The organism is Candidatus Allofournierella merdavium (assembly GCF_944382735.1).
Taxonomy (GTDB): Bacteria; Bacillota; Clostridia; order Oscillospirales; family Ruminococcaceae; genus Allofournierella_A; species Allofournierella_A merdavium.
Window position 1 is genome coordinate 164523 of the sequence record NZ_CALWND010000005.1, and the last position, 53195, is coordinate 217717.

At 65.6% G+C, this 53195-nt stretch carries 57 protein-coding genes (1 of these 57 only partly in view); 21 read left to right on the forward strand and 36 right to left on the reverse strand.

The window, feature by feature from the left end:
* Both ACH2A7_RS05485 and ACH2A7_RS05490 read right to left on the reverse strand, forming a co-directional pair.
* Positions 1-782, reverse strand: partial view of a hypothetical protein gene (locus tag ACH2A7_RS05485; RefSeq protein ID WP_394960672.1) — the 5' portion only. Its footprint begins 205 nt before the window's first position; the window shows 782 of its 987 coding nt (coding positions 1-782); the start codon lies at positions 780-782; its stop codon lies off the left edge, out of view.
* Positions 783-973: 191 nt separating this feature from the next.
* Complete coding sequence (locus ACH2A7_RS05490) at positions 974-1363, reverse strand: DUF3783 domain-containing protein (RefSeq protein WP_394960673.1); 390 nt, start codon at positions 1361-1363, stop codon at positions 974-976.
* Between the two features lie 234 nt (positions 1364-1597).
* On the opposite strand from ACH2A7_RS05490, the gene clpB reads away from it, so the two are divergent.
* Positions 1598-4198 (forward strand): ATP-dependent chaperone ClpB, encoded by a 2601-nt coding sequence (gene clpB, locus ACH2A7_RS05495; protein WP_394960674.1) that lies wholly within the window; start codon positions 1598-1600, stop codon positions 4196-4198.
* Between the two features lie 61 nt (positions 4199-4259).
* On the opposite strand, the gene ACH2A7_RS05500 is transcribed toward clpB, so the two are convergent.
* Positions 4260-5783: a hypothetical protein gene (locus tag ACH2A7_RS05500; protein ID WP_394960675.1), complete on the reverse strand. Its 1524-nt coding sequence runs from the start codon at positions 5781-5783 to the stop codon at positions 4260-4262.
* Between the two features lie 263 nt (positions 5784-6046).
* On the opposite strand from ACH2A7_RS05500, the gene ACH2A7_RS05505 reads away from it, so the two are divergent.
* Positions 6047-7393: an MATE family efflux transporter gene (locus tag ACH2A7_RS05505; protein ID WP_394960676.1), complete on the forward strand. Its 1347-nt coding sequence runs from the start codon at positions 6047-6049 to the stop codon at positions 7391-7393.
* Between the two features lie 71 nt (positions 7394-7464).
* Here ACH2A7_RS05505 and ACH2A7_RS05510 read toward each other — a convergent pair whose 3' ends face one another.
* Complete coding sequence (locus ACH2A7_RS05510) at positions 7465-7809, reverse strand: hypothetical protein (protein ID WP_394960677.1); 345 nt, start codon at positions 7807-7809, stop codon at positions 7465-7467.
* Between the two features lie 118 nt (positions 7810-7927).
* Here ACH2A7_RS05510 and ACH2A7_RS05515 point away from each other — a divergent pair, with 118 nt between their 5' ends.
* From ACH2A7_RS05515 to ACH2A7_RS05540, 6 genes are read left to right on the forward strand one after another with little or no spacing between them, the layout of a single operon-like run.
* Positions 7928-8707 carry a threonine/serine exporter family protein gene (locus ACH2A7_RS05515; protein WP_394960678.1) on the forward strand — a complete coding sequence of 260 codons (780 nt, stop codon included), beginning with the start codon at positions 7928-7930 and terminating at the stop codon, positions 8705-8707.
* Positions 8704-9165 (forward strand): threonine/serine exporter family protein, encoded by a 462-nt coding sequence (locus ACH2A7_RS05520; RefSeq protein WP_394960679.1) that lies wholly within the window; start codon positions 8704-8706, stop codon positions 9163-9165. The genes ACH2A7_RS05515 and ACH2A7_RS05520 overlap by 4 nt, the downstream gene beginning before the upstream one ends.
* 24 nt (positions 9166-9189) lie before the next feature.
* Complete coding sequence (locus ACH2A7_RS05525) at positions 9190-10056, forward strand: EamA family transporter (protein WP_394960680.1); 867 nt, start codon at positions 9190-9192, stop codon at positions 10054-10056.
* 24 nt (positions 10057-10080) lie between these two features.
* Positions 10081-10785 (forward strand): AzlC family ABC transporter permease, encoded by a 705-nt coding sequence (locus ACH2A7_RS05530; RefSeq protein WP_394960681.1) that lies wholly within the window; start codon positions 10081-10083, stop codon positions 10783-10785.
* Position 10786: 1 nt separating this feature from the next.
* The gene (locus tag ACH2A7_RS05535) at positions 10787-11110 is read left to right on the forward strand and encodes a branched-chain amino acid transporter permease (RefSeq protein WP_394960682.1); all 324 of its coding nucleotides are present in this window, start codon (positions 10787-10789) and stop codon (positions 11108-11110) included.
* A gap of 14 nt (positions 11111-11124) precedes the next feature.
* On the forward strand, positions 11125-11646 hold the full coding sequence (locus ACH2A7_RS05540) for a GNAT family N-acetyltransferase (protein WP_394960683.1): 522 nt from the start codon (positions 11125-11127) through the stop codon (positions 11644-11646).
* A 117-nt stretch (positions 11647-11763) separates the two neighbouring features.
* On the opposite strand, the gene ACH2A7_RS05545 is transcribed toward ACH2A7_RS05540, so the two are convergent.
* The 9 genes from ACH2A7_RS05545 to ACH2A7_RS05585 all read right to left on the reverse strand — a co-directional run bounded on the left by ACH2A7_RS05545 (position 11764) and on the right by ACH2A7_RS05585 (position 20726).
* Complete coding sequence (locus ACH2A7_RS05545) at positions 11764-12369, reverse strand: helix-turn-helix domain-containing protein (protein ID WP_394960684.1); 606 nt, start codon at positions 12367-12369, stop codon at positions 11764-11766.
* Between the two features lie 151 nt (positions 12370-12520).
* Positions 12521-13477 (reverse strand): ABC transporter permease, encoded by a 957-nt coding sequence (locus tag ACH2A7_RS05550; RefSeq protein WP_394960685.1) that lies wholly within the window; start codon positions 13475-13477, stop codon positions 12521-12523.
* Between the two features lie 3 nt (positions 13478-13480).
* Entirely contained in the window at positions 13481-14581 is a 1101-nt protein-coding gene (locus ACH2A7_RS05555) for an ABC transporter permease (protein ID WP_394960686.1), read from the reverse strand.
* Positions 14578-16116, reverse strand: coding sequence for an ABC transporter ATP-binding protein (locus ACH2A7_RS05560; RefSeq protein WP_394960687.1), 1539 nt, complete (start codon positions 16114-16116; stop codon positions 14578-14580). The genes ACH2A7_RS05555 and ACH2A7_RS05560 overlap by 4 nt, the downstream gene beginning before the upstream one ends.
* A gap of 90 nt (positions 16117-16206) precedes the next feature.
* On the reverse strand, positions 16207-17385 hold the full coding sequence (locus ACH2A7_RS05565) for a BMP family ABC transporter substrate-binding protein (RefSeq protein ID WP_394960688.1): 1179 nt from the start codon (positions 17383-17385) through the stop codon (positions 16207-16209).
* Between the two features lie 294 nt (positions 17386-17679).
* Entirely contained in the window at positions 17680-18459 is a 780-nt protein-coding gene (locus ACH2A7_RS05570; RefSeq protein ID WP_394960689.1) for a YhfC family glutamic-type intramembrane protease, read from the reverse strand.
* Between the two features lie 21 nt (positions 18460-18480).
* Complete coding sequence (locus ACH2A7_RS05575) at positions 18481-18795, reverse strand: heavy metal-binding domain-containing protein (protein ID WP_394960737.1); 315 nt, start codon at positions 18793-18795, stop codon at positions 18481-18483.
* Positions 18776-19417: a MerR family transcriptional regulator gene (locus ACH2A7_RS05580; RefSeq protein WP_394960690.1), complete on the reverse strand. Its 642-nt coding sequence runs from the start codon at positions 19415-19417 to the stop codon at positions 18776-18778. The genes ACH2A7_RS05575 and ACH2A7_RS05580 overlap by 20 nt, the downstream gene beginning before the upstream one ends.
* Before the next feature lie 127 nt (positions 19418-19544).
* Positions 19545-20726: a DEAD/DEAH box helicase gene (locus ACH2A7_RS05585; protein WP_394960691.1), complete on the reverse strand. Its 1182-nt coding sequence runs from the start codon at positions 20724-20726 to the stop codon at positions 19545-19547.
* A 506-nt stretch (positions 20727-21232) separates the two neighbouring features.
* Here ACH2A7_RS05585 and ACH2A7_RS05590 point away from each other — a divergent pair.
* From ACH2A7_RS05590 to ACH2A7_RS05620, 7 genes are all read left to right on the forward strand, one after another.
* Positions 21233-21736, forward strand: coding sequence for a GreA/GreB family elongation factor (locus ACH2A7_RS05590; RefSeq protein WP_394960692.1), 504 nt, complete (start codon positions 21233-21235; stop codon positions 21734-21736).
* An 89-nt stretch (positions 21737-21825) separates the two neighbouring features.
* Positions 21826-22302: a peptidylprolyl isomerase gene (locus ACH2A7_RS05595; RefSeq protein ID WP_394960693.1), complete on the forward strand. Its 477-nt coding sequence runs from the start codon at positions 21826-21828 to the stop codon at positions 22300-22302.
* On the forward strand, positions 22299-22742 hold the full coding sequence (locus tag ACH2A7_RS05600) for a GtrA family protein (protein ID WP_394960694.1): 444 nt from the start codon (positions 22299-22301) through the stop codon (positions 22740-22742). Before ACH2A7_RS05595 ends, ACH2A7_RS05600 begins: the two co-directional genes overlap by 4 nt.
* 304 nt (positions 22743-23046) lie before the next feature.
* Entirely contained in the window at positions 23047-23367 is a 321-nt protein-coding gene (locus tag ACH2A7_RS05605; RefSeq protein ID WP_394960695.1) for a PadR family transcriptional regulator, read from the forward strand.
* Positions 23364-24080, forward strand: a complete 717-nt coding sequence (locus ACH2A7_RS05610) for a DUF1700 domain-containing protein (RefSeq protein WP_394960696.1) — start codon at positions 23364-23366, stop codon at positions 24078-24080. Before ACH2A7_RS05605 ends, ACH2A7_RS05610 begins: the two co-directional genes overlap by 4 nt.
* On the forward strand, positions 24077-24487 hold the full coding sequence (locus tag ACH2A7_RS05615; protein ID WP_394960697.1) for a hypothetical protein: 411 nt from the start codon (positions 24077-24079) through the stop codon (positions 24485-24487). Before ACH2A7_RS05610 ends, ACH2A7_RS05615 begins: the two co-directional genes overlap by 4 nt.
* 26 nt (positions 24488-24513) lie before the next feature.
* A complete protein-coding gene (locus ACH2A7_RS05620; protein WP_394960698.1) occupies positions 24514-24708 on the forward strand; it encodes a PspC domain-containing protein in 195 nt (64 codons plus the stop codon).
* 47 nt (positions 24709-24755) lie between these two features.
* Here ACH2A7_RS05620 and ACH2A7_RS05625 read toward each other — a convergent pair whose 3' ends face one another.
* From ACH2A7_RS05625 to ACH2A7_RS05640, 4 genes are all read right to left on the reverse strand, one after another.
* Positions 24756-26159: a hypothetical protein gene (locus tag ACH2A7_RS05625; protein WP_394960699.1), complete on the reverse strand. Its 1404-nt coding sequence runs from the start codon at positions 26157-26159 to the stop codon at positions 24756-24758.
* A gap of 2 nt (positions 26160-26161) precedes the next feature.
* Entirely contained in the window at positions 26162-26644 is a 483-nt protein-coding gene (locus tag ACH2A7_RS05630; RefSeq protein ID WP_394960700.1) for an RNA polymerase sigma factor, read from the reverse strand.
* Between the two features lie 120 nt (positions 26645-26764).
* Positions 26765-28324 (reverse strand): ATP-binding protein, encoded by a 1560-nt coding sequence (locus tag ACH2A7_RS05635; RefSeq protein WP_394960701.1) that lies wholly within the window; start codon positions 28322-28324, stop codon positions 26765-26767.
* Positions 28325-29011 carry a response regulator transcription factor gene (locus tag ACH2A7_RS05640; protein ID WP_394960702.1) on the reverse strand — a complete coding sequence of 229 codons (687 nt, stop codon included), beginning with the start codon at positions 29009-29011 and terminating at the stop codon, positions 28325-28327.
* 163 nt (positions 29012-29174) lie between these two features.
* Between ACH2A7_RS05640 and ACH2A7_RS05645 the strand changes: the two genes are divergently transcribed.
* A complete protein-coding gene (locus ACH2A7_RS05645) occupies positions 29175-29999 on the forward strand; it encodes a glycerophosphodiester phosphodiesterase family protein (protein WP_394960703.1) in 825 nt (274 codons plus the stop codon).
* Positions 30000-30042: 43 nt separating this feature from the next.
* Here the strand turns inward: ACH2A7_RS05645 and ACH2A7_RS05650 are convergent, their stop codons facing one another.
* Entirely contained in the window at positions 30043-30804 is a 762-nt protein-coding gene (locus ACH2A7_RS05650) for a type III pantothenate kinase (protein ID WP_394960704.1), read from the reverse strand.
* A 141-nt stretch (positions 30805-30945) separates the two neighbouring features.
* Between ACH2A7_RS05650 and ACH2A7_RS05655 the strand changes: the two genes are divergently transcribed.
* Entirely contained in the window at positions 30946-31668 is a 723-nt protein-coding gene (locus ACH2A7_RS05655) for a DUF4830 domain-containing protein (RefSeq protein ID WP_394960705.1), read from the forward strand.
* Positions 31669-31716: 48 nt separating this feature from the next.
* Here ACH2A7_RS05655 and ACH2A7_RS05660 read toward each other — a convergent pair whose 3' ends face one another.
* The 4 genes from ACH2A7_RS05660 to ACH2A7_RS05675 all read right to left on the reverse strand — a co-directional run bounded on the left by ACH2A7_RS05660 (position 31717) and on the right by ACH2A7_RS05675 (position 36401).
* The gene (locus ACH2A7_RS05660) at positions 31717-33123 is read right to left on the reverse strand and encodes an NAD(P)/FAD-dependent oxidoreductase (protein ID WP_394960706.1); all 1407 of its coding nucleotides are present in this window, start codon (positions 33121-33123) and stop codon (positions 31717-31719) included.
* A gap of 157 nt (positions 33124-33280) precedes the next feature.
* Positions 33281-34312, reverse strand: coding sequence for a S66 peptidase family protein (locus tag ACH2A7_RS05665; protein ID WP_394960707.1), 1032 nt, complete (start codon positions 34310-34312; stop codon positions 33281-33283).
* Between the two features lie 108 nt (positions 34313-34420).
* Positions 34421-35020: an AAA family ATPase gene (locus ACH2A7_RS05670; protein ID WP_394960708.1), complete on the reverse strand. Its 600-nt coding sequence runs from the start codon at positions 35018-35020 to the stop codon at positions 34421-34423.
* Positions 35021-35048: 28 nt separating this feature from the next.
* A complete protein-coding gene (locus ACH2A7_RS05675) occupies positions 35049-36401 on the reverse strand; it encodes a hypothetical protein (protein WP_394960709.1) in 1353 nt (450 codons plus the stop codon).
* A 232-nt stretch (positions 36402-36633) separates the two neighbouring features.
* On the opposite strand from ACH2A7_RS05675, the gene ACH2A7_RS05680 reads away from it, so the two are divergent.
* The 3 genes from ACH2A7_RS05680 (at position 36634) to ACH2A7_RS05690 (ending at position 41192) form a co-directional block, all read left to right on the forward strand.
* Positions 36634-38160 carry a DUF6056 family protein gene (locus tag ACH2A7_RS05680; RefSeq protein WP_394960710.1) on the forward strand — a complete coding sequence of 509 codons (1527 nt, stop codon included), beginning with the start codon at positions 36634-36636 and terminating at the stop codon, positions 38158-38160.
* Between the two features lie 184 nt (positions 38161-38344).
* Positions 38345-39703 carry a Trk system potassium transporter TrkA gene (trkA, locus tag ACH2A7_RS05685; RefSeq protein WP_394960711.1) on the forward strand — a complete coding sequence of 453 codons (1359 nt, stop codon included), beginning with the start codon at positions 38345-38347 and terminating at the stop codon, positions 39701-39703.
* Between the two features lie 40 nt (positions 39704-39743).
* Complete coding sequence (locus ACH2A7_RS05690) at positions 39744-41192, forward strand: TrkH family potassium uptake protein (RefSeq protein ID WP_394960712.1); 1449 nt, start codon at positions 39744-39746, stop codon at positions 41190-41192.
* Positions 41193-41483: 291 nt separating this feature from the next.
* Here ACH2A7_RS05690 and ACH2A7_RS05695 read toward each other — a convergent pair whose 3' ends face one another.
* The 11 genes from ACH2A7_RS05695 to ACH2A7_RS05745 all read right to left on the reverse strand — a co-directional run bounded on the left by ACH2A7_RS05695 (position 41484) and on the right by ACH2A7_RS05745 (position 48830).
* Positions 41484-41672, reverse strand: a complete 189-nt coding sequence (locus ACH2A7_RS05695) for a hypothetical protein (RefSeq protein ID WP_394960713.1) — start codon at positions 41670-41672, stop codon at positions 41484-41486.
* 23 nt (positions 41673-41695) lie between these two features.
* Positions 41696-42103, reverse strand: a complete 408-nt coding sequence (locus tag ACH2A7_RS05700; protein WP_394960714.1) for a FoF1 ATP synthase subunit delta/epsilon — start codon at positions 42101-42103, stop codon at positions 41696-41698.
* Positions 42100-43503 carry a F0F1 ATP synthase subunit beta gene (gene atpD, locus ACH2A7_RS05705; RefSeq protein ID WP_394960715.1) on the reverse strand — a complete coding sequence of 468 codons (1404 nt, stop codon included), beginning with the start codon at positions 43501-43503 and terminating at the stop codon, positions 42100-42102. Before atpD ends, ACH2A7_RS05700 begins: the two co-directional genes overlap by 4 nt.
* Before the next feature lie 37 nt (positions 43504-43540).
* Entirely contained in the window at positions 43541-44392 is an 852-nt protein-coding gene (gene atpG / locus ACH2A7_RS05710) for an ATP synthase F1 subunit gamma (protein ID WP_394960716.1), read from the reverse strand.
* 13 nt (positions 44393-44405) lie between these two features.
* Positions 44406-45926: a F0F1 ATP synthase subunit alpha gene (gene atpA / locus ACH2A7_RS05715; protein WP_394960717.1), complete on the reverse strand. Its 1521-nt coding sequence runs from the start codon at positions 45924-45926 to the stop codon at positions 44406-44408.
* A 15-nt stretch (positions 45927-45941) separates the two neighbouring features.
* Complete coding sequence (atpH, locus tag ACH2A7_RS05720; protein WP_394960718.1) at positions 45942-46478, reverse strand: ATP synthase F1 subunit delta; 537 nt, start codon at positions 46476-46478, stop codon at positions 45942-45944.
* Positions 46475-46981 (reverse strand): F0F1 ATP synthase subunit B, encoded by a 507-nt coding sequence (gene atpF, locus ACH2A7_RS05725; protein WP_394960719.1) that lies wholly within the window; start codon positions 46979-46981, stop codon positions 46475-46477. The genes atpH and atpF overlap by 4 nt, the downstream gene beginning before the upstream one ends.
* A gap of 36 nt (positions 46982-47017) precedes the next feature.
* Positions 47018-47284, reverse strand: a complete 267-nt coding sequence (atpE, locus tag ACH2A7_RS05730) for an ATP synthase F0 subunit C (protein WP_394960720.1) — start codon at positions 47282-47284, stop codon at positions 47018-47020.
* A gap of 91 nt (positions 47285-47375) precedes the next feature.
* Entirely contained in the window at positions 47376-48140 is a 765-nt protein-coding gene (locus ACH2A7_RS05735; RefSeq protein ID WP_394960721.1) for a F0F1 ATP synthase subunit A, read from the reverse strand.
* Positions 48130-48552 carry an ATP synthase subunit I gene (locus ACH2A7_RS05740; protein WP_394960722.1) on the reverse strand — a complete coding sequence of 141 codons (423 nt, stop codon included), beginning with the start codon at positions 48550-48552 and terminating at the stop codon, positions 48130-48132. The genes ACH2A7_RS05735 and ACH2A7_RS05740 overlap by 11 nt, the downstream gene beginning before the upstream one ends.
* 17 nt (positions 48553-48569) lie before the next feature.
* Positions 48570-48830 carry an AtpZ/AtpI family protein gene (locus ACH2A7_RS05745; RefSeq protein ID WP_394960723.1) on the reverse strand — a complete coding sequence of 87 codons (261 nt, stop codon included), beginning with the start codon at positions 48828-48830 and terminating at the stop codon, positions 48570-48572.
* A gap of 231 nt (positions 48831-49061) precedes the next feature.
* Here ACH2A7_RS05745 and ACH2A7_RS05750 point away from each other — a divergent pair, with 231 nt between their 5' ends.
* On the forward strand, positions 49062-50009 hold the full coding sequence (locus ACH2A7_RS05750) for a glycosyltransferase family 2 protein (protein ID WP_394960724.1): 948 nt from the start codon (positions 49062-49064) through the stop codon (positions 50007-50009).
* Between the two features lie 60 nt (positions 50010-50069).
* Here ACH2A7_RS05750 and ACH2A7_RS05755 read toward each other — a convergent pair whose 3' ends face one another.
* From ACH2A7_RS05755 to ACH2A7_RS05765, 3 genes are all read right to left on the reverse strand, one after another.
* Positions 50070-51068 (reverse strand): GDSL-type esterase/lipase family protein, encoded by a 999-nt coding sequence (locus ACH2A7_RS05755; protein WP_394960725.1) that lies wholly within the window; start codon positions 51066-51068, stop codon positions 50070-50072.
* Positions 51069-51094: 26 nt separating this feature from the next.
* On the reverse strand, positions 51095-52084 hold the full coding sequence (locus tag ACH2A7_RS05760; protein ID WP_394960726.1) for a GDSL-type esterase/lipase family protein: 990 nt from the start codon (positions 52082-52084) through the stop codon (positions 51095-51097).
* Positions 52085-52264: 180 nt separating this feature from the next.
* The gene (locus ACH2A7_RS05765; RefSeq protein WP_394960727.1) at positions 52265-53131 is read right to left on the reverse strand and encodes a DMT family transporter; all 867 of its coding nucleotides are present in this window, start codon (positions 53129-53131) and stop codon (positions 52265-52267) included.
* Positions 53132-53195 lie beyond the last annotated feature (64 nt).

Below are 53195 nucleotides of genomic sequence, written 5' to 3' on the forward strand. Positions count from 1 at the left end.
CCGTAGTCGTCGCCCTGTTCCTGCTTGGGAACGATGGAGTCGCCGCGAGCGGTCACAACGCCCTCAGCGGTGACGTCCATCTTGGCCTGGGTGCAGTTCAGCACGGTGCTGGTGATCTTGCCGTCCTTGTCGTAGGTCACAGCGGCGTAGGTGGTGTCGGTCTGGACCAGACCGGCCTCGTCAGCGGTGGGCAGCTTGGAGGAGCTCATCTCGGTGGACAGGCCCAGGCCCAGGGTATCGTCGGCGGAAGCGCCCAGATCCTGCGCGTTGTTGCAGGCTTCCACAATGGCGGCTTTGATGTCCACCACGTTCATGGTGCAGGAAGCAGCCAGATCGGCCACGTCGGGAGCATTGTGGTCGCCGGTCACGCCGATGGCCTCCACCTCAGCGGCGGTCTTGCCCACCACGTAGGCGGCGAAGGCGTCAGCCTGCTCGTACCACTCTTTGCCGATGGCGCTGGCAGGGGTCATGCCGTAATCGGTGCCCAGCTCCTGCTTGGACTTGAAGGTCAGGGAGGTGTCGAAGGTGCCGTCAGCATTCACGGGGACCTTGTTCTGAGCCACGTCGATCTTGCAGGCGACGATCTTGCCGCTCTCGTCCACGGTCACAGCGGCCACGGTGCTGTCCACCTGGGCGTTGCCGGCGGCATCCGCGGTGGCGTCAGCGGTGGTGTAGCTGGAAACGATGGCGATACCGGTCTTGACCTTCTTGGCAGAGCCGCCGCAAGCGGTGAAGCTCAGAGCCAGAGCCAGGACCATGACCAAAGCCAAAACTTTCTTCATTGTGTCTTACTCCTCTCGAAACAAACATATACATCCATTGCCTTTTCAGGCAGCACACCCATTATACGCGCCTGATAGATGTTTGTCAATGTTAATTGTTGGAGAAATCATGACAGATTGGTTCCAAAACGCCCCCGCGGCGGAACACCGGCTCAAAGGAAAACATTTTAAAGAAAGGAAAAGCCTTTCCCTCACTTTTCGCCCGTCACCGCCCGGTGTTCCGCGTGCAGTTCTGCCAGCAGCTGCCCGAAGGCCCAGGCCCGGTTGGTGCCGGTGACCATCGCCTTCAGGGGGATGCTCACCCCTGCGGCCTTCAGCCGGCCCAGAAAATCGTCCAGTTCTTTCCGGTCCAGCCCCCAGATCACCAGTGCCGGCGTGGGGTCCGCTGCGGGGATGACGCCCCGGGCGCCTTCTGCGCCGGGCAGGCCGCAGAGATCCGCCACCGTGCGGCCCAGGTCTTTCTCCTCCACCCGGCAAAAACGCAGGCCCGCCCCGGCGCAGACCGCCTCCAGGCTGCCGTCCTGCGGCGGGTTCCAGGCCAGCGCCGCCGGCGGCGCGGGGGGGATGATGTGTGCTTTCATAAAAACCTCCCGGGGCACAGGGCCCCTTTGTATACTTTTATTAAAGGGATTATACCCGATTTTTTTGCCCCTGACAACGCCGGGGCCGGCGCGACCGCAAACAAATATAAATTTTTTGTGAAATCCCTTGACAATTCTACCGGGCGGGAATACAATATTAGCAGTCGAAGCACAAGAGTGCTAAAACTAAGAATCTTTCCAAGTTGGTCGCTTTGAAAAAGGGGGACGGACTGTATGAATACCAACAAATATACTCAAAAGACGCTGGAAGCGTTGCAGAGCGCGCAGCAGCTGGCCATCGAGTACCAGAATCAGGCGCTGGAGCCTGAGCACCTTCTGGCGGCGACTGCCAGCCAGCAGGACGGGCTGATCCCGCAGCTGTTGAAGAAGCTGGGGGTGGAGCCGGGCAATTTCGCCGCGGCCGCCGCGCAGAAGGTGGCCGCCCTGCCCCATGTGACGGGCACCGGCCGGGAGCCGGACAAGATCTACATCTCCCAGGCCACCGACAAGGTGCTGAACGCAGCCGAGCACATCGCCGAGAACATGAAGGACGAGTACGTCAGCGTGGAGCATCTGTTCCTGGCGTTGATGGACCAGCCCAACGAGGCGGTGCGGCAGGTGCTGCGCAGCTTTGGCATTGACAAGAACAAATTTCTGGAACAGCTTGCCACCGTACGGGGCAGCCAGCGAGTGACCAGCGATCACCCCGAAGAGACCTATGACGCGCTGAAGAAGTACGGGCAGGACCTGGTGGAACTGGCCCGCCAGCAGAAGCTGGATCCGGTGATCGGCCGTGACACCGAGATCCGGAACGTCATCCGCATCTTGTCCCGCAAGCGCAAGAACAACCCCTGCCTGATCGGCGAGGCCGGCGTGGGCAAGACCGCCATCGCCGAGGGCCTGGCCCAGCGGATCGTGCGGGGCGACGTGCCGGAGAATCTGAAGGACCGCACCATCTTCAGCCTGGACATGGGCGCGCTGGTGGCGGGCGCCAAGTACCGGGGCGAGTTTGAGGAGCGTTTGAAGAGCGTTCTGAACGAGGTGAAGAAGAGCGAGGGGCAGATCATCCTGTTCATCGATGAGCTGCACACCATCGTGGGCGCCGGCAAATCCGACGGCGCCATGGACGCGGGCAACCTGCTGAAGCCCTTGCTGGCCCGGGGCGAGCTGCACTGCATCGGCGCCACCACCCTGGACGAGTACCGCCAGTACATCGAGAAGGACCCGGCGCTGGAGCGCCGGTTCCAGCCGGTGATGGTGGACCAGCCCTCGGTGGAGGACACCATCTCCATCCTGCGGGGCCTGAAGGAGCGCTACGAGGTGTTCCACGGCGTGAAGATCCAGGACAGCGCCCTCATCGCGGCGGCCACCCTCTCCAACCGGTACATCACCGACCGGTTTTTGCCGGATAAGGCCATCGACCTGGTGGACGAGGCCTGCGCCATGATCCGCACCGAGATGGACTCCATGCCCGCCGAGCTGGACGATCTGCGCCGCAAGATCATGCAGCACGAGATCGAGGAGGCGGCCCTGAAGAAGGAGACCGACACCCTCAGCGCGCAGCGGCTGGCGTCGCTGCAAAAAGAGCTGGCGGAGATGCGCGCCAAATTCAGCGCCATGAAGGCCCAGTGGGACAACGAGAAATCCAGCATCGGCAGCGTGCAGAGCCTGCGGGAGGAGATCGAGAAGACCAATGCGGCCATCGAGAAGGCCGAACGGGAGTATGACCTGAACAAGGCCGCCGAACTGAAGTACGGCAAGCTGCCGGAACTGAAGAAGAAGCTGGCCGAGCAGGAGCAGAAGGCGGAGGCCTCCGGCGCCACCCAGGACAACCTGCTGCGGGACCGGGTCACCGACGAGGAGATCGCCCGCATCGTGGCCCGCTGGACCGGCATCCCCGTGGAGAAGCTGGTGGAAGGCGAGCGGGAGAAGCTGCTGGGCCTGGAGGACATCCTGCACAAGCGGGTGATCGGCCAGGAGGAAGCGGTGAAGAAGGTCACCGAGGCCATCCTGCGCAGCCGGGCCGGCATCGCCGACCCGGGCCGCCCCATCGGCAGTTTCCTGTTCCTGGGCCCCACCGGCGTGGGCAAGACCGAACTTGCCAAGGCGCTGGCCGAGGCGCTGTTTGACGACGAGAAGAACATGATCCGGATCGACATGACCGAATACATGGAGAAATTCAGCGTCAGCCGCCTGATCGGCGCCCCTCCGGGATATGTGGGCTATGAGGAGGGCGGCCAGCTCACCGAGGCGGTGCGCCGTCATCCCTACAGCGTGGTGCTGTTCGACGAGGTGGAGAAAGCCCACCCCGACGTGTTCAACATCCTTCTGCAGGTGCTGGACGACGGCCGCATCACCGACAGCCAGGGCCGCACGGTGGACTTCAAGAACACCATCATCATCCTCACCAGCAACCTGGGCAGCCAGTACATCCTGGACGGCATCACCCCGGACGGCCAGATCAGCGAGGAGGCCCGCACCGCGGTGCAGGGGCTTTTGAAGAACCAGTTCCGGCCGGAGTTTTTGAACCGGCTGGACGAGATCGTCTTCTACAAGCCGCTGACCCGCCAGGAGATCGGCGGCATCGTGGAGCTGCAGCTGGCCGACCTGCGCAAGCGCCTGGCCGACAAGCAGCTGAGCCTCGCCGTGACCGACGCGGCCAGGGCGTTCATCATCGACGCCGGCTACGACCCCATCTACGGCGCCCGTCCGCTGAAGCGGTTCATCCAGAGCAAGGTGGAGACCCTCATCGCCCGGGAGATCATCGGCGGCAACCATTCCGCCGGCGACACCCTGACGGTGGACGTGGAAAACGGCCAGCTGGTGCTGCGCTGATTTTTGAACAAAGAGCGGCCCGTCCCGTGGAAAACACGGGGCGGGCCGTTTTTTTGTGTTTTCAGTCGTTGCGGCGGTAGAGGGTGTAGCCGGCGAACTCGTAAAAGTCCGCTTTGCCGCTGACGGCGGTGTACTCCCGGGCGATGAGGTCGGCCACGGCGGGGTTGGTCACGTTGCCCGCCACCAGCCAGGCCGGCGGGTCGGCGGCGAGACGCCGCGCCTGCTCGGCGGCCATGGTCGGGTCGGCGGCGCTCTGCCACTCCTGATGGACGAAGTAACTCTGGCAGGGGCGAATGTCGGTGGCCAGATACCACTGGGCATCCACCTCGTACGCCAGCACCGAGCCCCGCTCGTCGGCGGGGATCACCGCCGCCATGCTGCGGGCCATGTCGTTGTAGGCGATCACCTCGTAGGGGTATCGGGCCATAAAGCCGTCCCGCTGCCAGCCGGGCAGCCGCGCCGCCAGATTCACCAGACACGCCCCGGTCAGGGCCAAAGCCGCCAGACCGGCTGCCCGCCTGCCGGCGGCCCGGTCCTCCCGCCACAGCTGCCAGGCAAGGCCGGCGCAAAGGGGCACCAGCGGGGCGGCGATCATGAAGTAGTGCAGGTAGGGCCGGTTGGAAAAGAGCAGGTACATGTTCAGCCCGGCGGTGAGCAGCGCCGCCCAGCCCAGAGGCCGCCGGGGCGCGCGCAGAACGCGCAGCAGGGCCAGCGCCGCCAGCAGCAGCACCGGGGCGCCGAAGTCGAACACCGTGCGCCGGAAGGTGGCGGAGGCCCAGGGAGAGCCGCCGTAGTAATCGGTGAGGGAGAACCCGGTGGCATAGAGCAGATTGTAGCCGATGGTGCCGTAGAGCATCCGCCCCAGCGCGCCGTATGCGGCAAAATAAACGCAGAAGGGCGCGGTGACGGCGGCAAACCCGCCCAAAAAGGCGGCGGCGTTTTTCGCCAGGGTCACCCACTGCTTTCGCGCCAGGGTGTACAGGGCGATCACCAGCACAAAGCTGCCGATGCTCACCGCGCTGGTGACCCGCAGCAGCAGGATGGCCCCGAAGGAGAGCCCGTAGACCGCGGCGTACCGCCAGGGGTGGGGCGCGGCGGGGTCCCGTTTCTGTTCCTCGCACCACCGGGCGGCCAGCCACAGGCTTGCGGCGATGAAGGGCAGGGCGTACTCCTCGGTCATGTTGCCCTCATCAAAGGTGCGCGCCAGATACACAAGGGCCGCCAGCGCGGCCCCCGCGGCCCCCGGCCGGGGCAGATACACCCGGCCCAGCTTGTAGAGGAAAAACAGGGCGGCGGCCAGGCTGATCGTCTGGGGCACCAGGATGCCCGCCCGGCCCCAGAGCAGGTAGCCGATCATGTCGATGAAGAAGATCAGCGGGCCCTTGTGGTCGAACAGGTCCCGGTAGGGCACCGACCCTTCGGCCCAGTATTTGCCGATGGTCTGGAAGATGGCGGAATCGTACCCGCAATAGCCCGGCCAGAGGAAGCTGGTGGAGTAGGAAAAGCGCAGCAGAAAGGCCGCCGCCAGCACCAGCAGCCCTGCGGCTGCCGCCGCGCGGGGCCAGTCCCTTTTGATCCGGTTCATCCGCCCGCTCCCCTTTCGTTCTTACAACAGAAACAGCGTACCACAAAACCCGCCAAAAGGCAATCGGTTGCAGGCGGGGGCCGAAAAACCTCCGGCCGCGGTGAAAAAGAGGGCGCGCCGCCGCATTTTATGCGCGCATATCACAAAATCGTCGTCCGATTATTGTAAACATCGTAGATTTTTCCTCTACCAAAGGCGGGCGGCGAGGTGTATAATGACCGGTGAATTCAGAGGGGATCATGCTCTGCGGGGAGGAAAAGAACATGAAACACGCCGGGACGGGTGAAATGCAGTTCTCACTTATCAGAATGACCTGGCCGGTCTTCATCGAACTGCTGCTGCAGATGCTGGTGGGCAACATCGACCAGATCATGCTCAGCCACTACAACGAAACGGCGGTGGCGGCGGTGGGCAACGCCAACCAGATCATGAACACGCTGATTTTGACCTTCAGCGTCATCAGTCTGGCGGCCACCATCCTGCTGAGTCAGTATCTGGGGGCGCGGCAGCAGGAGAAGGTGCGCCAGATCTACACCCTGGCCGCCGGGCTGAACCTGCTCATCAGCCTTGTCATCACCCTGGGGCTGCTGCTGGGGGCGGACGGGCTGTTCGCCCTGATGAAGGTGCCCGCCGAGGCGGTGCCGGAGGCCCGCACCTATCTGCTCATCGCGGCGCTCAGCCTGCCCTGCCAGGCCCTGATGCTCACCTTCAGCGCCTTTCTGCGGGCCCACGCTCACATGCTGGTGATCATGTGCTCCACGGGCGCCATCAACCTGATCAACATCGTGGGCAACACCGCCTTCATCTACGGCCTGGGGCCGCTGCCCCGCCTGGGGGCCACCGGCGCGGCGCTGAGCACCAGCCTGTGCCGCACCGCCGGCATGCTGATGGTGCTGTTCGCCTTCTTCAAAAGCGTGGAGGGCGCGACCTTAAGCCCCAAAGTGCTGCGGCCCTTCCCCACCGACCTTTTGCGCCGGCTGTTGAGCATCGGCCTGCCCGCCGGGGGCGAAGGGCTGTCCTACAACCTGTCCCAGAGCACCAGCCTGGTGTTTGTGAACATCATCGGCACCTACGCGGTGACCGCCCGCATGTACCTGAACATGTTCGCCCAGGTGTGCTACATGCTGGTGAACGCGGTGAGCCAGGCGGCGGGCATCATCATCGGCTACTGCATCGGCGCCAAAGACTTTGACCGGGCCGACCGGGAGAACTGGCGGGTGCTGCGCATCTTCTCCCCCCTCACGGTGGGCATCGCGCTGGTGCTGGCCCTCTTCGCAAAGCCCCTGTTCAGCATCTTCACCACCGACCCCCGGGTGATCGAGCTGGGCTGCCGTACCATGTGGGTGGAGGTGGTGCTGGAGATCGGCCGCTCCTTCAACATCGTGCTGGTGCGCAACCTGCAGGCGGTGGGCGACGTGAAGTTCCCGGTGGCCTTGGGCATCCTCAGCCAGTGGATCGTGGGGGTGGGCATCGCCTGGCTCTTCGGCATCGTGCTGGGCTGGGGCCTGGTGGGCATCTGGATGGCCTTTGCCCTGGACGAGAACCTGCGGGCGGTGCTGTTCATCCTCCGCTGGAAGGCGGGCGGCTGGCGCAACATCAAAACCGTGTGACAAAGGGCCCGGACGGGCAAACGCGCGCCGCCGGCGGAAAAAATTCCGCCGGCGGCGCGCTTGCTGTTTTTTCAAAAGGGCGGGGCGTCCTCGTCCTTTTCCTCCTCGGGGGCCGGAGGCGTCCAGGGCTCGGTGTCCAGAAAGGCGCTTTTCGCCTCGATGGTCTCCCGCGGAATGGCGTTGAATGCCTCCTCCAGCCAGGCCTTCGCCTGGTCGATGCCCTCCTGCCCGAAGGGGAAGGCGGCTGTTTCCACCTCTTTTGTCTTTTCCAGGCACCAGGGGCCCAGCCACCACCAGGCCCGCAGTTCCTCCCCCTGGCGCAGGGCCTTGTAGTTGAACTGGCCCGCGTTGCCCGAGACAGGGTTGCCGTTTTTGTACCACTGGAGAGGGTAATAGGGATAGTTGAACCGGATCACGCGCCGCGCCGCCTTTCTTTGCCGTGGGTGGGGCCGGCTCTTGCATCCCGGCCCGGATTATTTTATTATAGTGAAGATATGCGAACTTTGCAAATCCTCTTCTGAAGGAGGCCGGGCCATGGAGGCCGAACAGAACGACCTGGTGTTTGAAACGGTGGCGCTGGCGGGGGAGATCCTGGTGTCCAGCGGGGCGGAGATCTTCCGGGTCACCGAGACGATGGAGCGCATCGCCGCCGCCTACGGCTGCGAGGGGTTCGAGCCCTTTGTGCTGAGCAACGGCATCATGATGACCGCCCGGGACGGCCGGCGTCACTGCCTGGCCAAGGTGCGGCACATCCCCCTCACCGCCAGCCGGCTGGACAAGGTGGACGCGGTAAACCAGCTTTCCCGGGAGATCGCCCGGGGGCTGCACACCCCCGCCCAGGCCCACGCCCGCCTGGAGGAGATACAGCAAATGCCCCTGCGGCCCCGCTGGCAGCGGGTGCTGGCCAGCGGCGTGGGGGCGGGTTCCTTCTGCTACATCTTCGGCGGCACCCTGGCGGACGCCGCCGCCGCCTTTGTGGCGGGGCTGGCCCTCTATCTCTACCTGCTGGTGGCGGTGCGGGGCCGCCTTTCCAAGATCGCCGCCAACATCACCGGCGGGGCGCTGGTGTGCGCCGCGGCCATCCTGCTCACCGAACTGGGGCTGGGCAGCCAGCTGAGCATGGTGACGGTGGGCTCGCTGGTGCCCCTGATGCCCGGGGTGGCCTTTACCAACGCCATCCGGGACATCGCCGACGAGGACTACATCTCCGGCGCGGTGCGGATGCTGGACGTATTTCTGGTGGTGGTGTGCATGGCCTTTGGCGTGGGCCTGGTGATGGCCCTGTGGGCCCGGCTGGGAGGTGCGCTGGCATGAGCGTGTGGCGCTTTTGTTCGGAAGTGTTCTTTGCGGGCCTGGGGACCATCGCCTTTTCCCTGCTCTTCCATGTGCCCACCCGGTATTACCCCCGCTGCGGCTTCACCGGCGCCGCCGGGTGGCTGGTGTTCCTGGCACTGCGGGGGGCGCTGGGCACCCTGACGGCCACCTTCCTGGCCACCCTGGCGGTGGTGCTCATCAGCCGCTTTTCCTCGGTGCAGCAGCGCTGCCCGGTGACCATCTTCCTCATCTCGGGCATCTTTCCGCTGGTGCCGGGGCTGGGCATCTACCGCACCGCCTACGCCCTGGTACAGGGCGATCTGGCCGGGGCGAGCCTCACCGGTTTTGAGACCGCCAAGCTGGCGGCGGCCATGGTGCTGGCCATCCTGCTGGGCTTTGAGGTGCCGGCGAACTGGTTCGCCCGGCTGGCCGCGCCCTTTGCCGCGGCCGACCGCTGAAACAGGGGAAAAGAGGTCTTTTGCATGTGGGTCCTGTGGGCCTTCGGCTCGGCGCTGTGCGCCGGGGCGTCCTCGGTGCTGGCCAAGTGCGGCATCCGAAAAACTGACTCCACCCTGGCCACCGCCCTGCGCACGGTGGTGGTGCTGGTCATGGCCTGGGCGGTGGTGCTGCTGGCCGGTGCCCAGAAGGGCATCGCCGCCATCCCCCCCGCGGGGTGGATATTTCTGGTGCTGTCCGGCCTTGCCACCGGCGCCTCCTGGCTGTGCTACTTCCGGGCGCTGCAACTGGGGGATGTGAACCGGGTGGTGCCGGTGGACAAGCTGAGCACCGTGCTCACCATCCTGCTGGCCTTTGCCTTCCTGGGCGAGGAGCCCGGCGCCGCCCGCCTTGTGTGCACGGCGGCCATCGGCGCGGGCAGCTGGCTGATGGCCTGGCAGCCCGGCGAAGGGGCGCCCCGGCCCGCGGCGGGCCACAGCTGGCTGTTCTACGCCCTGCTCTCCGCCTTTTTCGCCGCGCTGACCTCCATCCTGGGCAAGCCGGGCATGGCGGGCATCGACTCGAACCTGGGCACCGCCATCCGCACGGCGGTGGTGCTGGTGATGGCCTGGGCGGTGGCGCTGGCCACCGGCAGGACGGCGGGCCTTTCGGCGGTGAGCCGCAAAGAGGGCTGGTTCATCGCCCTCTCGGGCCTTGCCACCGGCGGCTCCTGGCTGTGCTATTTCCGGGCATTGCAGCTGGGGCCCGCCAGCGCGGTGGCCCCCATCGACAAGCTGAGCATCCTGGTGACGGTGGCCTTCTCCCGGCTGGCGCTGGGCGAGCGGCTGAGCCGACGGGCCGCTGTGGGCCTGGCGCTGCTGGTGGCCGGCACGCTGGGCATGCTGGCGGCGTGAGACATTTTGTGTGAGGTGATTTTGATGGAGACGAACTGGCGGCACACCGCCCGGTTTGCCCTCCGGCAGTCGCTGGGGGTGCTGTTCGGGTATCTGTTTCTCGGCACCGCCTTCGGCATCCTGCTGCGGCAGGCGGGCTTCGGGGCGCTGTGGGCCCTGGCCTTCAGCGGCCTGGTCTACGCGGGCAGCCTGCAGTTCGTGCTGGCGGGCTTTCTGGCCGCGCCCACGGCGCTGCCCACCGTGGCGCTGATGAGCCTGTTCATCAACGCCCGGCACCTGTTCTACGGGCTTTCCTTTGTGGAGCGCTTCGCCTCCATGGGCAAAAAGCGGCTCTACATGATCTTCTCCCTCACCGACGAGACCTATTCGGTGCTCTGCGGCATGGACCAGGTGCCCGCCGGGGTGGACAAGCACGGCGCCATGTTTCTGGTGGCCCTGCTGGACCAGCTCTACTGGGTGGCGGGCAGCCTGCTGGGCACCTTTGCCGGGGCTCTGCCGCTGGACTTCACCGGCATCGACTTCTCCATGACCGCCCTGTTCCTGGTGATCTTTCTGGAGCAGTGGCGGGGGGCCAAAAGCCACCTGCCCGCCCTGCTGGGCCTTGGCTGCGGGGCGGTGTTCCTGCTGGCGCTGGGGCCGGATAACTTCCTGCTGCCTGCCCTGTGCGCCACGGTGGCGGTGCTGCTGCTGGCGCGGCCGGTGCTGAATCGGAAAAAGGAGGCGGCGTGAGATGGAACTCTATCCTCTGTGGGTACTGCTCATCGCCGCCGGGGTGACCCTCTTCACCCGCGCAGCCCCCTTCGCGGTGTTCGGCGGAAAGCGCGCCATGCCGGCGGCGGTGCGGTATCTGGGCGAAGTGCTGCCCGGGGCCATCATTGCCATTCTGGTGGTCTACTGCCTGAAGGGCCTGCCCGCCGCCGGCGGGCTGGAGGCCGCCTTCCAGCTGGGGGCGCTGGCGGTGACGGCGGCGCTGCACCTGTGGCGGCGCAACACCCTTTTAAGCATTTTCGGGGGCACGGCGGTGTACATGCTGCTGCTGCGCCTGCCCCTGTGAGGGAGGAAAACGCCATGAAGCTGAAACTGGTCAAGGACAGCGCGGCCCTGCGGCCCCTGATTCTGGAGATGATGGACGAGTGGATGGCCACGGGCGAAACCATTATTCCCTATGCCATCCGCAAGGCAGACCCCCGCGGCGATTTTGCCGCCTACCTCGAAAGCCTTGAGGTGAGCGAGGCCCAGGCGGCAAAAGAGGGTCTCGTGCCGGACTCCACCTTCTTCTGCCTGGACGAGGAGAGCGGCAGGCTGGTGGGGGCGGTGAACATCCGCCACCGGCTGAACGATGCCCTGCTGTTAAACGGCGGCCACATCGGCGACGGGGTGCGCCCCTTGGCCCGGGGCAAAGGCTATGGCACCGCCATGATCGCCCTGGCGCTGGAGGAGTGCCGGGCGCTGGGCCTTGACCGGGTGCTGATGGTCTGCGACAAAACGAACGCCGCCAGCGCCCGCACCATCCAAAAAAACGGCGGCGTGCTGGAAAACGAGGTGGCCGTGGACGGCGTGACCGAACAGCGGTACTGGATCAAACTGTGAATCGAAAACGGGGCGGCCCCCCGAGCCATCCAGGCTCGCAGGGGCCGCCCCGTTGTTATGTTGCCCGCAGGGTCCCGGCGGCGGGGCCGCGGGTTTCCCGTGCCGCCCCCGGCTTTGTCATTTCCGCTTCTTCAACAGCAAAAAGCTGACCGCAAGCACCGCCAGATACGCCGGCCAGCAGAGCAGGTCGTGGACGATCTTCGCCGCCTCGAAGGGCACGAACCACGTCACGGGGGTAAGGAACACGCCCCACCCCATCACAAACCGCACCGGCAGAAAGGCGATACACGCCACATCCAGCCAGGCGGCCCAGAAGGGACCCTTCTCCCCCGTCAGCACACGGCCGATGAAATAGAGGGCCACGCCCATCACCTGCACGATGAGGCCGGCGCAGCGCACAAAGGTGCTGCCCTCCCATTCCCCCGCCACGGCCAGCAGCAGCCCCGCGGCCACAAAGGCGGGCGAAGCCGCAAAGAGGATGCGGCCCGCCAGCTTCCGCCTTGCGCCGCCCTTTTCCTCCGCCGGTTCGACCCCCTTCAAAAGCCAGTCGGTAGTCACGCCGAACCCCTCGCTGAGGGCCACGATCTTTTCCGCGTCCGGCGCGCTCTGGCCGCCCTCCCATTTGGACACCGCCTGCCGGGAGACGCCCAGCCGCCCGGCCAGTTCCTCCTGGGACAGCCCCTTCGATCTTCGCAGCTGCTGCATCCTCTGTGCCATATCCATGGGCAGCGCCTCCTTTCGTCTCCCCCATCATAGCAGAAAGGGCGGTGGCGGGGCTACCCCTTTTGCCTGTCAATCCGTCAACCGGAGGTTGCACGGCCCCTTTTTGCGCAAAAAAACGCCCGGGCGCGCGCCCGGGCGTTTTTTCTGAAGTTTACCGCTCCTCGCGGAAGTAGTTGACGCCGAGGCTGGCGGGGATGTGGGCCCCCTTGCTGCCCCGGATGCTGGTGAACACCAGCACCAGCGCGGTGATGAGGAAGGGCAGCATGTCGAAGAAGGCGTCGGGCCAGCCGGCCATCAGGCCCACCTTGTAGTACTTGAGCACCCGCAGGGCGCCGAACACGAAGGAGCCCAGGATGGCCACATGGGGCTTCCAGGCGGCGAAGATGACCAGGGCCACCGCGATCCAGCCCAGGCCGTTGACGCTGTTGGAGATCCACACGCCGCTGTTGATGATCATGGAGCAGTAGGCACCGCCGATGCCGCAGATGCCGCCGCCCAGGAGGATGTTGATGTACTTCCAGCGATTGACGGGGATGGAGGCGGCGTCCGCCGCGGCGGGGTTCTCGCCGATGGCCTGCACGTTCAGGCCGGTCTTGGTGCGGTAGAGATAGTAGCCGCAGACGGCGGCCACCAGGATGCCGATGTAGACGAAGGGGTTGTAGCTGAACAGCAGCTCCCCCACCACCGGCAGGTCGCTCAGCACCGGCAGATGGACGCTGCGCATCTGGGCGGTGACGTTCTCCGGCAGCTTGAGGGTGCTGGTCTCGCTTTTGCCCACCATGTACACCCCGATGAAGTTGGACAGGCCCACCCCGAAGATGGTCATGGTCAGGCCCGCCACGTTCTGATTGGCCAGGAAGGTGACGGTGAGCACCGCATAGACCCCCGCGGCCAGCACGCCGGCGGCGAAGGCCGCCAGCAGGGCCAGGGCGAAGTTGTCGGAAAGGTAGCCCGTCATGAAGCCGGCACAGGCGCCGATGGCCATCATGCCCTCCACGCCCAGGTTCAGGTGGCCCACCTTCTCGTTGAGGATCTCGCCCACGGTGCCGAAGAGCAGCGGGGTGCCCGCGCCCACGGCGGCCACCAGGAATTTGATGAACAGATCCATGGTTCACGCGCCTCCTTTCGGCTGCTTTTTGCGCACGGCAAAGCCGTAGCGCACAAAGAACTCGCTGGCCAGGATGAAGAAGAGGATGACGCCCTGGAGCACGTCGGCGCTGTCCGCCGAGAGGCCGAACTCGCTCTGCACCACGCCGCTGCCCTTTTCCAGCACGCTGAACAGGAAACTCACCACCAAAATCATGCCGGGGTTCAGCTGGCACAGCCAGGCCACGATGATGGCGGTGAAGCCCACGCCGCCGGCCACCCCCATGGAGAGGGTCATGTCGCTGCCGCCCACCTGGCACACGCCGGCGATGCCGGCGATGGCGCCGGAGAGGAACATGGTGCGCAGCACCACCTTCTTCACCCGGATGCCGGCGTAGCGGGCGGTGTCCTGGCTTTCGCCCACCACGCTGATCTCGTAGCCCTGTTTGGTGTACTTCAGGTACACCCACACCAGCGCCACCAGCACCAGCATGATGATCCAGCCGAAGTGGACGCCCAGCACCTTGTCCAGCCCGGCGTTTTTGTCGAACCGGGCGATCTTGTTGAAGCCGTTGGCCGCCTCGTCCCGCCAGGGGCCGGACTGCAGCCAGGAGACGATGTGCAGCGCGATGTAGTTGAGCATCAGGGTGAACAGGGTCTCGTTGGTGTTCCAGCGGCTTTTGAACACCGCGGGCAAAAGGCCCCACAGCCCGCCGCCGAGGGCCCCCGCCACGAACATGGCCGCCAGCAGCAGCGGGTGGGGCCAGCCGGTGCAGAAGAGGGCGAAGAAGGTGGCGAACACGCCGCCCATGATCAGCTGGCCCTCGCCGCCGATGTTCCAAAAGCGCATTTTGAAGGCCAGCGTCACCCCCAGCGCGCAGATGCACAGGGGGATGGTGTACTTGATGGTGGACTGGATGGCCAGCGGGCTGCGGAAGGCGCCCTTGACGATGGTGGCGTACACCGCGAAGGGGTTCTGGCCGATGGCCAGGATGAAGATGCCGCCGGCCACCAGGCTCAGGGCCACCGCCGCAAGGCGCAGGGCCACCGTCTGCCGGCCGCTGCGCTCGGCGTGTTTCACCGTGTGCAGCAGCGGCTCCCGGTGGGTCTTGACAGGTGTGCTCATCGCTCGGCCGCCTCCTTTTGTTTTTCTTCCTCGGTCATCTCGCCGGTCATCATCAGGCCGATCTGCTCCTTGGTGACCTCGCCGGCCTTCACCACGCCGGTGATCTTGCCGTGGCAGAGCACCAGGATGCGGTCGCACAGTTCCAGCAGCACGTCCAGGTCCTCGCCGATGAACATCACCGCCACGCCCTTCTCCTTCTGCTTGTTGAGCAGGTCATAGATGAGGTAGCTGGAGTTGATGTCCAGGCCCCGCACGGGGTAGGCGGTGATGAGCAGGTTCGGGTCGGATTCAATTTCCCGGCCCAGCAGCACCTTTTGCACGTTGCCGCCGCTCATCAGCCGCACCGGGGTCTCAATGCCCGGCGTGACGATGGACAGTTCCTCCACCAGCTTTTTGGCCAGCGCCCGGGCGGGAGCCCGGTCCACAAAGGGGCCCTTGCCGGCGCGGTAGCTTTTCAGCAGCATGTTGTCGGTCATGCCCATGCTGGCCACCAGGCCCATGCCCAGCCGGTCCTCGGGCACAAAACTCATGGAGATGCCCAGGTCGATGATGGCCTCGGGGCTCTTGCCCAGGATGTTCTCCTTTTTGTAGAGCACCGCGCCCTTTTTGGCGGGCACAAGGCCCGCAATGCACTCGCACAGCTCCTTCTGGCCGCTGCCGGCAACGCCCGCCACGCCCAAAATTTCGCCGCTGTGGATGTGGAAACTCACGTCGTCCAGGCCCAGGCTGCCGTCCGGCTTTTCCACCGTCAGGTCCACCACCTTCAGGATGGTGTGCACGTCGTGGGGCTCGGGGCGGCGGATGGCCAGGCTCACCGCGTGGCCCACCATCTTTTCAGTGAGCAGGTTCGCGTCCACGTCGGCGGTGGCCACCGTGTCCACGCTTTTTCCCTTGCGCAGGATGGTGACCCGGTCGCTGATGGCCAGCACCTCGTTCAGCTTGTGGGTGATGATGATCACCGCGCAGCCCTTGGCCTTCATCTGCCGCAGGATGTCAAACAGCTTTTCGGTCTCCTGGGGGGTGAGCACGGCGGTGGGCTCGTCCAGGATGAGGATCTTCGCGCCCCGGTAGAGCACCTTCAAGATCTCCACCGTCTGCTTTTCGGAGACGCTCATCTCATAGACCGGTTTTTCCGGGTCGATCTCCAGGCCGTAGCCGGCGCAGAGGGACTGCACCTCCGCCCGCAGCGCCCTGCGGGAGGGCATGCGGCCGGGCATGCCCAGCACGATGTTCTCCATGGCGGTGAACACATCCACCAGCTTGAAGTGCTGGTGGATCATGCCGATGCCCAGGGCCCGGGCGTCCACCGGAGAGGCGATGGACACCGACTGCCCGTTCACGAAGATCTGGCCGGCGTCCGGGTGGTAGATGCCCGAGAGCATGTTCATCAATGTGGTCTTGCCGCTGCCGTTCTCGCCCAGCAGCGCCAGCACCTCGCCATAGTTCACCTCCAGGTCGATGGCGTCGTTGGCCACCACGCTGCCGAAGGTCTTGGTGATGCCGCTGCACCGGATGGCGCACTGCGTTTGTGCCATTGTTTCAGCCTCCTCGTCGGGGTGTTCAGGGGAAAAGCGGAAAAAGGGCGGTCGGGAGACCGCCCTTTTCTTTGCGTGTGAAAGCCGGCCTTACAGAACGTTCACGTTCTCGTAGTACCAGTTGCAGCTGCCGTAGTCGGCGCCCTCCAGGGTGTGGGTGTTGCCCTCGTTGTCCTTCAGCTCGGTAACGCCGTCGAACACATCCCACTCGCCGGAGACGATCTTGGCCTTGACCTCTTCCACCTTGGCGATCATATCCTCGGTGACAAGATCGGTGTTGAACTCGCCCAGCACCACCAGGCCGTCGGCCATGTCGCCGAAGTAGTTGTCCACCTTCTCGCCGGCCACCCAGGTGCCGTCAATGACGTTCTGCACGGCCTTGGTGTAGTAGACGCTCCAGTCCCACATCACGCTGGTGAGGGTGGCGCCGGGGGCGTCCTTGGTCATGTCGCTGTTGTAGCCCACGCCCCACACGCCGTGCTCCTCGGCGGCGGTCTGGGGGTTGGGGGTGTCGCAGTGCTGGCCGATCACGTCGCAGCCCTCGGCGATCAGCCGCTCGGCGGCCTGCTTCTCGCCCTCGGGATCAAACCAGCTGTTGGTGACGCTCACATACACCTGGGCGTCGGGGTTCACGCTGGCCACGCCCATGGCGAAGGCGTTGCAGCCGCTGGTGACCTCGCCGTTCTCCTGGCCCATGGCGGCCACATAGCCGATCTTGTTCGACTGGGTCTTCATACCGGCCACAATGCCGCTGAGGTAGCGGGCCTGGTAGATGCGGCCGAAGTAGTTGTTGAAGTTGGTGCCGTTGGATTTGTAGCCGGTGCCGTGGCTGAAGATCACGTCGGGATACTCCTCGGCCAGGGCCTCGCAGGTGTCCATATAGCCCCAGGAGGTAGCGAAGATGATGTTGCAGCCTTCCTCGATGCACTCGGTGATGGCGGTCTCCACGGCGGCGGCGTCGGTGTCGTCCACCGAGATCTTGCGCACGATCTGGTCGTCAGAAAGGCCCAGGTTCTTCTGCATGCCGATGATGCCCTGGTCGTGGGTGTAGGTATAGCCGCTGCCCTCGGCGGGGTCGGACAGATGGATCACGCCCACCTTGATCTGATCCTTGGGGATGCCGCCGGTGGTGGCTTCGCCGGAGGTGGCCGCGCCGGTGGAGACGCTGCCGGAGGCCGGCTGGCTGGCGCCGGTGCCGGCGTCGCCGCCGCAGGCCGCGAGGCTCAGGGCCATGGCGCCCGCCAACAGGATGCTGAGAAGCTTTTTCATGGTTCGTTTTCCTCCTGTTTTGATTTTTGCAGGAAAATAAGAAACGGGGTAAGCCGCAAGGACTTACCCCCTGTTCGGAACATCCTTTATTGTAGACTGCATCCTTCACGATTTCAACACATTTCGCCAACTTCGTCGCTTTCGCCAAGAGGGCATTCATTTGCACAATGGTTTTTTGTTCGTCTGCGCCAAAGCAAAACCCGCACAGCGGCCTGCCATGCGGGTTTTCGGGATATTTCGCCATCGGAAAAGTATGACTTTTCACTTTTGATTTCGTGGACGAATGTGCAAGCGTTACGCGGGCCATTTCCGCTTTGCCGCCAGCACATACCCGCCCCCGCAAAGGCCCAGGGCCAGCAGGGCCAGCTCGGTGACCACCATGCCCGCGCCGGCCAGCAGCACCGCCACCGAGTTGAAGAGGGTGTGGGCGGCGATGGCGGCCAGATACCAGCCCGGGCGCCGGCGGATGACAGCGGTGAACACAAGGCTGGTGGCGAAGAGGTGAAAGAGCACGGCGCTCACCCGCTCCAGCAGGGCCAGGGCCACAAGGCCCGGGCCGATGGCTGCCAGCTGGGCGGCCAGTTGGGCGAGGGCGGCGCTGTCCAGCCCGGCCAGCAGCGCGCCCAGCGGCCCGCCGGGGTTTGCCAGGGCGGCGGCCAGCAGCAGGTAGTTCAGGTAGGCCATGCCCGTCACCGTCATCACCTCGCACAGGCCGTGGCCCAGCCCGAAGCTGACCATGTCCTTCCAGGTGCGGTTGTTTTTCAGGATGGCCGCACCGCCCAGCCGGGCGCTCTCCTCAAAGAGGCCGGCGGACAGCCCGCCCACCACCACAGCGTAGAGCACCGTGTGGGCGGCGAAGGCGTTCAGCGCGCCGGAGGCGGTGAGCAGCTGCAGCAGGGGCAGCCGCAGCACCATCTGGCTCACAAAGAAGCTCACAAAGCCCAGGGCCAGGGGCGCGAGGCGGATCTTCTTCAGCGCGCCCAGCAGGATGAGCAGCGCCACCGGCAGCACCAGGGTGCACAGTGCGGCGACGGAAAAGGCGGCGATCTGGGCGCCGGAGAGAGCGAATGTCATGGCTCGTTCCTCCCCGCCTTTTCAGTCGATGAATTTGACGGCGGTGCCGTAGGCGATGCACTCGGCGGCCCCCTGCATCACGCTGGAGGAGGCGTAGCGCATGGCCACGATGGCGTCCGCGCCCAGAGCCTCGGCCTCCGCCACCATCCGGCCGGAGGCGATCTGCCTCGCCTCGCCCAGCATCTCGGTGTAGGCGGTGATCTCGCCGCCCACCAGGGTCTTCATGGCGCTCATGAAGTCCTTGCCGAAGTTCTTGCTCTGGACCACGTTGCCCTTGACGATGCCCAGCACCTCGTAGCGGCGGCCGGGAATGTTCTCAGTAGTTGCGATAAGCATCTTCTTCACCCTTTCGTATCTCTTTGAGCCGCTGGCGCAGCGCCAGCAGCGCCCCCACGGCCAGCACCGCGGGCCAGCCCGCCAGCAGCAGCGCCACCGGCAGCGGCACCGGGTCGGTGGTGACGGCCCAGACCATCAGCCCCTCCATCATCGCCATCAGGGCGACGAACACCAGGGCGGACAGCCAGGCCCCGTGGGCCTTTTTCTTTCGGTCGGTCTTTTGCACGTCGATAAAGCGCACCCCCTCCTGTTCCAGACGGGCCATCTCCTCCAGCGCCGCCTCCGGGTCCAGGCCGGCCAGCGGGCCGGGCCTGCCTGCCAGCCCGGCGCAGAGCCGGCGGGCGTTGTCCAGGTTTTTGCGGCGGCCCTCCAGCACCACCAGGTGCCGGCGCATCCCCTCGTCCAGGGTCAGCGCCCCGGTGAGCATGGCCCGTATCTCCTCCAGCGGCACATCCAGCTTGCGCAGCAGCTTGATCCGCCGCAGGCTTTCCAGGTCGGCATCGTCGTAGTCACGGTAGCCGTTGCTCGCCTGCCGCCGGGGGGCCAGCAGGCCCTCCTTTTCATAAAAGCGGATGTTCTTGGCGGAGAGGCCCACCCGGGCCTCCACCTCCTTGATGCGCAACCCTCTCCCCCCTTTCTGCGCCCAGTGTAAACCATCCACAAGGGGGAAGGTCAAGGCTTTTTTGCGATTTGTTTTAAAAAAAGCCGCGCCGGGCGGAAAACTGCGGGGCGCGGCCTGTCGGGTCTGTTCAGAAATAGCTGCGGATCTGGAACTTGTCGCCGGTGTCCACCTGCTCCTCGATGAGTTTGGTGTGGCCTTCGTCCCAGTGCACCGGAGTGGCCTTGCTGCGGGTGAGGCGCAGCAGTTCATCCACCCGCTTTTTCTCGGACGCGTCGTAAAGCAGGTAGGACACGCCCTCCTTCTTGGCCCGGCCGGTGCGGCCGATGCGGTGGGTATAATACTCGTTGGAGGTGGGCACCTCGTAGTTGATCACCGCGTCCACGTCCTCCACGTCGATGCCCCGGGCGGCCACGTCGGTGGCCACCAGCACGGCGATCTTGCCCTCCCGGAAGGCGGCCATGATCTTGTTGCGCTCGCCCTGGGAGAGGTCGCCGTGGAGGCAGTCGGTGACAAAGTGGAGCCGCGCCAGCTGGTTGGTGAGGCTGGCGGTGGTGAACTTGGTGTTGCAGAACACCATCACCCGCTTGTGGCCGCCGGAGATGATGATCTGGGCCAGGTCCGCCAGTTTGGAGCGGCCGGTGGTGCACAGGGTGTACTGGGTGATCTTGGGCTGGCTGGCCTGGACCGGCTGCACGATGATCTCCTCCGCGTCCCGCTGGTAGAGCCAGCCGATGTCCATCACCTCGCGGCTGATGGTGGCGCTGAACATGCACAGGCTTTTGCGGGCCTTCATGGCGTCGATGATCTTGCGCACATCCTTGTAAAAGCCCATGTTCAGCATCTCGTCCGCCTCGTCCAGCACGATGCTGGTGACCTCGCTCACGTTGATGCTCTTGTGGCGCATGTGGTCCATCAGCCGGCCGGGGGTGGCCACCACGATCTGACAGCCCTTTTTCAGGCGGTTTGCCTGCTTTTGCATGTCCGCCCCGCCGTAGACGCAGACGGTGCGGATGTCCGGCAGAAAGTGGGTCAGGTCCTCCAGGTCCCCGGCGATCTGCTGGGCCAGCTCCCGGGTGGGGGCCAGGATCACCGCCTGGGGCAGCAGCCGGGCGGGGTCGATGCGCTCGATGATGGGGATGCCGAAAGCGCAGGTCTTGCCGGTGCCGGTGGGGGCCTTGGCGATCACGTCGTGGCCCGCCATCATCACCGGGATGGTCTTTTCCTGCACCTCGGTCATCTCGGTGAAGCCCATGCGCTCCACCGCCTGCAAAATCTCCGGCCGCACGCCGGCAAGGTCCTTGTACAGCATATTCCTTTTCTCCGTTCTGTGGCCCGCCCCAGCCGCGCGCCGGGCCGCGGGTTCCTTTATTTTAATTGTAACAATGGGTATTATACCACAGCCTTTGCCAAAAGAAAACCGCGCGAAGGGGGCATCCGCCGGCTTTTCCGCTCCGGCGCGTCGGTTTTCCCGCCCCGCGGACGGGCCGCCGGTCCCCCGTCCTTCTTACCGCCCGCGCCGGGCCGCCCGCAACTGCCGCGCCCTCCCCTCCCGTGCCGTTCCCGTCCTTTTCACCGCCCGCCCCGGGGCCCTTCCCCTCTGCGCCTCCCGCCTTTCTTACCGCCCGCGCTCCCGCATGCCGCTCCCCGCGCTCTTTCCGCCCCCGCCTGCCGCCTCTCCCCTCGCACGCCGCCGCCCCGCTGCCATGGTGGCCCGGGGCGCTCTCCCGGCCTGTGCCGCCCCATTTCCCCTTTGCGCCGGGGCGGCGGATGTGGTATAGTGGAGGGCAGAACAAAGGGCAAAGGAGGCGGCCGGTTTTGTACGACGAGCTGACCGAGGTGGACATCAAAAAGATGCAGGAGGAGATCGACCACCGCATTCTGGTGCTGCGCCCCCAGTACATCAAAGAGGTGCAGGAGGCCCGGGCCTTCGGCGATCTGAGCGAGAATTTTGAATACAAAGAGGCCAAGCGCCAGAAAAACCGCAACGAGAGCCGCATCCGGTATCTACAGCGGATGATCCGCACCGCCCGGGTGGTGAAGACCGACCACGCCGAGGGCCGGGTGGGCCTGTTCGACTATGTGACCCTCTATCTGCCCGAGGACGAGGAGGAGATGGAGGTGCATCTGGTGACCACCCTGCGGGTGGACGCGGGGGGCGGCCACATCAGCCGGGAGTCCCCCCTGGGGCGGGCCATCTTCGACCGCAAGGTGGGGGACACGGTGACGGTGCAGGTGAACGCCGACGTGGCCTACCCGGTGACCATCCGGGCCATCCGCCCCGGCACCGACGACGCGGACCTGCCCATCAGCCAATACTGATTGCCCGCCACCCGCCGGTGTGGTATACTGTCAGTGCGGAATTTAAAACAAAACGGGCGGCCCCGCCGCCCGGGAACGGAGTGACAACAATGGTTCGAATCACCATGCAGGACGGCGGCGTCATCGACCTGGAACTGGACGCCCAGGCCGCCCCCATCACCGTGGAGAATTTTCTCAAACTGGTAAACGACGGCTTCTACGACGGCCTGACCTTCCACCGCATCATCCCCGGCTTCATGATCCAGGGCGGCTGCCCGGACGGCACCGGCATGGGCGGCCCCGGCTGGCATATCAAGGGGGAATTCGCCCGCAACGGGGTGCCCAACCCCATCAAGCACACCCGGGGGGTCATCAGCATGGCCCGGGCCATGGACCCCAACTCCGCCGGCAGCCAGTTCTTCATCATGCATGAGGATGCGCCCCACCTGGACGGCGGCTACGCCGCCTTCGGTCATGTGGTGGCCGGCATGGACGTGGTGGACCGCATCGCCGAGGTGGACACCGACTACAACGACCGGCCCCTGGAGCCGGTGGTGATGGAGAGCGTGCGGGTGGTGGAGGAATGATCGAGGCGGTCAAAAAGCTGCTGACGAAATACCGGGAGGCCATCGCCTATCTCTTCTTCGGCGGCCTCGCCACCCTTCTGAACATCGTGCTGGCCATGGTGTTCCGCTTTTTGGGCCTGCCCACCCTGGCCAACACCGTGCTGGACAACATCCTGTGTATCCTCTTCGCCTACGTCACCAACCGGCTGTGGGTGTTTTGCAGCAGCGCCAAAGGCGCGGCCGCGGTGCGGGAGTTCGTCTCCTTCATCACCTGCCGCCTGGGCACCCTGGTGCTGGACGTGGCGGTGATGTGGCTGGGAGCCGATCTGCTGGGGCCCGTGCTCATCCCCGCCGAATACCAGGACCTCTGGTTCTTCGCGGTGAAGGTGTTCTCCAATGTGCTGGTCATCGTGGCGAACTACGTTTTCTCCAAACTCATCATCTTCAAAAAGAAGGGCTGAGCGCCAGCCCCCTCCTCCCCTTCCCGCCGGGTGCGGGAGGGGGATTTTTTTGCCGTCCGCCGGGGCTCTTTGCCCTGTCCTCACGGCCGCCCCGTGCCGCCCCCTCCTTTTCCGTACCGCAGTGCGCCGAGGTTCTCCGGCGGCCGCGGCCCAGGGCCCCCGGCGTTTCTTTGCGCCCCGTGCCGGGAACGCCGCCCCCTCACCGCCGCCCTCCCTGCCTGTAATTTTATTTTTCGCAATATACTATTGACATTCAATATTATATGATATATAATATTGTCACAATCACAAAGGAGGCGATGGCATGGCGTTCAACACGGGGGCCGCTCTGCTGGACGCGCTGGTGCTGAGCACCGCCGAACGGGAACCCACCTACGGCTACCGCATCACCCAGCAGGTGCGCCGGATCATGGTGGTCAGCGAGAGCACCCTCTACCCGGTGCTGCGCCGGCTGCAGAAGGAAGGCCATCTTGAGACCTACGACCAGGAGTTCGCCGGGCGCAACCGGCGCTATTACCGGCTCACTCCCTCCGGCGCCGAGGCGCTGACAAAGCTGCGGCAGGAATGGGTGGAATACCGGCAGGCGATCGACGCGATGCTATTGAACGAGGGGGATGCGCAATGACCCGAGAAGAATTTTTGCAGCGGCTGGGCGAGCTGCTGAGCGATGTGACCGAGGAGGAACGGGCCGAGGCCATCCGGTTTTACGAGGAATACCTGGACGACGCGGGCCCGGAACAGGAGGCGCAGGTGCTGGCGGAGCTGGGCAGCCCCGAAAAGGTGGCGGCCATCATCCGGACCAACGTGCCGGGCAGCCGGGTGCAGCCCGAACCGCCGGCGCCGGCGGAGGAGTCCGCCCCGGGCGGGGCGGGGCCGAACGTGCCGCCGGCAGGCGCCGGCGGGGCCGCTTCCATCCCGCTGCCGCCCTGTGCGCGGCCGGGCGCCATGCCTCCCCCGCCGCCCCGCAGGGGCATGAGCGACCGCACCATCCTGCTCATCATCCTGGCGTTGGTGCTCTCGCCGCTGTGGATCGGCCTGGCGGGCACGGTGCTGGGCATCCTGCTGGGCATCGTGGGCGCGGCACTGGGCTTCTTCTTCGGCGGCGTGGCCACGGTAGTGGCCGTGGCGGCGGTGCTGGCAGCCAACACCCCCGCCGCCTTCGCCGCCGGTTTCCCGGTGGGGCTGTTCATGGTGGGCGTCTGCCTGCTGGGCCTGGCCCTGGGCGTGGCGCTGATCACCGCGGCGGTGTGGCTGGCCACCTGGCTGGTGCCCGCTGGCTTCCGGCTGGCAAAGCGCGCCTGGCACAGGCTGGTGGATAAGAGGGGGGCAAAACAATGAAGGGCATTGTAAAAGTGTTCGCGGTGGCCGCCGCGCTGGCGGTCCTGGGGCTTGCGCTGATGCTGGCCGGCTTTGCCATCGGCGGGCCGACGGCGGCGCGGCGGGCGATGGATTACACCAGCCTCGGCCAGCGCCACTACCAGGGCGACCTGCCTTACTGGCTGGAGCGCGCCCTGGGCTGGGTGGACGGCATCGACGACGACATGGACCATTTCGAGGACCACATGGACAACTGGGCCGATGGATTCGGGGGCGGCATGGATCAGTGGGCCGACAACTTTGAGGACGGCGTGGAGCACTGGGCCGACAATTTTGAGGACGATGTGGAGCACTGGGCCGACGGTGTGGAGAACTGGGCCGAGGGCTATCACCACGCCGGCTGGCACGGCGGCATTCTGGGCTGGTGAGCACCACCGGCGGAAAGGAAGAAACCATGGGACCGAAACGTCTTTACAAGGGGCACGAGAAGATGCTCTGCGGCGTGTGCAGCGGCATCGCCGAGTATTTCAACCTGGACCCCACCCTGGTGCGGCTGGCCGTCGTGGCCCTGACCGTCTGGTGGGGCAGCGGGCTGATCGCCTACATCGTGGCGGCCATCATCATGCCCGAGCCGCCCTGCAACAGCTGAAAAACAACGAAACGCCCCGTCTGCCGGCCGGCAGGCGGGGCGCTTTTTCAGTTGAACACTTCCTCGAAGGGGATGCAGTAGCCTTCCGGCAGGGCGCTGACGGTGTAACTCACATACACATCGCCCGCGGCGTTTTCATAAAAAGCCTCCTGGGGGGTGAGGTCGGTTTTGAGCCAGAAGCGGTAGACCGGCTGGATGTAGGGGTCCATGCTGCTCTGGGCGTATTCCAGCTGCCAGCCCGCCAACTGCTCCACCGAGAGGTCATATTCCCGCATGCCGCTGGCCTGCTCCTCGTCCAGCACCGCCTGCAGGGCGGCCATCGCCTCTTCGGGGGTGCACAGCGGGTAGTCGCCCACCTTTTCGCTGTCGGGGGGCAGGGTCAGGGAAAAGTTGCGCAGCGCGCCGGTGGAATCCACGCTGCCCCGCACCCGGTGAAAGCTGTAGTTCAAAAGGCGCTGGGCCACCGTGTCGCCGCTGTTCTCATAGTAGAAATGCTCGCCGGGCATCCAGTGGGTCTGCCCGTCGTAGCCGGTGGACACCGCGTACTGGTGGGCGGGATTCCCGATGCCCGCCAGCTCCCCGAACAGGGCCAGGGCCGCGTCGTCCCCCGCCTGGCAGTCCTCCGACTCCCCCTCCCCGTCCCGGTAGCCGGAGACGGTGCAGCCGGAGGCGGAAACGCTCCATACCTTTGCCTTGGAGGGGTCCAGCTGCTCATAGAGGGGGCGGTCCGGGTCCCAGTGCTCCGGGTCCATCAGGCTGCCGAAAACGCTGGAGGGCCACAGATCCGGGCTGGGGTAGCCGGTGGGCGTCTCCTCCTCCTCGTCCCGCACCAGGGGCAGGCCCAGGGCCTCGGCGGCGATGTTCAAAAGGTCAGTGAGCGGCCCGGCGTGTTCGCCGCTCTGGGCGCGCCACACCGGCAGGGTAGCGGGCAGGTCGGCGGCGGCGATGTTCCAGGTGGGGTTATCCCCCCGCACATCCTCCAGGCTTTCGGCCACATAGGTGACCCCGCCGCCCATGCCGCCGGAGTCGTCCCCCAGCACCAGCACCGGCAGGCCCTGGTATTCGCCCAGATCGAAATCCCGCACCGGGGGCGCGGCGCTCTTTGGCTGCCCGTCGGCCAGGGCGCCCTCCTGCGTCGTGTTCCCCGTCTCGGGGGCGGCGTCCAGGCTGTATTCCGCGGCCGCCGGGGCGCTGGCGGCGCTGCTTTGGACCGTACCCCCGGCGGTGGAGAACTGCCCGCTCTGAAGCGCGGCGGGCACCGCCAGCAGCGCCACCGCCGCGGCCGCGGCCAGGGGCAGCCCCACCCGCTTTGCCACCCGCAGGCGGGGGGCGGCTTTGGTTTTTTCCTGTTTGGCTCGGGCGGCGGCCAGCTTTTCCAGTGTGGCGGCCTTCCAGGCCTGGGTGGGAGCGACCTTGTCCATGGCGCTCTGATAGTCTTTGTGGTCCGGCACGGTCAAAACTCCCCTTTCAATGTTTTTTTCAGCAGCGCGCGGCCCCGGGCCAGCTGGCTGAGCACGGTGTTCTGGCCCCGGCCCAGCAGCTTTGCGATCTCGGCGGTGGAATAGCCCTGTATGTAATGCAGATAGATCACCTGCCGGTATTTCATGGGCAGATCCCCCACCGCCCGCAGCACCTCGCTCTCGGCGGGGGTAAAAGGCACGCTGAGGCTCTCGTCCAGGCCGTCGGTGCGGCTCTGCCATACGCTGCGGAAGTGGCTTTTGCAGCGGTTGATGGTGCAGCGCAGCAGCCAGGCCTGCTGGTGGCCCGGCCCCTCAAAGGCGGGGGCTTTTTTGAGCAGGGTCAAAAAAACCTCCTGAGCAATGTCCTCGGCGTCCTGCAGATTCTTCACAAGGCCGAAGGCCGTGCGCAGCACCAGCGGGCCATAGTGTTCCAGCGCCTCTTCCGGCGTGAGCACCCTGTCTGCCACCCCGTTCATGCCCCGCGCCCCCTTTCGTTGTGTATACTTTTTTCCTGGGCCTATTATTGCACACCCGGCCCAAAAAAGCAAAAAGGGCCCGCCCCGCGCATGCCGCGCGGGGCGGGCCCTTTGGTATTTTCACTTGCGCTTCGCGCCCTCGTCCTTCTTCTCGTCGGTGGCCTCGAACCAGAAGGTAGTGCCCTTGCCCAGGGTGCTGTCCACCCCGAAGCGGAAGCCGTGGCCCCGCAGGACGGCCTTGGTGATGGACAGGCCCAGCCCGGTGCCCACCTTGCCCGCGTCCGACCGGCTGCGGTAGTAGCGGTCGAAGATGTAGGGCAGGTCCTCGGGGGCGATGCCCGCGCCGTGGTCCTCCACCTCCACCCGGGCGCAGCCGTCTTTCGGCGTCACCCGCAGGATGAACACCCCGTCCTCGCCCAGGTGGTGCATGGCGTTGCCCAGAAGGTTATGGAGCACCCGCTCCATCATGGCCGGGTCGGCGCTGACCATGCAGGGGGTGTCCGCCTCCAGCCGGAGTTTGCAGCCGTTCTGGGCGCAGACGGCGTCGTACCGCTGGGCCACCTCCTCGCACAGCTGGCTCATGTCAAAGCGCACCCGCTGGGGCTGCTCGGTGCCGCTGGACACCTTGGACAGTTCCATCACGCTGTTTACAAGGCCGGACAGCCGGTCGGTCTCGTCCACGATGACGTTCAGCTGGTCGGTGCGCTTGTCCGCGTCGTCGCCGGTGAGGTCCCGCACCGTCTCGGCGTAGCCCTTGATGAGGGTGAGGGGGGTGCGCAGGTCGTGGCTGACGTTGGCCAGCAGCTCCCGCTGGAGCTGGGCCGAGCGGGCCACCTGGTCGGCCATGTGGTTGAACTCATCCGCCAGGCGGCCGATCTCGTCGGAGTGGGACACGTTCACCCGCACCGAGTAGTCGCCGTCCGCCATCTTCTTGGCCGCGGCGGACAGCTGGGTCAGCGGGCGGGTGAGCCAGCGGCTGAGCAGCCAGGAGGCCAGCACCGCCACCGCCAGCAGGCAGACGAAGATGGCGGGCATCAGCTGGCTCTGCACCACCGCCGCCTCGCTGACGCGGGTGAGGGTGGTGGAGATGATGACGGAATAGCTGCCCCACTGGCCGTTCTGGGCCAGCTTGCCCACCACCATCTGCTGCGCGCCGCTGGAGGTGCCCACGATCTGACTCACCGAGCCGTTCTTCATCACCGCCTGGCGGAAGGCGGTGATGGTGTCGCTGTCCCGCTTGGTGGTGATCTTGCCGCCGAACAGATCTCCCGTCGACTCGTGCAGCAGGCAGGGGTAGACGTTTTCGCTGCTGGCCACATGGCGCAGGGTGGAGTCGGCGATGTCCACGCAGCAGTTGCGGAAGTCCAGCCGGCCGTCCTGGGCGGCGGCGTCCACCCCCGCCCAGAAGTCGTCGTTCTTCACCGCCTCGGAGAAGGCGAAGGCCCGGTAACTCACCGGCGCGTCGCAGGCCTCGATCATGGCGGCCAGCGTGTCCACCTGGGTGTTGAGGTAGTTGTAGATGTGCCGGTTGTACAGCGGCTGCAGCAGCTGGGCGGAGATGAACCACACCAGCCCCAGCACCAGGGCCACCATCAGGCAGAAGACGATCATCAGCTGGTAGCGCAGGCTGAAAAAGACGCCCCGCCCGGCGCGGGCCGCCTGCTTTTTGATCTCACTCATTTACTTCACCGCGTCCGGGTCGAATTTGTAGCCGATGCCCCACACGGTGACGATGGCGTCCCGGTAGCGGCCCAGGTGGCTGCGGAGCATCTTGATGTGGGTGTCCACCGTGCGGTCCTCGCCGAAGTAGTCGTAGTTCCACACCTTCTGCAGAATGCGCTCCCGGCTGAGGGCGATGCCCCGGTTGGTGGCCAGGAACACCAGCAGGTCGAACTCCTTGGGGGTGAGGTTGGCCTCCTGGCCGTCCACCTTCACGCTGTGGCTGGCCTGGTCGATCACCAGCCCGCCGAAGGTGTACGTCCCGCCCTCGGTCTCGGTGCGGGGCATGGTACGGGCCAGCACCGCCTTCACCCGGGCCACCAGTTCCCGGGGGCTGAAGGGCTTGACCACATAGTCGTCCGCCCCGCCCTCCAGGCCGGCCAGCTTGTCGTACTCCTCGCCCCGGGCGGTGAGCATGATCACCGGGGTGGTGATCTTGCGGCTGCGCATCTCCTTCAGGCAGGTCATGCCGTCCACAAAGGGCATCATGATGTCCAGGATCACCAGATCCACATCGCCCCCGGAAAGGGCGGCCAGGGCGGCGCCGCCGTCCCCCGCCTCCTCACAGACACAGCCCTCATGCTCCAGGTGGGCACGGATCAGGTCCCGGATGCGGGGCTCGTCGTCCACGATCAATATTTTAGCCATGGTGTTCAGCCTCCTTGCTGCATGGTTTCTTCTACACTGTCTCCATCATAGCGGGGGAATGTGGCGAAAGTGTGAAACAAAAATCAAAATCCCGTGTTTTCGTTGACGGCCGGCCGCCGGGGCGGTACAATAGGACCATCGTCGAACAAAGGAAGTTTTGCACATGCTCATCGAATGTCTTCTCGCGGCCGCGGCGCTGGTGCTGCTGGCGTTGTTTCTGCTGCTGCCCGGGCACGCGTCCTTTGCCCAAAGGCAGCCCTTCACCGGCTGGTGCTACGCCCACCGGGGCCTGCACAGCCCGGACAAGTCCGTCCCCGAAAACAGCCTGGCCGCCTTTGCCGCCGCGGCCGACGCGGGCTACGGCATGGAACTGGACGTGCAGCTGTCGAAGGATGGCGAGGTGGTGGTGTTTCACGACGACACCCTGGACCGGGTGGCCGGAGTGCACGGCCGGGTGGACGCCTTCGACTGGGCGCAGCTGAGGGAGATGCCCCTGTGCGGCACGGCCCACCACATGCCCCTGTTCAGCGAGGTGCTGGCCACGGTGGCCGGGCGCACCCCGCTGATCGTGGAGCTCAAGAGCGGGCCCCGCAACAAGGAACTGTGCCAAAAGACGCTGGCGCTGCTGCGAAGCTACCAGGGCGCCTTTTGCGTGGAGAGTTTCGACCCCACCATCGTGGCCTGGTTCCGCCGCAACGCGCCGGACATCCTGCGGGGCCAGCTGTCGGACAGCTGCGCCGCTTTCCACAAGGAGGGCGATTCCCTCATCGGCTCCTTCGCGCTGAGCCGGTGCCTGGGCAATTTCCTGGCCCGGCCTCAGTTCATCGCCTGGGGCCCGCGGCCCAAGAACGCCGCGGTGCGCCTCATCGAGGCCTTCGGCCCCATGAAGGTGTTTTGGACCGCCCGTCCCGGCATGAACCACGAAGCCCTCACCCGGGAGTACGACGGCGTCATCTTTGAGCATTATGCCCCGCCCGCCCGCTATTAAAAGCAGAAGCGCCCGTTCCGGCATGGGCCGGGGCGGGCGTTTTTTATTCCCTGCCCCCGGCCCGGAGATAGCACCGCCAGAGCCCCTCAAAAATGAGGTTCGGCGCGAGGGCGGGCTTTGTCTCGCAGTAGGGGGCCACCAGCGGCGCCAGCCCGCCGGTGAGGATGAGGCTGGGCGCGCCGCCGGTCTGGTCCATCTCGGCGGCCATGCGGCGGAACATCCCGTCCACCAGGCAGGCCGCCCCGTAGATAACGCCGCTTTGCATGCTCTCGGCGGTGGTGGTGCCGATGGCGGGGCCCGGCGGCTCGAAGGCGATGGACCGCAGGTGGCTGGCCCGGTGCACCAGGGCGTCCAGCCCCAGGGCCACCCCGGGGGCGATGGCCACACCCAGCACGTCCCCCGCCCGGTTCTGGGCGCAGAAGGTGGTGGCGGTGCCCAGGTCCGCCACGATGGCGGGCATGGCAAAGCGGGCCAGCGCCCCCTCGGCCCCGGCCATCATATCCGCGCCGATGGCGTCCCTGGTGAGCACCCGGAAGGAGAGGGTCTTTTCCCCCAGCACCAGCGGCTCACAGCCGGTGACGGCGCGCAGCGCCGCGGTGACCGGCCCGGTGAGGGGGGGCACCACGCTGGACAGCGCGCAGCCCTCCCACCGCCTTTCTTTTCCCAGAGCCTTTCCCAGTTCGGCGGCATAGCGCGCCTCGTCCCAGCTGCGGTCGGTGGGCACCTGGGCGAAAAAGGCGGGGCCCGCCTCCTCCCAGCCGGCCAGACTCAGCCGGGTGTTGCCCATATCCACCAAAAGTACCATCCGCGTATCCTCCCGCCGGCGCCAAAGCGCCCTGTTTGCTTTTAGTATACCCTGCCCGCCCCGTTTGCGCAAGAATAAAGCAGCCCCTGACAGAATAGGTATAAACAGGAGTTCCCACGACAGACGAGGAGGGTAACAGATATGTTTGTGTTGACATTCGGCAAAAACGGCCTGCGGCGGCTGGGCGCTGTCGCGGTGTGCGGCGTGGCGTTGGCGGGCGCGGTGTTCGCCGTCGGCAGCTTCTTCAGGGACGATGCGGCGACCCCCACCGCCGCCAACGGCGAGACGGCCGCGGTGGACCCCACCGCCATGAAGATCGAGGGCACCGACGACATCCAGGCCTTTTTCAAGGCCTACGGGCTGGAGGTGGACCTGGCCACCGCCACGGTGGATAAGGTGAAGATCCCCAAAAAATGGGACGAGAGTTTCTCCGCCTTCAACACGGTGGTGAAGGAGAGCGGCCTGTCCCTGGAGAAATACAAGAACAAGACGGTGGAAAAATGGGTGGCCCTGTGCCCCGGGCGCAGCACCGGCGAGAACAAGGTGAACGGGGTGCTGCTGGTGTATAAGGAGGAGCCGGTGGGCGCCTACCTGCTGGCGGAGCCCAGCGGCGAGGTGACCGGCCTGGTCACCGCCACCGCCTCCGCCGCGCCCCTGACCGACGAGCAGGCCGCCGAGACCGCCGCCGGCTTTGGGGAACAGGCCGTCGCCGAGACCGCTGCCCCGGCGGAGGACCCCGCCGCCGCGGCGAACGCCCCCCTGACGGAGGAGACCGCCGAGACCGCCGCGCCCCTCGACGACGGGACGGTGGAGACCGGCGGCGAGATCAGCCTGGAGGACGCGGGCGCCGTGCCCATCGAGTGACAAAAAACAGCCCCGGGACCAAAGGGTCCCGGGGCTGTTTTGTATTTTTTATTCCGCGTCCCACTGGGCGATCTTGCGGCCCATGAGCACGCCCATGACGCTGGCCATCATCAGGCCGCGGGTCCAGCCGCAGGAGTCCCCCAGGCAGTGCAGGCCCGCCACGTTGGTGACCAGGTTCTCATCCATCTTCACCTTGTTGGAGTAGAACTTCAGTTCGGGGCTGTAAAGCAGCGTCTCGTCGCTGGCAAAGCCCGGCACCACCTGGTCCAGCATCTGAATGAAGGCGATGATGTTGGTCATGGCCCGGTAGGGCATGGCGGCGGTGATGTCACCGGCCACCGCGTCCACCAGGGTGGGGCGCACGTTGCTCTGGCTCAGCTCCTTGGGCCAGGTGCGCTTGCCGTCCAGAATGTCGCCGTAGCGCTGCACCAGGATGTGCCCCGCGCCCAGCATGTTGGTCAGTTCGCCCACCTTCTGCGCGTACTCGATGGGCTGGTTGAAGGGCTCGGTGAAGTTGTGGCTGCACAGGATGGCAAGGTTGGTGTTGTCGCTCTTTTTCTCCTTGTAGCTGTGGCCGTTCACCACCGCCAGGTCGTTGTCGTAGTTCTCCTGGCTCACAAAGCCGCCGGGGTTCTGGCAGAAGGTGCGCACCTTGTTCTTGAAGGGCTTGGGGTAGCCGATGAGTTTGGACTCATACAGCACCTTGTTCACCTTCTCCATCACCTCGTTGCGCACCTCCACCCGCACGCCGATGTCCACGGTGCCGGGCTTGTGGGCGATGCCGTGCTGGGCGCAGCGGCGCTCCAGCCAGTCGGCGCCCCGGCGGCCGGTGGCCACCACCGTGCGCCGGGCCAGGATCTCCTCCTCCGCGCCGCCCCTGGCAGCGCGCACCTTCACCCCCCGGCAGGCGCCCTCCTCGATGAGCAGGTCCACGCACTCGGTGTCAAAGCGCATCTCCACTCCTTCGGCGGCCAGATGGTCCTGGATGGCCCGGTACAGGTCCTGGGCCTTCTCGGTGCCCAGATGGCGGATGGGGCAGTCCACCAGCTTGAGACCCGCCTTGATGGCGTTCTTGCGGATCTCCCGGATGTCCTCCCCGTCGTAGATGCCTTCCACATGGGGGTCGGCGCCAAACTCCAGATAGACCGAGTCGGTGTAGTCGATGAGGCTCTGGGCAAACTGCTCGCCGATGAGGGTGGGCAGTTCGCCCCCCACCTCGTAGCACAGGCTGAGTTTGCCGTCGGAAAACGCCCCCGCGCCGGAAAACCCGGTGGTGATGTGGCAGTAGGGCTTGCAGTTCATGCAGCGGCCGGTCTCCGCCTTGGGGCAGTGGCGTTTTTCCACCGGCTTGCCCTTTTCAACGATGACGATCTTTTCCTTTTTCCCTTTGCGCAGCAGTTCCAGCGCGGTGAAGATGCCGGCGGGGCCGGCGCCCACGATCACCAGATCGTACATGGTGGATGACCTCCTGTTTTCGTTGTAATGCCCGTTTGCGTGCGGGCAGCAAAAGCCCCCCTGCCAGCGGACGCCGGCAGGGGGGACTTGCTTTGCCTTATCCCTTTTATTATTAGCACGAAGTCATACTTTTGTCAAGCAGGGAACTTTTTCCGCTTCACGCCCCGCCAAAGGTGATGGTCTGCGCCTGGGCGTCCACCGTGGCCGGCACCCCGAGGGGCAGGATGCACCGGGGCAGGGCGTGGCCCACGCTCACATCCGCCAGGATGGGCAGGGCGGGGTCGGCCACCGCCGCCGTCAGCCGGCGGTGGTACTCCTCCCGGAAGGCGTTGTCCGCGGGGCGGCCGAACAGAATGCCGCTCACCGCCGCGAAGACCCCGGCCTGCTTCAAAAAGCCCAGCGCCCGGCTGAATTTTTCCGGGCTCATCTTCTCATCGCTGGTCTCCAGCAGCAGGATGCGGCCCTTCCAGTCCGCCGCGGCGGGAAAGAGGCCGTACCGCCGGCAGAGAGCGGGCATATCGGGGTAGCGCCCGCCGTCGAAGAAGTCGTAAAGGGTGTCCAGGCAGCCGCCCAGGATCCTGCCGGAAAAGACCGGCGGCCCCTGCATCAGTTTCCAGCCCGCGGCGGGATGGACGGGCAGCGGCGTGCCCAGCCGGTCGGGGCCGTAGTCGGTGCGGCCTTCATACCACACCTCGCTGGGCCGCACCTGCCGGATGGTGCCGGTGCGCAGCAGTTCCTCAAAGTAGTGGCGGGTGTAGGGCAGCATCTCCCTGTCCAGTTCACACACGTCCGGCAGAAAGGCCTGCCCGTAAAAGGTGGAAAGGCCCGCTTTGTGCAGCATCAGGTGGTTGACGGTGGTGTCGGAAAAGCCCAGAAAAGGCTTTTGGCGCACCGCCTTTTCCAGCTGCCCCTCCCCGAACAGGTACGGCAGCAGCCGGTAGGTGTCATCGCCGCCGATGGCGCAGAGGACAAGGTCGATCTCCGGGTCCCGGAAGGCCTCCAGCCGATCGGCGGCCCGCCGCTCCGGGTGGGCCTTCACATACTCCACACCCTTGAGGGCATGGGGCAGGAATTCCACCCGGAGGCCGTAGTGTTTCAGCCGGGCCACCCCCAGTTCCAGCTCATGCCGGGCGAACGCCTCCCCCAGCGTGCCGCTGGACAGGCTGACCACACCCACGGTTTTGATCATGGAGGTCTCCCCCTTTTTGTTGTTTTTCGCGGGGCGGCCGCCCCCGGGCCGGGGCAAAGGCGCGCAAAGGCCCCGCCGCGAACGCGGCGGGGCCCGGCTGCTCCCGTTTCATTCGCCCCGGGCCGCACGCAGGATCAGGTCGGCGCAGGTGCTTTCGCCCAGGGCGGCGTTGAGGCACAGGTCATAGTGGCCCGCCTCGCCCCAGCGGAACTCGCTGTAAAAATTGTAGTACGCCGCGCGGCGGCGGTCCTCCTTCTGCACCAGCGCCGCGGCGGCCCGTTCATCCGCCTCCGCCGGCAGCCGGCCCTGGGCCCGGGCGCGGCGGACACGGAATTCCAGCGGCGCGTGAAGAAAGACCCGCAGCACGTCGGCGCGGCCCCGCAGCACATAGTCGCCGCAGCGGCCCACGATGACGCAGGGCCCCTTGTCCGCCAGCTGGCGGATGACCTGGCTCTGCACCACGAACACCTGGTCGCTCAGGGGCAATTCGGCCCCCATGGTGTAAAGGTTATACAGCAGGCTGCCGCTGGGCCGCTTTTCGCCGGCGACGATGGCCTGTTCGGACAGTCCGCTCTCCTTCGCGGCCAGGGTGATGAGCTCCTTGTCGTACAGGGGCACCCCCAGCTGGCCCGCCACAGCGCGGGCGATGTCCAGCCCCCCGGTGCAATACTCCCGTCCGATGGTGATGATGCCGTATGTTCCGCTCATGGTCATGCCCCCTTTTTGTCAGTGTGGATCAGCCGTTCAGATGCACGTCCCCCACCAGGGCGCAGCCGTCCGGGTCGATGGCGTACACGGTGATGCGCCCCTTGCCGCTGAACAGTTCCGGCGGCAGCTGTACCCCGCCCTGGGCCGTGGGCTTCAGGAACCGGAAGGTCTTGTGGGCCGTGGTGGCATGGACGGCGCCGCCGGCCACCGCGCAGGCCAGGGTGCCGGAAAACTCCGCCGGCAGCGGCAGATCCTGGCCGTTCTCGTCCTGGAACATGTAGCAGCCCACCTGCTCCAGCGCCCGCAGCCGGGCGGGACGGCGGTGGGGGCAGCCCGCCCCCCGGCCCTTCTGCCGCCCGGTGATCACCAGCGCCAGCCCCTGATAGGCCTTCCAGAAGGCGTCCAGCGGATAGGACCGCTCCGCCTCGGCGTCGGTGGGCGCCAGGCTGTCGTTCACCAGAGCAAAGGAGCCCTCCGCCCCCACCGAAAAGCCCCGCAGCGCCATCATCTGCGCCTCCACGTCGGCGAAGGCGCCGGGCAGGTACGGCCGGCCGTCGGCCGCCGCCTGCTCCTCGCTGGAGGCATAGCGCATGAACACCCCCACCGAATCTCCCTGCTTGACGCACTGCCACAGGCGCTCCGGCTCCAGATAGGCGAGATATGCCCGGAAGCCGTAACACCCCGCCAGCGCCGCCGCGAAGGAGAAGTTGCGGGTGCCCATATCGGCGTCGCCGTGGTCCAGCATGGCCTGGGCCAGTTCCTCGGGCAGCACATCCTGCCCCCAGCGGTTGAGCAGGCTGGCCAGGGTGACGGGCGTGCTCATGCCGTCCCGCAGGGTGGGGTCCCGCAGCTTCTGGCTGTAGGCGGGCAGGTGCAGTTCCCGGCTGTAAAGGGCGGGCGGTTCGCTCTCCCCCTCCACCGGGCGCACGCTGGCGGCCAGCAGCCACACCCGGGGGGTGAAGCGCTCGTCGTCGGTGTACAGATAGATGCGCAGCTGGGCCTGCGCGCCGCGCCCCTTGGCGATGTGCAGCACGTTGTGCCACATGAACACCGGCTGGTTCTCGTCGCCGGTGACGCTGGCCCGCTGGATGTAGGGGCTCCACTTGCCGAAGCTGAGCCAGCCGCTCCACTCCTCGCCCACCCGCACCCGGGCCTGGGCCTCCACCACGGTGCCCGGCGGGGTCTCGGCGTTCCAGCTCATCACCAGCCGGTCGAAGGCGGGCAGGTTCACCGGCTGGGAGGTGTAACAGCCGTACAGCACATACCGCCCGGCCGACTGCTCCAGGCACACGCCATTCTCGGTGAGGGCCACATTGTCCAGCTCGCCCCGGGTGAAGGCGTCGGTGCCGCTGAGAATATAAAGATTTTTCGCGTTCTGCATATCCCTTGTTTCCCGCTGCCGCCCGGGGCCGCGGCCCGCAAAAGCGGCTTCCTTTCTATGACTTTATGGTATCCCATTTGGGGGCGCGCTGTCAAGCGCGGCGACGGCTTGCGCGCCGCCCGGTTTTTCTTTCTGTGATTGACATATTTTATCCGCCTCGTATACTTAAATCAGACGTCCGCTACACCGCCGGATCCGATCGGATCGAAACACAGAAGGGATGGCTCGTTTTATGGATCATTTTGAAAGCCGGTATGCCCGTCCGCTGATCGTTGTTCTTCTTGTCATTTTGCTCCTCTCGTTCGTTCCGATCGTGTGGATCTCGTTCTATTCCTACCCCGCCGCGGATGACTTTTCCTACGCCCTCAGCACCGCGCATGTGTGGCAGGAGACCCACTCATGGACGGCGGTTTTTTCCGCCGCGCTGGAGACCATGCGCGTATCCTATGAAAGCTGGAACGGGCTTTTTGCGGCCATCCTGCTCGCGAGCCTTCAGCCCATGGTCTTCGACCTGTCTTTGTACCCCGTCGGCGCGCTCATCCTCTTTTTTTCGTGCGTCGGTTCCCTTTGTCTGCTTTTTTGGGTGCTCTGCCGCCGTGTTTTTGCGTGTCCGCGCAGTTCGGCGGCGATCATTTCGCTCCTTCTCACCTTTTTGGCGTGTCAGTTCGTATATGACCCGGTGGAATCCTTCTTCTGGTTCACCGGGGGGATCCACTACACCCTTTCCCAATCCTTCGCCTTCTTCGTTCTGGCCTTGCTCGTGCTTGCGGTGACGATGCCGGCAAGGCGCGTTTTTCCTGTTCTGCTGACGATCGGCTGCCTGCCCTTTGCGGTTTACATCGGCGGCGGGAATTTCTCCACCAGCCTGGCGCTGCTCATGATCCTCTCCGCGCTTATTGTGCTCATCTGGCGGCAGAAAAAGAGAAAAGCCGCCGTCCTCGTTTTTGTCGTCTTCGCGGCGCTTTTTGCTTCCTTTCTGTGCAGCGTTTTATCCCCGGGTGCCGCACTGCGCCAGGAGATCGTCGGCGCAGCCAATTCCCCCGTCAAGGCGATCGCTCTTTCCCTCGTTTACGGCGGCTATGCCTTTGCCGACAGCACCACGCTGCCTGTGCTTTCGGCCTGGCTTTTCATCACCCCCCTGTTGTATCGGGCCGCATCCCGGTCTTCTTTCTCCTTTTCCCTGCCCCTTGTGCCCATCGTTTTGCTGTTTGGCGTCTTTTGCGCGCAGGGCACCCCTGTCTTCTACGCGATCGGTCTGAACATGCCCGAGCGGGTCATTAATATCATATACCTCAGCTATTACCCCTTCTTTCTTGTGGGGTGGTGGTACTTCCTCGGCTGGCTGTCCCGCCGGCGGCAGTGGACCGCCTGGTTTGCGCCCGTCAGCCGGCAGCTGAAAAAGGTGCCGCTCCCGTTTGTGCTGACCGGGTTCGTCCTTTTCTTTCTGGTGGGCTCGCTGGGCCTTGTTACGGTGGAAAAAGACCCTCAGACGGGCGGCGCTTCCTTTCAGGGCCTGCCACTCAGCGTGGAGGCCGCGCGCTCTGTCCTGTCCGGCCAGGCCGCGGACTTCCACAGCCAGCCCAAAGAGCGTGAGATTCTTTATACCACAAGCCCGCAGGACGTGATCGAAGTCGCCCCCTTGCGGGAGCATCCCTATCTTTTGTTCCAGCAGGACCTCTCCAGCGATGCCGGTTTTTGGGTCAATCAGGATGTGGCAAGCTTCTTTCACAAGGAGTCCATCCGCGTCTCGCCCCAGTAATCCCCTTTCCACCGCTGCCCCGCCGCCCTTCCGGGAGAATGCCGCGGGCATCCGGGTCTTTTCTCCCGGAAAATCCGGCGCGGAAAAATTTGCTTGTACATTTTCTTCCGAACTCGTATACTATAATCAGTTTCCGCGGCCCCGCGCCGCGGCCCCCGAAAATCCCAAAGCAAAGGTGTGTGCCATGAAGATCATCATTGCCGGCGACGGCAAGGTGGGCCTTGCCCTGACGCGGCAGCTGCTGCACGAGGGGCACGAGGTGACCATTGTCGATTCCAACCCTGTGGTGCTGCAGACGAACATGTACCAGTATGACGTGCTGGCGGTGCAGGGAAACGCCGCCACCATGGAGGCGCTGCGGCAGGCGCGGGTGGAGCAGGCGGACCTGCTCATCGCCGCCACCAGCGCCGACGAGATCAATCTGCTGTGCTGTGTGACTGCCAAGAAAATGAACAGCCGGCTGCACACCATCGCCCGGGTGCGCAACCCGGACTACACCGAACAGCTCTTCGTCATGCGGGAGGAACTGGGCCTCTCCATGACCATCAACCCGGAACTGTCGGCTGCGCGGGAGATCTTTCATCTGCTGCAGTTCCCCAGCTTCCTTCACCGGGACAGCTTCGCCAAGGGCCGGGTGGAGATCGTGGGCCTGCGGGTGGACGAGCACAGCCGGCTGGACGGCGTGCCCCTGCACCAGCTGTACAAGATCGCCCAGGTGAAGGTGCTGGTGTGCGCGGTGCTGCGCAGCGGCCGGGCGTTCATACCCGACGGCAGCTTCCAGCTGAAGAAGGGCGACCGCATCTTCGTCACCGCCCGGGCGGTGAACCTGGCCCAGCTGATCAAGAATCTGGGCATTGCGGAGCAGAAGATCCGCCGGGTGCTGCTGGTGGGCGGCGGCCACATCAGCTTTTATCTGGCCCAGCGCCTGCTGGACGCGGGCCTGAGCGTGAAGATCATTGAGCAGAACCCCGCCCGGGCCCGCTTTCTGGCGGAGAACCTGCCCCGGGCCTCGGTGGTGCTGGGGGACGGCTCCTCCCGCAGCCTGCTGGAAAGCGAGGGCCTGGCACAGGCCAACGCCCTGGTGAGCCTCACCGGCATGGACGAGGAGAACATCGTGCTGAGCATGTTCGCCCGCAGCCAGGGGGTGCCCAAGGTGGTGACCAAGGTCAACCGCCTGGAGTATGGACACATGTTCGAGGAGCTGGACATCGGCAGCATCGTGAGCCCCAAGGAACTGACCAGCGCCCTGATCGCCCGCTATGTGCGCAGCATGCAGAACAAGACCGGCAAGATCCTGACCCTGCACCCCATCGCCGAGGGCAACGCGGCGGCCATGGAGTTCCGGGTGGACGAGAGCGTGCTCTACCGGTGTGTGGCCCTGAAGGACGTGCCCCTGCGCCGGGGGGTGCTGATCTCCTGCATCACCCATAGCGGCACCACCATCATTCCGGACGGCACCTCCCACTTTGACGTGGGCGACACGGTGGTGGCGGTGAGCACGCTGGACGCCCCCGTGCAGCAGATGAACGACCTGTTCGTGTGATCCGCAGGCCGCGGTTTTGTTTGGAGGAGGAAATGCACAGTTGAACTTTCGTGCGATCAACCACACCATCGGGCTCATCATCCTGCTGGAGATGGCATTCATGCTGCCCAGCCTGGCCTGGTGCTGGGTGGACCGGGATCCTGCCAGCGCCCGGGCCTTTGGCGCGGCCTTTGTGGTGATGGGCCTGTGCGCCCTGCTGTTCCTGCTGGTTGGCCGCCGCGCCCGGGGCAACTTTTTCGCCCGGGAGGGCTTTGTGACGGTGGCGGTCAGCTGGATCGTGCTGTCGCTGCTGGGCTGTCTGCCCTTCTACTTCAGCGGCGAGATCCCCCATTACGTCGACGCGCTGTTTGAGGTGGTGAGCGGCTTCACCACCACCGGCGCCTCCATCCTGGCGGACCCGGCCGAGATGAGCCGGGGCCTGTTGTTCTGGCGCAGCACAACGCACTGGCTGGGCGGCATGGGCATCCTGGTGTTCATGCTGGCCATCCTGCCCGCCCGCCAGGGCGGCACGCTGCACCTGATGCAGGCGGAGAGCCCGGGGCCCACTGTGAGCAAGTTCACCCCCCGCCTGCGGGAGACCAGCACCATCCTCTATGCCATCTACCTGGCGCTGACGGTGGTCTGCATCCTGCTGCTGCTGGCGGGAGGGATGCCCCTGTTCGACAGCCTGTGCACCGCCTTCGGCACCGCCGGCACCGGCGGCTTCGGCATCAAAGCGGACAGCATGGCCAGCTACTCCCCCTATCTGCAGTGGGTGGTCACGGTGTTCATGGCCCTGTTCGGGGTGAACTTCTCGGTGTACTACCTGCTGCTGATGCGCAAGGTGGGCCTGGCCGTGCGGGACGAGGAGGTGCGGCTGTATTTCCTCATCCTGCTGGCGTCCGGCGCGCTGATCGCCTGGGACATCCGGGACCTGACCCCCGATGTCTCCGACCGCATCCGCCACGCCTACTTCCAGGTGAGCAGCATCATGACCACCACCGGCTTTTCCACGGTGGACTTTGACGCCTGGCCCGCCTTTTCCAAGTCCATCCTGCTGTGCCTGATGGCGGTGGGCGCCTGCGCCGGGTCCACCGGCGGCGGCCTCAAGGTCATTCGCCTGAGCATCATGGTGAAGAGCCTGCGCCGCGCCGTGCGCCGCACCCTGCGCCCCAACAGCGTGCAGCTGGTGCGGGTGAACGGCAAGGTGCTGGGGGACGACGTGCTCCACAACGTGAGCGCCTACCTGGTGGCCTATGTGCTGATCGCCTTCGGCAGCTTCATGATCGTCTCGCTGGACGAGTTTTCACTGGAGAGCAACCTCTCCGCCGTGTTCGCCTGCTTCAACAACATCGGCCCCGGCTTCGGCGCCGTCGGCCCGCTGGCCAACTACGACTGCTTCAGCGATCTTTCCAAACTGGTGCTCACACTGGATATGCTGCTGGGCCGGCTGGAGATCTTCCCGCTGCTGGCGCTGGCCAGCCGCCACAGCTGGAGCCGCCGGCTGTGACACACCCCGGGGCCGCCTTTGCGGCCCCGTTTTTTTTGCTTGTGCGCGATTTTGGGGCGGATGCATGCCCTTTCTGCCGGGCCTCCCCCCTGACCACGGGTGCCTTTGGGGCGGCTGCGCGCCCCCTGCCCCGGGCGGAACGCCCCGGCCGCCCGCTTGTCCGCCCCCGAAAGGAAGCCTTCCGCCCGGCGCCGCACACGAAAAAATCCCCCTGCCAACGGCAGGGGGTTTTTTACGCACAGGATATTTTTCAAAAAATATTCCAGATCGGAACTCAGGGGACGGCGCAACTCATCCCTCTTCCCGGCGCCTGCGGCGGCGGAACAGGCCCCGAAAGCCGTCCTCCTCCTTGGCGCCCAGGGCGCGGGTGAGGATGCCCAGCAGCCCCGCTGCCAGCGCCGCGCCGCCAAAGACGGTGAGCACCTGGTCCCAGCGGCCGCCGAGGGCGTCCAGCAGCGCGGTGAGTCGGTCAAGGTCCATAGGGATCTCCTCTCCTTGGGGCTTCAGCGGGGGGTGGCGACGCTCTGGCGCACCTGGGCCCGCTTGAGTTTGGCGGCGGCCAGTTCCCGGTCCCGGGGGGACAGATCGCCCTGTTCCAGCTGCCGCCGGGCGTCCGCCTCGGAGGCCCGGGCGCGCTCCGGGTCGATGTCCTCGGCCCACTCAAAGGTGTTGGCCATCAGCCGCACATGGCCGCCGGCCACCGCCAGCATGCCGCCGATGCAGGCCGCGCGGCGCACGGCGCCTCCTTCCAGGGTGACCCGGGCCTCGCCCATGCCCACCGCGGTGAGGTAGTCGCAGTGGCGGGCCAGGATGGCCACGTCCCCCACGATGGTGCGGCAGAAGAGCTTTTCGGCCATGCCGTCAAAGGCCTGGCCGCCGGGGGTGACGATCTGCAACGGAAAGCTGCTCATGCGGTCTCACCTTTCTTTGCTGCCGCGACCACCTCGTCGATGGTGCCCTTGAACAGGAACGCCGATTCGGGCAGGTCGTCGTGTTTGCCCTCCAGGATCTCCTTGAAGCCCCGGATGGTCTCCTTCAGGGGCACATACCGCCCCTCCATGCCGGTGAACTGCTCGGCCACGGTGAAGGGCTGGCTGAGGAAGCGCTGGATCTTGCGGGCGCGGTTGACGGTGATCTTGTCCTCTTCGCTCAGCTCGTCCATGCCCATGATGGCGATGATGTCCTGCAGTTCCTTGTAGCGCTGCAGCACCTGCTGCACGCCGCGGGCCACCTCATAGTGCTCCTCGCCCACCACGTCGGGGGAGAGGATGCGGCTGGTGGAGTCCAGCGGGTCCACCGCCGGGTAGATGCCCAGGCTGGAGATGGCGCGGGACAGAACGGTGGTGGCGTCCAGGTGGGCGAAGGTGGTGGCGGGGGCGGGGTCGGTCAGGTCGTCCGCCGGCACATACACCGCCTGCACGCTGGTGATGGAGCCCTCCTTGGTGGAGGTGATGCGCTCCTGCAGCGCGCCCATCTCGGTGGCCAGGGTGGGCTGGTAGCCCACGGCGCTGGGCATACGGCCCAGCAGCGCCGACACCTCGCTGCCCGCCTGGGTGAAGCGGAAGATGTTGTCGATGAAGAGCAGCACGTCCTGGTGCTCCTTGTCGCGGAAGTACTCGGCCATGGTCAGGCCGGACAGGCCCACCCGCATACGGGCTCCCGGCGGCTCGTTCATCTGGCCGTAGACCAGGGCGGTCTTGTTGATGACCCCCGACTCCTTCATCTCGTTGTACAGGTCGTTGCCCTCGCGGGTGCGCTCGCCCACGCCGGTGAACACCGACAGGCCGCCGTGCTGCTTGGCAACGTTGTTGATCAGCTCCATGATGAGCACCGTTTTGCCCACGCCGGCGCCGCCGAACAGGCCGATCTTGCCGCCCTTGGCGTAGGGGCAGATCAGGTCCACCACCTTGATGCCGGTCTCCAGGATCTCAGTGGTGATCTGCTGTTCCTCGTAGCTGGGGGGATCGCGGTGGATGGGCCAGCGCTCCGCGGTCTCGGGGGCGGGCATATCGTCCACCGGCTCGCCCAGCAGGTTGAAGATGCGGCCCAGGCACTCCCGGCCCACCGGCACGCTGATGGGGCCGCCGGTGTCCACCGCCTTGGCGCCGCGCACCAGGCCGTCGGTGCTGCTCATGGCGATGCAGCGCACCACATTGTCGCCAACGTGCTGCGAGACCTCCACGATCAGGCTCTTGTCACCGTTTTCCACCCGGATGGCGTTCAGCAAAGCCGGCAGCTGACCGTCGGGGAATTTGATATCCAGCACCGGGCCGATGACCTGCACCACGGTGCCCTCGTATTGATTCGGCATGGACATTTCTCCTTTTTGCGGCGGCGGAGGGGGCTGTTCAGCCCTCGGCGCCCGCCACGATCTCGGTGATTTCCTGGGTGATGGCCGCCTGCCGGGCCCGGTTGTAATGCAGGCTCAGGGTCTCGATCATCTCGCCGGCGTTCTTGCTGGCGGCGTCCATGGCGGTGCGGCGGGCGCCCAACTCGCTGGCCACCGACTCGCACAGGCCACCCCAGATAAGGCCCGCCAGGTACTCCGGCACGATGGCGTTGTACACCGTTTCGCTGTCCGGCTCGTAGAGGGTGGTCTGACGGGGGCCGCTGCCCTTTTCCGCCGGCTCATAGTTCAGCGGCAGCAGCTTCAGGGTGGCCGGCTGCTGGCTGAGCATGGACACGAAGTTGGTGTAGGCCAGCACGATCTCGTCGAACTCGCCCTTCACGAAGCCCTCCGCCAGGGTGCGGGCGATGTCGTAGCAGCCGCTCATCTCCAGGTCGGCGGCCACGGCGTACCGCTCGGTGACGATGGCCACGCCCCGGCGGCGGTAGTGCTCCAGCGCCTTTTTGCCGATGGGCAGCACACACCAGTTTTTGCCCTCGGTGGCGCTGTCCACCGTCTTGAAGATGTTGCTGTTGTAGCCGCCGGCCAGGCCCCGGTCGCCGGCGATGACCACATAGCAGCTGGTCTTCACCGGCCGCCGGGCCATGTAGGGCGAGCGGAACTCGTCGTTGGAATAGGCGATGTCGTCCAGCGCCGCGTGGAGCACGTCAAAGTAGGGGCGGCTGTTCTCCACCCGCTCCTTGGCCCGGCGCAGCTTGGAGGAGGCCACCAGCTCCATGGCCTTGGTGATCTGCATGGTGCCTTCCACGCTCTTGATGCGCAGCTTGATGTCCTTCATGGACGCACCTGCCATACGCTCTGCCTCCTTACTTCGCCCGGGTGTTCAAAAACTGCCGGGTGTACTCGTCCAGCGCCGCCTTCAGCGCGGCCTCGGTGTCCGCCTCCAGCTTGCCGGTGTCCCGGATGGCGGTGAGCACCGTCTCGCCGTGGCTGTCCATATACTCGTACAGCCCCTGCTCGTACTCCTTCACGTCCTCCACGGCCACGTCCTTCAGGTACTCCTTGGTGACGGCGTAGAAGATGCACACCTGCTTTTCCACCGGAACGGGGGAATTGCGGTCCTGCTTGAGCACGGCCACGATGCGCTCACCCTGGGCCAGACGGGCCTTGGTGTCGGCGTCCAGGTCGGAGCCGAACTGGGCGAAGCTCTGCAACTCGCGGTACTGGCTGTACAGCAGCTTGAGGCTGCCGGCCACCTTTTTCATCGCCTTGATCTGGGCGTTGCCGCCCACGCGGGACACCGAGATGCCCGGGTTCACCGCCGGCATGACGCCGCTGTGGAACAGCTCGCTCTCCAGGAAGATCTGGCCGTCGGTGATGGAGATGACGTTGGTGGGGATGTAGGCGGACACGTCGCCCGCCTGGGTCTCGATGATGGGCAGGGCGGTGAGGCTGCCGCCGCCGTACTCGGGGGCGATGCGGGCCGCGCGCTCCAACAGGCGGCTGTGCAGATAGAACACGTCGCCGGGGTATGCCTCGCGTCCCGGCGGGCGGCGGATCAAAAGGCTCAGCGCGCGGTAGGCCACCGCGTGCTTGGACAGATCGTCGTAGATCACCAGCACGTCCTTGCCCTGTGCCATAAAGTATTCGCCCATGGCGCAGCCGGCGTAGGGGGCGATGTACTGCAGCGGCGACAGCTCGCTGGCGGTGGCGGACACCACGATGGTGTAGTCCATGGCGCCGTTCTCCGCCAGGGTGTTCACCAGCTGGGCCACGGTGCTCTGCTTCTGGCCGATGGCCACATAGATGCAGATGACGCCGGTGCCCTTCTGGTTGATGATGGTGTCGGTGGCGATCACCGTTTTACCGGTCTGGCGGTCGCCGATGATGAGCTCGCGCTGGCCCCGGCCGATAGGGATCATCGAGTCGATGGCCTTGATGCCGGTCTGCAGCGGCACCGACACGCCCTGGCGCTGGATGATGCCGGGCGCGGGGGACTCAATGGGCCGGTACTCGGCGGTGTCGATGGGGCCCTTGCCGTCGATGGGCTGGCCCAGGGCGTTCACCACCCGGCCGATCATGGCCTCGCCCACCGGCACGCTCACCACGCGGCCGGTGCGCTTGACCACACTGCCCTCCTTGATGCCCCCCTCGTCGCCCAGCAGCACGATGGAGACGCTGTTCTCTTCCAGGTTCTGAGCCATGCCGTAAGCGCCGTTGTCAAACTCCACCAGTTCGCCGCTCATGCATTTCTCAAGACCCACCGCCCGGGCGATGCCGTCGCCCACCAGGATCACGCTGCCGGTCTCGCTCTGCTCGATGACGTTCTGGTAGTGCTTGATCTGCGCCTTGATGATCCGGGTGATCTCTTCGGGTTTCAATTGCATTCTTTCACCTTCTCGTTACAAAGTGGCGGCCAGCAGGCGCCGCATCTCGTCCAGCCGGTTCTTCACCGTGCCGTCCAGCTGGGTGCCCTCCACCTCCAGCCGCACGCCGCCCAGGCAGCCGGGCTCCACCCGGGTGGTCAGGGCGATGGTCTTGCCGGTGATCGACTCCAGCTTTTTCTTCAGCGCGTCGGCCTGGCCGGCGCTCATGGGCACCGCGGTCACCGCCGTGGCCTCCAGGATGCCGTGGGCCTGGTTGTACCGGGCACGGTATTCCTTGCGGCAGTCGGGCAGGCTGCGGATCTCACCCTTCTCGCATAGCAGCTTGAGGAAATTCAGCAGGTAGGGCTCGGCCTGCCCGCCGAAGGCCTCGTCCAGCGCGGCGCAGCGCTCGGCCTTGGGCACGCTGGGCATCGCCAGCAGTTTTACATACGCGGGATTTTCGGCCAGCAGCCGGCACACCTGGTCCAGCTGCTCCAGGATCGTCTGTTCCAGGCCTTCCTCGACGGCCAGCTCGTAGAGCGCGCCGCCGTACTCGGCGCCCGCGGCGGTCATGAGGCGTCACCCACCTTCTCGATGAACTCGTCGATCAGGGCCTTGTGGTCGGCCTCGCTGATCTCCCGCTCCACCACCTTGCTGGCGATGGCCATGGCCATGCCGCCGATCTCGTCCTTGGCGTCGTTCAAAGCCTTCTTGCGGGCCTGCTCGATCTCCGCCTCGGCCTTCTGCTTCATCTGGGCGGCCTGCTGGCGGGCGGCCTCCAGCGTCTGCTCGCTGCGGGCCGCGGCGGTCTTGCCCGCCTGCTCCAGCAGATCGGCGGCCTCCTGCCGCGCGGCGGCCAGGTGCGCCTCGTAGTCGGCCTTTTCCGCCTCGGCGGTGTCCTTGGCCTTCTTGGCGTCCGCCAGCATGGCGTCCGCCCGGGCCTGGCGCTCGTTCAGCACCTTCTGCACCCGGTCGAACAGCAGTTTCTTGACGATCAGCGTGAGGATCAGCAGATTGCCCAGCATCATGATCATGTGCCAGGGCGTGATGGTGACCAGATCTTTAAATTGTTCCAATGGTCATTCCCCTTTCCCCCGATCCGGGCCGGGCCATCAGCCCAGCATAGCGGTGAACATGCCCGGCGCCACGAACAGCAGCAGCAGGCCGGTGACGAAGCCATAGATACCGGTGGTCTCGGCAATGGCGCAGCCCAGCAGCATGGTGCTGGTGACGTCGCCCTTGCACTCGGGCTGGCGGCCGATGGCCGAGCAGGCCTGGCCCACGGCGTAACCTTCGCCGATACCGGGGCCGATACCTGCGATCAGAGCGAGACCCGCGCCGATGGCGCAGCCGGCCAGAACGATTGCTTTCTCCAACATAGATAGTTCCTCCTAAAATGAAGTACTTGTTTGTATGCCGCCCCGGAGGGGCGTTTTTCCTCGCGGCCGGCGGCCGCGTCGGGCCAGAAGGTCAGCCGTCGCTCTCGGCGGCGTTGGCGATGTACAGCATGGTGAGCATGCAGAAGATAAACGCCTGCATCAGGCTGCTGAACAGGTCGAAGTAGATGGACAGGATGGCCGGGATGCCCAGCTGGAACAGCGGGATGAGGCTGAGCACCTCGCCCAGCGCCCCGGGCAGCAGGCCCAGCACCGCGTTGCTGGCCACCGCCAGCGCCGCGTACACCAGCGTGCTGATGACCCCGCCGGACATGATGTTGCCGAAGTGACGGAAGGCCATGGAGATGGGGGTGGCCAGCTCGCTGATGATGTTGAAGGGGGTGAACACCGGGATGGGTGTGGTGAACCCCAGAAGATACCCGCCGATGCCGTTGGTCTTTATCTTGGTGGCGGTGATCATCACGAACACCAGCAGCGCCCAGGACAGCTCGGTGGAAAGATCGCTGGTGGCCGGATACAGCCCGATCAGGCTGGAGAGGCTGCACAGCGCCGAATAGCTGAACAGCGCCCCGATGAAGGGCACGAAGTGGGCGTATTTCTGGCCCATGTTGCCGATGACAAAGTTCTTGCAGGTGGTGACGATCAGTTCCGCCACCGCCTGTTTTTTGCTGATCTTGTCCACCGTGAGGCCCCGCCCCAGCCACCAGCAGAGCAGCGCGATGGCCGCCAGGATGATCCAGGCGTCCAGCAGGCTCTCGGTGAGCTGGAACTTGCCCAGCAGCGGCACCGACCAGGAGGATTCCCACAGGATCTTGGGGCCGGTGATCTCAACGTTCATGGTCGCTTTGTTCCCCCTTTTGCTCGTCTTTTTTGTACATGCCCGTCAGCTGCATCACCGCGATGGTGACGCGGGGCATAAGCAGCGGCACCGCCGCCGCCACCCAGTGCAGGAAGGGCAGGCTCACCGCCAAAATCAGCCACAGCGCCATCAGCAGCATCCGCATGCTGTAGGAAAACTGCATCATCTTCTGGCCCCGCTCGGCGTTCGCCTCGCCGGTGATCTTCTGCACCGTCAGGCCCAGCAGCAGAAAATTCGCCACCGCCACCGCGCCGCCCAAAACGCCCCCCAGGGCCACGGTGTAGTCGAACCGGCCCAGCGCGGCGAACACGGCGAACATCACCGCCACGCCCGCGGCGGTGCCCAGGGCGATGTGGGCGGTCTCTTTTTTTACAGCCGGCTGTAATTTCATCCGGATGTTCCTCTCTTTCAGACGTGGTCGTTGAAGGCGGCGGGGCCCTTTTTGCCGGGCCGGCTTTTCCGCTGCACATAGCGGTAAAACCCCCAGAAGGACGCACCCGCCGCGCCCAGGCCCAGGCCCAGCGCCGGCAGCATCACCCAGGCGGGAAAGCCCTTGGCGTCGATGAGCCACCAGGCCCCCCAGGCGCATAAAAACGGCGGCGTGACCAGCGAAAACCCCAGCTGTGTGAGCCACGCCAGTTCCCGCAGCGCGGTCATCCACGGTTTCACCGGCACGCCCCCTTTTTCGAGATGAATCGTACGCCAACGCATCGTGTTTAAATATTATAACAAAAACAGCAGGACAAAACAATACAAAAACAGCAGGACAAAACAATTGATTTTGCATTTCCTGCGCAATTTTTTTACAGATCCGCCGGGATGGCAGAGCGCGGGCGAACGCTTGCCGCCCTGCCGCCTTTGTGTTAAAATAAGACCAACAATTGCAAAGGCGGTGGCGGTATGCTGCTTTCCATCGTGGTGCCCTGCTACAACGAGCAGGAGGCGCTGCCCTTCTTTTACAAGGAGATCTGCCGCGTGGCCGGTGAAATGAAGGCCAGCCACGGGGCGGATTTTGAGTTTATCTTCGTGGACGACGGCTCGAAGGACGACACCCTTTCCATCGCCCGCGGGCTGCGCCGGCAGGACAAGCGGGTGCGCTACATCAGCTTTTCCCGCAACTTCGGCAAGGAGGCGGGCATTCTGGCGGGCCTTGAGGCGGCCAGGGGCGACTATGTGGCCATGATGGACGCGGACCTGCAGGACCCGCCGGCCCTGCTGCCGGAGATGCTGGACGCGCTGCTGAAAGAGGATTACGACTGCGCCGCTACCCGCCGCACCACCCGCAAGGGCGAACCGCCCATCCGCAGCTTTTTTGCCCGGATGTTCTATAAGATCATCAACCGGATGAGCGACGCGGACATCGTGGACGGCGCGCGGGACTACCGGCTGATGCGCCGGCGGATGGTGGACGCCATCCTGGCGCTGCCGGAATACAACCGCTTTTCCAAGGGCATCTTCGGCTGGGTGGGCTTCAGGACCAAGTGGCTGGAGTATGTGAACGTGGAGCGGGTGGCCGGCGAGACCAAGTGGAGCTTCTGGAAGCTGTTCCGCTACTCGCTGGAGGGCATCGTGGCCTTCTCCACCGCGCCGCTGGCGCTGGCCAGCCTGATGGGCATCGCCTTCTGCGCGCTGGCCTTTGTGATGATCCTGTTCATCATCGCCCGCACCCTGCTCTTCGGCGACCCCACCAGCGGCTGGCCCAGCCTTGTGTGCATCATCTTTCTGTGCAGCGGCGTGCAGCTGTTCTGCATGGGGGTGCTGGGGCAGTATCTGGCCAAGACCTACATGGAGGTCAAGCGCCGCCCGGTGTACATCGTGCGGGAGACAGAGGCGGACGCCGAGGCGTGAGTCCGGCCGGCGAATACAATAAAACGCGAAAAAGGCACGGGACGCGTCCCGTGCCTTTTCTTATTTTGCGATGTAATACTCGCTGCCCATCACATAGGGATTGTCGGCGCTGTAGGCCACATGGCCGGCCAGGCAGTCCACCCAGGCCTTGTAGCCCGCGGCCACCATGTGCAGGCCGTCGGAGGAGTACTCCGCCAGCAGGTCGCCGTTGTCGTCCGCCAACGCGGAGTAGACGTCCACGAAGTAAACGCCCTTTTCCAGAGCCATGTTCGCCAGCTTCTCGTTCACCCGCTGGATGCGCGCCTTGTAGATGCCGGTGCTGGCGTAGTCCGCCGCCACGGGGGTCATGGTCTGGACGTAGATGTCCGCGTCGGGGGCCGCCTGGCGCACCAAGTCGATCATCTGGCCGTAGTAGGCGATGAAGCTGTTCTCGGTGGCCTCGTCGTCCCGGGCGGCCAGAGCGTTGGCGCCGAACATGAGATAGATGCTCTTGGGGGCGGTCTGGGCGATCACGTCCAGCGGCACCGACTGCTCGCTGGTGTTGAAGTCGGTCATCACCACGCGGTTCACCACGTCGCCGGGGGTGGCGCCCCGGTAGCCCCGCACGGTGGCCACATCCTTCACCGGGTTCTCGTAGAGGCCCAGGCCCTCGGTGACGCTGTCGCCCAGGAAGAGGGCGGTGGAGAAATAGCTGTTGTCCACCCGGCCGCAGGCGGGCAGGCAGATCTTGTCGTAGGTGAGGCCGGTGTAGCTCCAGCCCTCGGCCTGCTGCACCGGGCCCATGCTGGCGAACTGCACCCCGCCGCCCGTGTCGGTGACCGGGTTCTCCATGGGCAGCGGCGCCAGCACGCTGCCGGCCAGGCCCGTGGTGCCCAGGTCCAGGGTGCTGTTCGGGTCGACCGTGCTGCCCCCGCCGCGGATCGTCTCGATGGCCCAGGTGATTACCCAGGCCAGGCCCAGCAGCACCGCCGCCGCCAGCACCAGCCGCAGCGCGCGCTGCGCCGAGCGCCGCCGCCGGCGGGAGAGGGTCTCTTTTCGAAATTCACGGTAGCTGGCCATGCCGGCCTCCTTTTTGCGCTGGTCGATCAGACGGTGTGGGTGGCCAGGTACTCGGCCAGGATGGGATAGGCGTTCTGGTTCAGGTGCACCTTGTCCTGAGCGGCCAGATCCTCCCGCAGGTCGCCGTTGGCATCCTGCAGCGCCTCGTAGATGTTCACGAAATGGCAGCCCTTTTCCCGGGCCAGCAGCGCCAGCTGGGTATTTACCCGCTGGATGCGCTCCTTATACAGGCCCGGCTGGCTGGCCCCCGGCCGCACCGGCGTGACCGACTGGACGTAGATGTCCACCCCGTCCCCCAGGTCGGCCTTGAACATATCCAGCATCTGACTGTAATAGTTCAGGAAGGACTGCTCGGTGGCCTCGCCGTCCCGCACCAGGGCGTTGGTGCCCAGCAGGATATACAGCCGCAGGGGGTTGGAGTTGATGACGGTCTCGTAGATGTTTTCCTCGCCCCGGCCGGATTGCGGGCCCGGGTTGGCGGTCTGCTTGTTGACCACGGCGCTGGGGCCGATGCTCTTGTAGGCGCAGATGAAGGCGTGGGCCTTCATGGGGGATTCATAGACGTTCCAGCCCTGGCTGACGCTGTCGCCCAGGATGGCCGCCCGGTCAAAAAAGCTGTAGTCCACCGCGGCGGAGGCCCCCACCGCCAGCATCCGGTAGTCCGCGCCGGTGACCTCGGTGCTCAGGGTCTGCTGCACCGGGGTGGAGGTGTTCCAGGCCGCCCCGGGGGCGTCGGTCCCATCGGAGGCGCCGGTGCTCTGAGGCGCGGAGGCCGGCTCGCCGTCCGCGGCATCGGAGCCCGCTTCGCCGGACGGCGCGGAAGAGGATGCGCCGGACGACGCCGTCAGCGCGTCCGCGCCGGGCATCCAGCCCGCGCCGGTGAGCACAGTGTACAGCGCGAAGAACGCCACCCCGCACACGGAGGCGGCCGCCGCGATCAGCAGCGACAGGCGCAGGATGAATTTTCGCCTGCGGCGGCGCTTCACCTGTTCGCGGAATTCCCGGTAGGTTGCCATCTTCCTCTCCCTCTTCGTACAAAACAGTATACATTCAGTATTATACCCCAGCGGCAGGCCCGGCGCAAGCAAGGCCACAGAAAATTCACACTCGGGGGTCAGTATCAGTATTTTCCGCCGGGGGGCAGAATATGCTTTTCGTCCCCGCCCATATTCTATATACGAAGCAGCGGCGGAGGGTTATTTCACCTTCGCGGGGGCAGCCTCACTGCCGCCCCTCTTTTTCGCGCCGGCCAGGTTGTAGAACAGCAGCCCCGCCAGCACCACCGCGATGCCCAGAATGCTCATGGGGCCCACCCGTTCGCCCCAGAACAGGGCGACCCACACCGGGTTCAGCACCGGCTCGGTCATGCACACCAGGTTCGCCGCCACCGGCTCGGTGGTGGCCAGGCCCCGGGCCATCAGGATGTAGGCGGCGCTCACCTGCACCGCGCCCATCAGCGCGATGGCGCCCCAGCTGCCGGCGCTCATGGCCGGCTCCCGCAGCAGCCAGGGCAGCCCCACGGCAAACCCCAGCACCTGACTCCAGAAATAGCTGGAGAAACTGTCCGCCCCGGGGAACATGTTCACCATGAACACCACCGCGTAGCAGCTGGCGGCGGCCACCGCCAGCAGGTTGCCCGCCATACCCCCCGTTTCGAGACTGCCGGCAAAGCAGCAGGCCATGCCGGCGAACACCACCACACAGGCGGCCAGGTCCAGCCGGCGGGGCTTCTGTTTGAAGAACACCCAGAGATAGAGCAGGATGAACACCGGGCTGGTGTACTGCAGCACCACCGCGTTGGCGGCGGTGGTGAGCCGGGTGGCCAGGGTGTAGGCCACGTTGCAGGCGGCGACGCACGCCGCGCACCCCAGCACCGTGCGGTTTGCCCGCACCGGCATGCCCATCGCTTTCATATAACCGAAGGTCACCAGCGCCGCGAAGAGGTTCCGCCCGCTGTTCACCGCCATGGCGTTCCAGGGGATCGCCTTGATCATCAGCCCGCCGAAACTCATCAGCACCGCCGCGGCCAGCACCAAAAACACGCCGTTTTTTCGCCCTTTCATGTCCTGTTTCCTCCCCTGTCGGCCCGCATCGCCCCGCCTCGCAGAGCCCGGGCCGCAATGCCCT

What these genes read in the sequence shown, in the direction of transcription:
- ACH2A7_RS05675 (WP_394960709.1), bottom strand. Translation starts at nt 36,401, where the DNA reads ATGCAGAACGCGAAAAATCTTTATATTCTCAGCGGCACCGACGCCTTC.
- ACH2A7_RS05670 (WP_394960708.1), bottom strand. Translation starts at nt 35,020, where the DNA reads ATGAGCGGAACATACGGCATCATCACCATCGGACGGGAGTATTGCACC.
- ACH2A7_RS05515 (WP_394960678.1), top strand. Translation starts at nt 7,928, where the DNA reads ATGGAGGCCGAACAGAACGACCTGGTGTTTGAAACGGTGGCGCTGGCG.
- atpE (WP_394960720.1), bottom strand. Translation starts at nt 47,284, where the DNA reads ATGTTGGAGAAAGCAATCGTTCTGGCCGGCTGCGCCATCGGCGCGGGT.
- ACH2A7_RS05535 (WP_394960682.1), top strand. Translation starts at nt 10,787, where the DNA reads ATGGAACTCTATCCTCTGTGGGTACTGCTCATCGCCGCCGGGGTGACC.
- clpB (WP_394960674.1), top strand. Translation starts at nt 1,598, where the DNA reads ATGAATACCAACAAATATACTCAAAAGACGCTGGAAGCGTTGCAGAGC.
- ACH2A7_RS05650 (WP_394960704.1), bottom strand. Translation starts at nt 30,804, where the DNA reads ATGGTACTTTTGGTGGATATGGGCAACACCCGGCTGAGTCTGGCCGGC.
- ACH2A7_RS05490 (WP_394960673.1), bottom strand. Translation starts at nt 1,363, where the DNA reads ATGAAAGCACACATCATCCCCCCCGCGCCGCCGGCGGCGCTGGCCTGG.
- ACH2A7_RS05735 (WP_394960721.1), bottom strand. Translation starts at nt 48,140, where the DNA reads ATGAACGTTGAGATCACCGGCCCCAAGATCCTGTGGGAATCCTCCTGG.
- ACH2A7_RS05530 (WP_394960681.1), top strand. Translation starts at nt 10,081, where the DNA reads ATGGAGACGAACTGGCGGCACACCGCCCGGTTTGCCCTCCGGCAGTCG.
- ACH2A7_RS05630 (WP_394960700.1), bottom strand. Translation starts at nt 26,644, where the DNA reads ATGAACGGGGTGGCAGACAGGGTGCTCACGCCGGAAGAGGCGCTGGAA.
- ACH2A7_RS05520 (WP_394960679.1), top strand. Translation starts at nt 8,704, where the DNA reads ATGAGCGTGTGGCGCTTTTGTTCGGAAGTGTTCTTTGCGGGCCTGGGG.
- ACH2A7_RS05585 (WP_394960691.1), bottom strand. Translation starts at nt 20,726, where the DNA reads ATGCTGTACAAGGACCTTGCCGGCGTGCGGCCGGAGATTTTGCAGGCG.
- ACH2A7_RS05660 (WP_394960706.1), bottom strand. Translation starts at nt 33,123, where the DNA reads ATGTACGATCTGGTGATCGTGGGCGCCGGCCCCGCCGGCATCTTCACC.
- atpD (WP_394960715.1), bottom strand. Translation starts at nt 43,503, where the DNA reads ATGCCGAATCAATACGAGGGCACCGTGGTGCAGGTCATCGGCCCGGTG.
- ACH2A7_RS05505 (WP_394960676.1), top strand. Translation starts at nt 6,047, where the DNA reads ATGAAACACGCCGGGACGGGTGAAATGCAGTTCTCACTTATCAGAATG.
- ACH2A7_RS05570 (WP_394960689.1), bottom strand. Translation starts at nt 18,459, where the DNA reads ATGACATTCGCTCTCTCCGGCGCCCAGATCGCCGCCTTTTCCGTCGCC.
- ACH2A7_RS05565 (WP_394960688.1), bottom strand. Translation starts at nt 17,385, where the DNA reads ATGAAAAAGCTTCTCAGCATCCTGTTGGCGGGCGCCATGGCCCTGAGC.
- trkA (WP_394960711.1), top strand. Translation starts at nt 38,345, where the DNA reads ATGAAGATCATCATTGCCGGCGACGGCAAGGTGGGCCTTGCCCTGACG.
- ACH2A7_RS05615 (WP_394960697.1), top strand. Translation starts at nt 24,077, where the DNA reads ATGAAGGGCATTGTAAAAGTGTTCGCGGTGGCCGCCGCGCTGGCGGTC.
- atpA (WP_394960717.1), bottom strand. Translation starts at nt 45,926, where the DNA reads ATGCAATTGAAACCCGAAGAGATCACCCGGATCATCAAGGCGCAGATC.
- ACH2A7_RS05575 (WP_394960737.1), bottom strand. Translation starts at nt 18,795, where the DNA reads ATGCTTATCGCAACTACTGAGAACATTCCCGGCCGCCGCTACGAGGTG.
- ACH2A7_RS05760 (WP_394960726.1), bottom strand. Translation starts at nt 52,084, where the DNA reads ATGGCAACCTACCGGGAATTCCGCGAACAGGTGAAGCGCCGCCGCAGG.
- ACH2A7_RS05555 (WP_394960686.1), bottom strand. Translation starts at nt 14,581, where the DNA reads ATGAGCACACCTGTCAAGACCCACCGGGAGCCGCTGCTGCACACGGTG.
- ACH2A7_RS05600 (WP_394960694.1), top strand. Translation starts at nt 22,299, where the DNA reads ATGATCGAGGCGGTCAAAAAGCTGCTGACGAAATACCGGGAGGCCATC.
- ACH2A7_RS05550 (WP_394960685.1), bottom strand. Translation starts at nt 13,477, where the DNA reads ATGGATCTGTTCATCAAATTCCTGGTGGCCGCCGTGGGCGCGGGCACC.
- ACH2A7_RS05765 (WP_394960727.1), bottom strand. Translation starts at nt 53,131, where the DNA reads ATGAAAGGGCGAAAAAACGGCGTGTTTTTGGTGCTGGCCGCGGCGGTG.
- ACH2A7_RS05525 (WP_394960680.1), top strand. Translation starts at nt 9,190, where the DNA reads ATGTGGGTCCTGTGGGCCTTCGGCTCGGCGCTGTGCGCCGGGGCGTCC.
- ACH2A7_RS05750 (WP_394960724.1), top strand. Translation starts at nt 49,062, where the DNA reads ATGCTGCTTTCCATCGTGGTGCCCTGCTACAACGAGCAGGAGGCGCTG.
- ACH2A7_RS05700 (WP_394960714.1), bottom strand. Translation starts at nt 42,103, where the DNA reads ATGAGCAGCTTTCCGTTGCAGATCGTCACCCCCGGCGGCCAGGCCTTT.
- ACH2A7_RS05560 (WP_394960687.1), bottom strand. Translation starts at nt 16,116, where the DNA reads ATGGCACAAACGCAGTGCGCCATCCGGTGCAGCGGCATCACCAAGACC.
- ACH2A7_RS05655 (WP_394960705.1), top strand. Translation starts at nt 30,946, where the DNA reads ATGTTTGTGTTGACATTCGGCAAAAACGGCCTGCGGCGGCTGGGCGCT.
- atpG (WP_394960716.1), bottom strand. Translation starts at nt 44,392, where the DNA reads ATGGCAGGTGCGTCCATGAAGGACATCAAGCTGCGCATCAAGAGCGTG.
- ACH2A7_RS05540 (WP_394960683.1), top strand. Translation starts at nt 11,125, where the DNA reads ATGAAGCTGAAACTGGTCAAGGACAGCGCGGCCCTGCGGCCCCTGATT.
- ACH2A7_RS05605 (WP_394960695.1), top strand. Translation starts at nt 23,047, where the DNA reads ATGGCGTTCAACACGGGGGCCGCTCTGCTGGACGCGCTGGTGCTGAGC.
- ACH2A7_RS05680 (WP_394960710.1), top strand. Translation starts at nt 36,634, where the DNA reads ATGGATCATTTTGAAAGCCGGTATGCCCGTCCGCTGATCGTTGTTCTT.
- ACH2A7_RS05595 (WP_394960693.1), top strand. Translation starts at nt 21,826, where the DNA reads ATGGTTCGAATCACCATGCAGGACGGCGGCGTCATCGACCTGGAACTG.
- ACH2A7_RS05695 (WP_394960713.1), bottom strand. Translation starts at nt 41,672, where the DNA reads ATGGACCTTGACCGACTCACCGCGCTGCTGGACGCCCTCGGCGGCCGC.
- ACH2A7_RS05755 (WP_394960725.1), bottom strand. Translation starts at nt 51,068, where the DNA reads ATGGCCAGCTACCGTGAATTTCGAAAAGAGACCCTCTCCCGCCGGCGG.
- ACH2A7_RS05610 (WP_394960696.1), top strand. Translation starts at nt 23,364, where the DNA reads ATGACCCGAGAAGAATTTTTGCAGCGGCTGGGCGAGCTGCTGAGCGAT.
- ACH2A7_RS05620 (WP_394960698.1), top strand. Translation starts at nt 24,514, where the DNA reads ATGGGACCGAAACGTCTTTACAAGGGGCACGAGAAGATGCTCTGCGGC.
- ACH2A7_RS05645 (WP_394960703.1), top strand. Translation starts at nt 29,175, where the DNA reads ATGCTCATCGAATGTCTTCTCGCGGCCGCGGCGCTGGTGCTGCTGGCG.
- atpH (WP_394960718.1), bottom strand. Translation starts at nt 46,478, where the DNA reads ATGACCGCCGCGGGCGCCGAGTACGGCGGCGCGCTCTACGAGCTGGCC.
- ACH2A7_RS05740 (WP_394960722.1), bottom strand. Translation starts at nt 48,552, where the DNA reads ATGAAATTACAGCCGGCTGTAAAAAAAGAGACCGCCCACATCGCCCTG.
- ACH2A7_RS05545 (WP_394960684.1), bottom strand. Translation starts at nt 12,369, where the DNA reads ATGGATATGGCACAGAGGATGCAGCAGCTGCGAAGATCGAAGGGGCTG.
- ACH2A7_RS05500 (WP_394960675.1), bottom strand. Translation starts at nt 5,783, where the DNA reads ATGAACCGGATCAAAAGGGACTGGCCCCGCGCGGCGGCAGCCGCAGGG.
- ACH2A7_RS05665 (WP_394960707.1), bottom strand. Translation starts at nt 34,312, where the DNA reads ATGATCAAAACCGTGGGTGTGGTCAGCCTGTCCAGCGGCACGCTGGGG.
- ACH2A7_RS05635 (WP_394960701.1), bottom strand. Translation starts at nt 28,324, where the DNA reads ATGAGTGAGATCAAAAAGCAGGCGGCCCGCGCCGGGCGGGGCGTCTTT.
- ACH2A7_RS05640 (WP_394960702.1), bottom strand. Translation starts at nt 29,011, where the DNA reads ATGGCTAAAATATTGATCGTGGACGACGAGCCCCGCATCCGGGACCTG.